We start from the raw sequence: 57671 nt of genomic DNA on the forward strand, positions 1-57671 counted from the left end.
GGCTCAGCCGCCCGGTGCACGTGAGGACGAGGTCTCCGAGCCCGGCGAGGCCTCCGAGCGTCGTTTCCCGCGCCCCGAAGTGCCGGGCGAGCCGGGCGATCTCCGCCAGTCCCCGGTTGATGAGCGCCGCGCGCGCGTTCGACCCCAGTTCCAGCCCGTCCGAGATCCCGGCCGCGAGCGCGATCACGTTCTTGAGGGCTCCGCCCAGTTCCGCGCCATCCACATCCGGCTGCGTATACACTCGAAGGTACCCGTTCCGGAACAGGCTCTGCACGGCGAGCGCATGCGCTTCGCTCCGGCTCGCGGCGACCACCGCCGTGGGGAGTCCGCGGAGAAGCTCCTCCGCGAAGCTGGGTCCTGCGAGCACAACCGTGCGCGGCCCCGCGGCCTCGCCCAGCGTCTCCACGATGACCTCCGACATCCTCCGGTGCGTCCCGATCTCGATCCCCTTCGAGGCCGAGACCAGCACCTGGTCGCCGAGGTGGGACGCGGCCTGTCGCAGCACTTCGCGCACCGCGTGCGAGGGGCACACGGAGAGGACGAAACCGGTGTCGGCCAACGCCGCCGCGAGTTCGGAGGTCACGGTGAGCGGGCGAGCCAGTTCGATTCCGGGCAGATAGCGTTCGTTCGTGCCGGACTCGCGCATCGCGGCGGCGTGTGTGGCGTCCCGCGCCCACAGTCGGACGTCGTGGCCGTTCCGCACGAGGACATCCGCCAGTGCCGTGCCCCAACTGCCCGCGCCCAGTACGGCGACCTTCTGCTCGCTCACGCCTCGTCCTCCCTCGATTCCTGCGCCGTTCTCTCTCGGCGCGGGAGCCGGCCGCGGCGCCAATCCACTTGGAACTCCTCACGTTTCACGATCCGCGCGAGGTTCGAACGATGCGTCCACCAGACGGTGATGGCGAGGAGGAGCGCATAGAACACGACGGAGCGCGGAGCCGCCGAACCGCGCGCCATGATGGGCACGAGCGCCGCGGAGAGGAGGGACGCCATGGAGGCCGTCCGCGTGAGGACCACCGTCACGATCCACACGAAGAAGGCGACGATCACGGCCACCGGAACCAGCGCGGCCATCGTTCCGGCGGCGGTCGCGACCCCCTTCCCTCCCCTGAATCTCGTATACACGGGCCACACATGTCCGGAAATGGCCGCGAGCCCGTACGCGAGCGCCCAGGCGCCGGTGCGCCCGTCCCACATCGGGAAGAGCCACACGGGCACGAACCCCTTCAGCAGATCCACGATGAGCACGCCCACCGCCGGGAAGAACCCGAGCACCCGGTAGGCGTTCGTGGATCCGAGGTTGCCGCTCCCCTCCCGCCGGAGGTCGTACCCGTAGGCTCGTCCCACGAGGTAGCTCGTGGGGAAGGCCCCGATGAGATAGGCGGCAAGCGTCAGGAGCGGCGCCGTCATTCGCGCCCCGAACGCTTCTTCAGCTTGATCCGAATGGGAGATCCCTCGAATCCCCAGGCCTCCCGGAAGCCGGCGACGAGGTATCTCACATAGTGCTCCTTGAGGTCGTGTGGCCGGTTGGACCAGAGTACGAACTGCGGCGGGGACGCCGCCACCTGGCTGCCGTACAGCAGCCGCACGTCCCCCCGCCCGCCCTGGGGGGGTTGCCGCCGCGCGACCAACCGTTGGAGGACTTCGTTCACCTCCGGGGTGGGCACGCGCCGCGCCCGCGCTTCCTGCACCTCGAACGCGAGGTCGATGACCTTCCGCACCCGCTTCCCCGTCAGCGCCGAGCAGGTGATGATCGGCACCCAGCGAAGATAGTGCGCGCGCTCGCGGAGTTCGCGCTCGAAGCCGGCCAGCGCGGAGGGTCCGCGGTCCTCGATCAGATCCCACTTGTTGGCCACGAACACGAGGCCCTTCCCCTCATCCCACGCCTCGTGTCCGATCCGGAAGTCCTGGTTCGCCGCGCCGGCCTGCGTGTCGACGAGGATGAGGCAGACATCGGCCCGGTCGATGGCCGAGGCGGCCCGCAACCGGCCGAGGAACTCGAGGTCATCCACGATCCTGGCCCGGCGCCGGAGGCCCGCGGTGTCGATGAGACGGACGCGCCGTTCTCCCAGGGCGAGATCCGTGTCGATCGCGTCGCGGGTCGTTCCCGCCTCCTCGTGGACGATGACGCGATCTTCTCCGAGGAGGCGGTTCACGAAGCTGGACTTGCCGACGTTGGGGCGCCCTATGACGGCGATGCGGATGTCGGCGTCGCCCCCTTCGGTCTCCGCCGACTCCGGGAGGGCCGCGACCACGCGGTCCAGCAGGTCCCCCGACCCCTTGCCGCTGAGGGCCGCGAGAGGGGTTGGGTCGCCGAGGCCGAGTTCGTAGAAGTCGACGTGCTCGATCGCGTCCGCCAGTTCGTCGAGTTTGTTCGCCGCGACGATCACGGGCAGGGCCGAGCGGCGCAGGAGTTCGGCGACGTGGCGGTCCACGGGCTGGACGCCGTCGCGGGCGTCCACGACGAAGACGACGACGTCCGCGTGGCCGATCGCGGTCTCGGCCTGCCGGCGCACTTCGAGGTCGATGTGCTCATCCGGCCGGACGACGAGGCCTCCCGTGTCGACGAGGAGGAAGCGCCGCCCCGCCCATTCCGCCTCGGCGAATTGCCGGTCCCGCGTCACGCCGGGTTGCTCGGCAACGATCGCGGCGCGCCGCCCCAGGATCCGGTTGAAGAGGGTCGACTTGCCGACGTTCGGGCGGCCCACGATGGCGACCGTGCGGAGAGCCATCGCTGTTAGAGCCGCGAAAGGACGTCGACGAGGTCGTGGGAAGGCTCGACGCGGCGGCCGGGAAAACCGGCCTGCAGCTCGGAGAGGCTCAAGTCGTCGAGGAAGACGTCCCCGTCGTTCAGCGCCTGCGCCGAGAAGAGGGCCACGTCGAAGTCGCCCGCGTCGAGGAGTGCGCTCCGGTGATCCGCGCCCGGCAGCAGGCCGGCCGTCGTGACCATCGGCCCGTACAGCGTGTTCTCGACTGCCACCGTCGACACTTCGGCGCCGGTGCGCCGCGCGATGCGGCCCGCGAGACGGGTCATCGTCGGGCCCATCGAGGCGCCCGTGACCGCAACGACCCTGCGCCCCTCCAGCGGGCGGAGCGCCCCCAACTGGCCCGTCACGCGATCCGTCAGCGTGGAAATCGCTCCGACGCCGTTGCTCTCGAGTTCATGATCGTCGAAATACGCGGCGCCGGGTGGCTCGAGTCCCGCCTGCAGGTACATCTCGTCGGCGGCGTAGCACCACCCCTGTCCCCGCTCCGCGAGCGCCCGCTTCCGGATCGCGTCGATGACGTCGAGCGCCGCGCGACATTCGCCCGGTTCGAGGGTGCGACCGCCCAGCGCCGCGTTCCACGACGTCAGGCCCACGGGTACGACGGAAAGCGACCGGATCGCGTTCCCGCGGCGATAGAGGTCGTCGATCGTTCGCGTCAAGTGTTCGCCGTCGTTCACCTCCGGACAGAGCACGACCTGCGCGTGCACGACGATGCGGCCCTCCGCCAGCCGGTCGAGATCCGGCTGGATATTCGCGCTCCGAGGGTTCTTCAGCATTCCGAGCCGGACCGCGGGGTCCGTCGAGTGGACGCTCACGTAGAGTGGAGACAGGCGCTGTTCGAATATGCGGTCCCAGTCATCCGGACGCAGGTTCGTCAGCGTGATGTAGTGGCCGTGAAGGAAGGACAGTCGATAGTCGTCATCCTTCACATACAGAGGCGCCCGAAGCTTGTCGAGTTTCGGGTTGCCCTTCACGAAGCAGAACGTGCACGCGTTCGTACAGCGGCGGATCTTGTCGGGTTCCGGGACGATCCCGAGCGGTTCATCCGCGGGTTTCTCGATCTCGAACAGGAGCCGCTCGCCCGTCCGCTGCTCGGTGAGCACCCGGAGCGCGGGCTCCGCCTGATGGAAGAGAAGGTCGAGGCTGTCCCGAATGGGCTTGCCGTTGATCTCGAGCACGGCGAGGCCCGCCGGCAGTTCGAGGTCTGCGGCGATCGACCCCGGCTCGACGCTGGCGATTCGAATCATGGTCTGGCGCGCGGGGCTACCGCGGGCGGGCCGCTCCGGCTTCCCGGGAGCGGCTCGCGCCCGGGCCCGCGGTCAGCCTTCGATCGTCCCGTACCGGAATCCGGCCAAGGGTACGTCCGACTGGATCTCGAACGAAAAGCTGCCGGAGTCGGCCTCGAAGGCGTGTGTCTGCTCGGTGACGACCTGCCCGGCGGCATCGAGGAATTCGAACGTGACCTGCAGCGTGCCGGCGGCCGTGCGGTTCGTGAAGGAGACCTGCACGATGTACCGGCCGTTCGCGGCCGCGGCCATCTGGGCGAACGTGACGGAGATGGGCAACTGCTGCTCCTCCCCCATGACCTCCATCGCCCGCTCGTTCATGTTGGCCCGGCCGAGCGCCTGGAAGTGCAACTGATGGGAGAGCGCATCGTAGGGATACCACTGGGTGAGCGAGTCTGCGAGCGCGACAACGGGTCCGGGACGCCCCGACTGGATGGAAGCGTTGACGTAGTTTTCCCTCGCTTCCTTGTTGTAGGGGTTCCCCTGGCGCGCGTTCCCGAACGCGGTGGCCGCATCCTCGAAGTTCTGCGCGTTGTAGAATCCCACTCCGACCTCGAGCCATTGCTGGTAGCTCAGATCCGTGCGCTGGAGCGTCGTGGCGTAGATCGCCCCGGATTCCTCGGTCTGCCCCCGGTCGGCCAGGACTCCGGCATATTGGATCTGGATGACGACATCATCCGGATACATGGCGAGATAGTCGCTGTAGGTCTGGACGGCCTCATCGCCCCGGTCTTCCATCATCAGCATGTCGCCGAGGCCGCGAACGGTGCTCTGCAACGCCTCGGGGTCCGCGTCCGGAATATCGGCGGCGAGCGCCGCCTGATACGTCTCGATGGCGCCTGCGTTGTCTCCCATCTGTGACTGCAGGAGCGCCGCGTTGCTGTACGTGCGGAGGTCGGGCTTGAAGTCGTTCGCAAGCATGAAGGCGTCGAGCGCGGCCTCGTTCTCGGACGCGCTGTACGCCGTCACGCCCTGGTTGTAGAGCCGGACCCAGCCGTTGTAGCGCTGCGCGTCACCGTGCATCAGGCACTCGGGAGACGCGGTTGCTTCGTAGCGGTCGAGAAACTCCACGGCATCCGGGAAACTGCCGAGGCCCATCTGGATTTGAGCGCCAAGCAGGGCGACCACCGGATTGTCGCTGTCCAGATCCGCCTCGAGCGCCTCCCACGCCTCCATGAAGATCGCGAGGCTGTCTGCGGCGGTTGCGGCTTCAGCGAGTTGCTGAATCGCTTCGGAAGCTGTGGCGGCCGCGCTGTTCGGCTCGAACTGGCATTCCTGCTCCTGCCCGAAGAGTCCCGCGGACGTGAAGATCGACGCCAGAGCCGCGGCGGTCGCCGTCCTCGCGCCAGTACGCACCATGTTCGACATCGCTCTGAACCCCTGTTTCTGTTTAGAGTCGTAGACCCCGTCAAGATAGCCGGAACGCTGCCCCGGCGCACGGAGACTCGGCGAAGAGTCCGCGCAGGAAAACCGGCCTAATACGTGAGAAGGTGTGCGGTGTTGAAGAGGACGACCGTCTCTCCATCGCGCAGCTCTCCGGATCGCCGAAGTTCGCGTGCCCCGGCGAGTGTGGCTCCGCCCTCGATCGCGGCCCCCACGCCGGCCGCGCCCAGTTCGAGGGCCCCTTCCCTCATCGCCTCGTCGGAAACGGCGACTCCGCCTCCGCCCGATTCGCGGATGGCTTCGAGCATCAGGAAATCTCCGAGCGCCCCCGGGACCCGGAGTCCCCAGGCTTCGGTCGAGGCGTTCCGCCACGGCTCGGCGTACGTCTCGCCCGCCGCGTGCGCGCGCACGATGGGCGCGCAACCCATGCCCTGCACGGCGTAGAGCCGCGTGTCCCCGTCGACCAAACCCAGTTCTCGCAGTTCCGCGAGCGTCTTCGCGCTGCCGATGAGTCCGGTGCCGCCGCCGGTGGGGTAGACGATGGCGTCGGGCGCCCGCCACCCGAGCGCTTCGACGATCTCCAGCATCATCGTCTTCTTCCCTTCGATCCGGTATGGCTCCTTGAGCGTGGAGATATTGAACGCCCCCGTTTCCGCCCCGTATTCGGCGGAGAGACGGCCGCATTCGTCGATGAGTCCGTCGACCCGGACGATGTCGGCGCCGTAGTGCTCGCAACGCCGGGCGACGCCTTCCGGCGTGTCCTCGGGGATGAACAGCCTGCAGGGCGCCCCTGCGCGCGCCGCGTACGCCGCGAGGGCGGCTCCGGCGTTGCCGGCACTCGGGATGACGAGATCCGTCGCCCCCTCGCGCACCGCCCGCGTGACGGCGGCGCACAGGCCTCGGTCCTTGAAGCTTCCCGTGGGGTTGAGGCCCTCGTCCTTCACGAGGAGCGTGAGGCCCTCGAAGTCTCCTCCGATCTCGATCTCGAGCAGGGGCGTGCCGCCCTCCCCCAGCGTCACAGGGGCCTCGTTCGGCTCGACCGGCATGATCTCCCGGAAACGCCACATCCCGCCCTGGCGTCCGGCCCACGCCCGCCGCAGCGCTTCGCCGTCCAGGGCGCCGAGGTCGTACCGGGCCAGCAGAGGCTTCCCGCAGTCCGGGCACACGGTGGCCAGCCCGCGCGCGACGGGCCGCCCGCAGAGACCGCATTCGAGACGCCAACTCATACGCTTCGCTCCTCTTCCATCGCTTCCATCGCTTCCATCGCCGCCGCGAGCCGCGCGAGGGTGCGCTCTCGTCCGAGCGCGTAGCCGACCTCGCCGAGGTCGGGACCGTGAAGCTGCCCGGTCAGGGCGACCCGAACGGGCGGAAAGAAGGCACGCCCCGCAAGCCCGGCGTCGCCCATCGCTCCACGAAGCGCCCGGGCGAGGGGTTCGGGTCGCCAGTCCGTGTCCGCCCACGCCGCGCGGGCGAAGTGGATCGCGGTCCGGGCCGCGGGGACGGAGAGCAACTCCCGCGCGGCGGATCCGTCCGTCTCCGGCGCGCGGTAGATCGGCTCGACTTCGGACGTGACGTCGGAGAGGAGCCGCGTGCGCTTTGCGAACACCTCCGCCGCGCGGCGGAGATCGGCGTCGTTCAGCCCCAGTTCCTCCGCATCGAGCCGCGTCGCCCAGGCGCGGGCCAGCCGCTCGGCCGGTTCCGCCCGCAGGTGCCGGCCGGAAAGCCAGGCCATCTTCTCCTCATCGACCTCCGTATCGGCCGCTCCCAGCCGTTCGAGATCGATGCTCTCCACGAGCGCCTCCCGACTCAGGAACTCCTCGCCGTCCTCCGCCGACCACGAGAGGAGCGACAGGTAGTTGAGCACGGCGTCCGGATGGAACCCGCGCTCCCGGTAGTCGAGGATCCCGGCCGCCCCGCGTCGCTTGGAGAGCTTCCCTCCCCCCGGGGCGAGAACGGTCGGGATGTGCACGAACTCCGGCGGCCGGACGCCGAATGCCCGGTACAGGAGAACCTGCTTGGGTGTGTTCGAAAGATGGCCCACGCCCCGGATCACATGGCTGATCTCCATCTCGATGTCGTCCACCGCGACCGCGAAGTTGTATGTGGGCCGGCCATCGCTCCGCACGAGGACGAGGTCCCCCAGGTCGTCGCCGTCGATCGAGAGGGTCCCCTTCAGGAGATCGGTGAATTCGACGGGCCCGGATTCCACACGAAGCCGGATGGCGGCTTCGCGTCCCTCCGCCTCACCGGGGTGCGCCCGCTCGGCGGGAAGGTCCCGGCAGCGCGCATCGCGGCCGGTGGGCTCCCCCGCGGCGATCGCAGCCTGCCGCCTCGCCTCGAGTTCGTCCGGCCGGCAGTAGCAGCGAAAGGCTCTCCCCGACTCCAGCAACACCGCCGCACGGGCCCGATGCCGCTCGGCGCGCGCCAACTGGCGGTACGGCGGGAACGGCCCGCCCTCCCGCGGCCCTTCGTCCGGGGCGATGCCGAGCCAGTCCAGCGCCTCGTAGATCATCCCCTCTCCCCCCGGGACCGCGCGCTCCGTGTCCGTATCCTCGAGGCGAAGCACGAAGGCGCCGCCGTGTCGCCGGGCGAAGAGCCAATTCAGGATCGCCGTGCGCGCGTTGCCCAGGTGGAGGGCCCCGGTCGGGCTCGGGGCGAAGCGGGTTCGGACCCGCGCGGCGGAAGCGGCCGGAGAGGTCATGGAGCCTCTTCCTCCGCGCGGAAGCCGGCGCAACGCAGGACGGGCAGCGTCGGATAGCGCCGAAAGCGTGCGTCCCGGCGTGAGAGCCGGCACAGGAGGAAGGCGGACCCGCGGTCGCTCCTCACCCAGCGGCGGTGACGGCAGCGCGCGCACAGCCCCGCGGGGGGAGTTCCGCCACGGTTCATGAGGCGGCTCCCCGGGCCGGATCCTCTTCGTGGAGCGCGGCGAGGATCGACGTGGCGGTCGTGTGGCCGATCCCCGGCGTGCGGGCAAGCTGCGCGGGCGTGGCCCGCCGGATGAGGTCGAGGCTGCCGAACCGCTCCAGCAGGCGCTGCTCGCGCTCCGGTCCCACCCCCGGGATCTCGCTCAGCCTCGACCTGAGGGCGCGGCGGCGGCGCAGCGTCCGGTTGTACCTGAGCGCGAACCGATGGGCCTCATCGCGCGCCCGCTGCAGCCAGTGCAAGCCCGGGTCCGTGCGCGGAAGCCGCAGCGGGATCGCGGTCCCGGGTCGGAATACCTCCTCTTCGCGCTTCGCGAGGGCCACCGTGGGCAGGTCCGAAACCCCGGCGCCATCCATGGCCTGGCGCGCGGCCGAGAGCTGTCCCCTGCCCCCGTCCACGACCACGAGATCCGGCAGCGCGCCTCCCTCCCGGACGCGACGGTCGAAGTAGCGCGAGACGATCTCCTGCATCATGGCGTAGTCATCCGTCCGACCCTCCTCCGAATCCCGGATTCGGAACCTGCGGTATTCATCCTTGTGCGGCCGTCCGTCCCGGAGCCACACGCAACTCCCGACCGACTCCCGGCCCGCGAGCGTCGACACGTCGAAGCAGACGAGGTCCCGCGCGGGCGCGTCCAGCGCGAGCGCTTCGGCGAGGCGCACTCCGGCGGGCGAGGGGCCCGACGCTTCGACATCGGACTCCGCCTCGTCCCCCCGCTCCAGTCGGTCCCGCTCCAGCACGTGCGCCGCGTTTCGGCTCGCGGCCCGCGTCAGTTCCAGCTTCGGGCCGCGCGCCGGCACCCGGATGCGAAAGCGGTGTTTGGCGACGCCCGAAAGGTATTCCTCCACGAGATCCCGTTCGTCGAACGGCTCCGGAACGAGCAGTTCCGAGGGCACATCGTCCGGCTGGCGCAGATAGTACCCCTTCACGAGGGCCCCGAGCACGGCTTCGTCCGGTTCCTCCCCGACGTTCGCGAGATAGTGGATCCGGCGACCGACCAGCCTCCCCTCCCGCACCCTCAGCACGATGCCGCACACCGCCCCGCCCGCCGGCTGGCGCGCGAACCCGATCACATCGTGGCTCCCGCCCCGGGGATCGATCGCGGCCTGCCGGCTCTCCAGTTGGTCGAGGCCGCGCAGTACATCCCTCAACTCCCCGGCCCGTTCGTAGTCCAGGGCCTCGGCGGCGCCCGCCATGCGGCGCTCCACCGAGCGCCTGACGGCCCCCGTCCGCCCTCCCAGGATCTCGAGGATCTCGTCGATCATCGACCGGTAGTCCGCCTCGGACTGGAGGCCCGCGCACGGCGCCCTGCAGCGCCCGATGTGATAGTCGAGACAGGGCCGCGGGGGAAGCTCCGCCGGCATGCGGTAATGGCACGACCGCACGGTGTACATCTTCTTGATCGTGCGCAGGGCCCGACGCATCGCCCCGACGTCGGTGAAGGGGCCCAGGTACCGCGCACCGTCATCCTTGAGCCGGCGCGTCACGAAGATGCGCGGGAAGGGCTCAGTGATCGTGACCTTGATGTACGGATAGCTCTTGTCGTCGCGGAGCTGGATGTTGAAGCGCGGACCGAACTCGCGGATGAGATTCCACTCGAGGAGCAGAGCTTCGGCTTCCGAACGCACGGGGAACGTCTCGATGCTGTCGATCTCCCGCACGAGGCGGACGAGCTTCACGGCCCGGCGCGCCTCGGCGCCGAAATAGGAGGCGACGCGCGACCGGAGCGACTTCGCCTTTCCCACGTAGAGGACTTCCCCCGCGGCGTCGCGGAACAGGTACACGCCCGGCTCGTGGCCCAGCCCCCGCGCCTGCTCGCGAAGCGCGGCGGGATCCGTCCCCCGCGGTCCTCGCTCCCCGCTCATCCTCTCCCCTCCGCCGATGGGGGTTCCCCGACGGTTCGGAGCCCGCTCGGGAGGCCCGCGCAGGCGGCATAGCAGAGCCCGCCGGCGATGAGCGCAACCGCGAGGAGGGCGGCGTCGCCGAGGAATCCGTCCGGCAGACGGCCGCCGAGCAGCAGGCGGATCACGTAGAAGGCGACACTCGCGAGGCCGGCGCCGACCGCCATGCGGGCGAGGGAGCGCCGGACGGGGAGGAACCATCCTCCCGCTCCCCGCCGCCTCAGCCCGCGCATGAGGAGGACGAGGTTGACCCAGGCCCCGACCGAGCTGCCGAAGACGAGGCCGGCCGCCGCGCGCAGCCCGAGCCCGAGGTCCTCCATCCACAGCGCGGTCGCGGCGCCGATCAGGATGCCGGTCCCCACCCCGGCCATGGCGTATTTCACCGGTGTCCGCGTGTCCTGGAGGGCGTGGAACGCGCTCGCGAACAGCTTCGTGAGGCCCGTCGCGACGAGTCCCAGCGCGTAGGCGCCCAGACCCCACTGCACGACCGGTACGTGTTCGGCCTCGAAGGCCCCCCGCTCGTAAATGAGCGAGGTCACGAGGTCCCCGAGCAGGAGGAGCACGGCGACCGATGGGAGAATGAAGTAGGCGACGCGCCGGACGCCGGTGGAAAGATGGGACCGCAGGGCTTCGACCCCCTTTTCGCGGGACATCTCCGGCAGCGCGGCTACGGCCACGGAGGCCCCGAAGAGGGCCATCGGCACCATTGCGATGCGCTGGGCGAAGTAGATTCCCGTGAGCGCGCCCTCGGCGAGGAGACTTGCGACGAACACATCGGTCAGGCTCGAAAGCTGGAAGATCCCCTGCCCCGCCGCGACCGGCATGGCGTTGCGCGCTACGCGGCGCGTGGGCTCGAAGCGGAAATCGATCCGGGGCCGGAGTGTCCCGAGAAGGCCGTACACGGCGGGAAGCTGGACCGCAACCTGCAGCACGCTTCCAACGAGGGTGGACCAGGTGAGCACGACGATGAGCGGCGCCCACCCCATCCGCGCCCCCGCCAGGAGGCCGGCGATCTGGGACAGGTTCCAGACCACGGGCGCGGCGAAGGGGAGGAAGAAACGGCGGTGGCTCGTCAGGATGCCGAGGCACCACGCACCAACGATCATCACCCCGGACATGGGGAAGAGGATGCGGACCAGGCGCGTCGTAAGCTCGCTCAACTCCGCGTCGTAGCCCGGCGCGAGGATCCCGAGGAGCCAGGGAGCGGCGGCGACGACCGCGGCCACGACGAGGGCCGAGAGGAGGAGGAGGCCGCCCAGCACGCCCTGCGCGAGCCTCCGCGCACCGGCGGTGTCGCCCCGTTCCATCAACGAGGAAAAGACCGGCACGAAGGAGGCCGAGAGCGCGCCTTCGCTCAGGAGGTTGCGAAAGGCGTTCGGGATCTTCAGCGCGGCCGCGTAGGCGTCCGTGACCGGCCCGACCCCGAAGGTGGCGGCGATGATGACGTCTCTCAGAAACCCGGTGATGCGGCTGGCGAGAATGCCGGCGGCGACGCGCGTCGCCGAACGGCCCTGCCCCGGCGCCTTCCCCTCGGTCAGGTCAACGCTCCCCATTGTTTCCGGCCGGCCGCCGCGCCTCCCCGCCGGGGAGGGCCGGGAGCGCTTCGTCTCCTTCCACGAGCGCGCGCACGAAGGCGGTCTCCTCACGGATGCCCTCGACCGTCTGCGTCAGGTACTGGACTTCCTGCTCCAGCGCGTCGATGCGCGCGGACTGGTTCGTTCCGGAGTCTCCGTTCCCGATCCGGCGCGCGAGGGCTTCGGAGAGGGGAGAGTCGATCACGATGGCGAGCACGGGAATGAGGACGATGAGCCCGAGGACGACCATGAAGGCGAAGGTCATCTCGGATCTCCCGTGCCGCTCATTGTCGCGCCCTCCGTGGAAGAACGTCCGCTCGCGGTGTACCCGCCGATGTGCCCGCCGGTGTGCCCACCGTATGCCCATCGCGTGCTCCGGGACGATGTACCCGCGAACGCCGCAAGCTATCCATCTCCCGCGCGGCCCGCCAAGAAGGATGCGACCTGGCGGTCGGTCTCGCGTGCGAGCCGCTCCACGAGTCCGGGCCCGTAGCGGCAGAGGAAGGAGAGCGGGTTCAGCACGCGTTCCTGAGGGCGCCGCCGCGGAGAGAGGTTCGCCCCCGCGCGGCGCACCTGGCCCAGCCGGACGTCGAGTCGTTGCCGGGTCGCCCGGTCCACCTGGCGCGACAGTCCGGAGACGGCATCGAGGACGCCTTTCCGCATCTTCCCCGCCGCCCCGCGCAGCCCCGGCACCTCTTGGGCCACGGCCTCCTCGATCGCGGCCATCCCGGTCTCGGCGCCCTCCCGGAAACGCCCGAGCGCACGCTCCACCGCTTCCGGCCGCGCCTCCCGCGTGAGGCGTTCGACGACCGGCTCCGCTCCCCCGGCGAGATCCTGCGGCGAAAGCCCCGTCCGCTCGAGAACCCGTCGCGTGCGCGCCTCGACCAACGTCCACGCCGCGCGCGGATGGATGGACGGAAGGGGCACGTCGAGGTGGCCGAACAGCGGCCCGAGTTGGCTCCAATACGCGATCTCGCCGGGTCCCAGCACCGTCGCGACCACGGGGAAGAGGTAGGACTCGAGCGCGGGGCGGGACGCGACGTTCGGCGAAAAGCTCTCGGGCGCGGCCTCCAGCCGTTCGTGCCAGCTTTCCGGCCGCGCCGTCCCGTCGCGCCGCACCCGATGTCTGCCGCCGCCCTCGTCGAAAAACAGCGGCAACGCATCCTCGACGCGTGAGATCGGCGCCTCGAAACCCGACGCCAGCAGCGCGCGACCGCCCGCCGCCTCCGCCTCCAGGGCTCCGTCCCAGTCGGCGAGAAGCCGGCGATAGAGGGGGACCGCGGCGCGCCGGACGTCCGGCTTCGCGGAATCGATCCAGACGTACCCCCGATCGCCGAGGACGCCCGCGAGGAAGCGGGCGAAAGCCGCGGAGACCGAACGTCCCTCGGCATAGGCATCTCGCACCAACTCCAGGTAGTGCGCGGTAAACTCCGATTCGGCAACGATTTCCGGCAGCGTGTCGAGGACGTCCATTGCGGGACCGTCCAGCACGTGCGACCCCACGGATCGACGCTCGCCGCCAGCGGGGACCGGAAGGGTGAGCGTCCGCGCGGCGTCGGACCGGTCGAGGATCGCCGCGCTTCCCACCTCGTCCCAGTCGTGGTCGTCCGAGGCGATCCAGAACAGCGGAACGACGGGCGCGCCGAGCGTCCGCTCGAGTCGGGCGGCGAGCGAGATGGCGGTGAGCGCCTTGTAGAGAACGTAGAGGGGCCCGAGGAGGAGGACGGGCTGGTGCCCCGCCGTGACGAAGGCTCCCTGCCCCCGGAGGACGGACTCGAGGCGTGTGCGGGCCCCGGCTCCCGAGACGCCGAAGGACTCGGGTCCGAGCCGGGAGGGGCGCGGGGGCGGACGAATGGCGGCAAGACCGCTGGCGAGCGGGAGAAAGCCGGGGTCGTCGGCCCCCAGGACGGCGTGCGAGATGGAGCCGGGCACGCCCAGGGGACGCGAGAGGATTTCCGGGTTCTCCGGCGGACTCACAGGCGGATTCACAGTGTCCGTCCCATCAGCAGCAGGCGGGCCGAGTCGCCTCGGAACGGCGTCCCGTCGTAACCGCCGAAGGTGTTCGTCGCCTCGAGTCCCTGTTCACGGAGGAGCGTGCGCAGCGCATCCGGGGAATAGAGGCGCACACGTTCGTGGTAGACCTCCGGTTCGCGGCCGGCGGTTCCTCCGATCTCGATCCGCTTGAAGACCTGGTCTCCTTCCACCCACCGCGTCTGCCTCACGGGGGTTCCGTTGATCTCGCCCACGGACTCCGGGTCGAGGCGGTCGATGACCCATGCCGCGTGCAGATAGTCCATCAGGAAGGGGGCGCCGGGGCGCAGCACCCGCCGGATTTCCCGGAGAACTTCGATGTCCTCTTCCGGCGTGAGAAAGTAGCCGAAGGAGGTGAAGAAATTCACCAGACCGTCGAACGTCCCGGCGGCGAAGGGGAGCCCGCGCATGTCCGCGCGGACGAGGGATCCGTCCACGCCCGGGCGCGCTCGGGCCGCATCGAGGAGCGGTGCGGAAAGGTCGATCCCGACCGCCTGCAGATCCGCCGCCCGGAGACGCTGCAGGTGCCGCCCGGCGCCGCAGGCGAGGTCGAGGACGCGGGCGCCCGCCGCGAGCCCCGTGCGCTCGCGGTAGAGCGCGACCGCGCGGGCGGCCTCCTCCTCATCCCGATGCGGGTACAGCTCGAGATAGGCTCGGCCGAACCAGTCCCTGAACCACTCGGCGGGGGCGTTCATCGATCCGCTCACGGTTCGCTCAGGGCCCCTTGTGGTACGGCTCGCCACGGAGGATCGTGGCTGCCCGGTAGAGTTGCTCCGTGAGAACGAGTCGCGCGACTTCGTGCGGGAGCGTCATGGCCGAGAGCGCGAGCCGGGCCCGAGCCCGGTCGAGCAGCCGCGGGGCGAGGCCGTGCGCCCCTCCGATCGCGAACGCGGCTCCGGGCCGTCCGTAGGTGCGCATGTCGTCGAGGTAGTCCGCGAGGGCCCGCGTGGTCCAGCGCTCACCTTCGCGCGTGAGCGCGATGAATTCCAGCTCGTCGGGGAGCCGCCGCTCGAGGGCCGCCGCCTCCCGCTCCCGCGCTTCCGGGGCGCGCGCATCGGGAAGTCGCGCCGGGGCGACCACGACGGCCTCGAAGCGGATGTACCTCCGCAGGCGGTCTTCATATTCCTCCGTCGCCCTTCGAAGAGCGGTGGCCCGGTTCCGTCCGACCGAGGCCACGAGAATTCGGGTCACTTTTCGGCCGGCGGACCAGGGTCTCTCCGGTCCGATGCCGTATCGCGAATCAGGCGTCTCACGTCTTCCCAGCCGGTCTTCCATGTGAGAGTCTCGGGGAGCACCCAGATCGGCAGGTCCGGGTCGAAGAGCGGGCCGAGCCGGGAGAGATCCTTGCGCGTGGTGAGCACGCCGCCCCGCCCCGCCGCCCGGGTCACGGCCGTCCGCTCTCGCGGCGATGGAACCCCGTGATCGCTTAACGCGAGTTGCTCCCGAACCGACGCACACGCGGCGCCGGCCTGCGCGAAGAAGAGATTGGGCTTCATGATCCCGGTCAAGGCAACGCGCGGTGCCGGCGATCCCGGCCAGCCGCGCGCCCCGGCGCTGGCGGCCTCGGGGGGGCCGTGGCCGAACACGGCCGTCGCCACGGGGACGCCGGGGGCCAGACGCTCGATGCGGGCCCGGAGTTGGCCGTCGAAGCGGGACAGTTCGGCCGTCCAGGGTTCCCGCCCCGTGGTGAGGATCGCGTGCGCACGAACGACGGCCCGTTCCCAGGACTCGCGAAACGGACCGGCGGGGAGTCGCGCCCGGTTCGTCCGACGAAGCGCATCCCGGTCGAGGACGAGGAGGTTCAGATCGCGGAAAAGGCGGCGGTGCTGAAAGCCATCGTCGACGATGGCGACCGTCGCTCCCTCTGCGGCTGCCCGCCGCGCGGACCGCAGCCGGTCCGGGTGGCCGCGGATCGATGTTCCCGGTGCTTCATGCGCGAGCAGCTCAAGCTCGTCGGTGTATCCCCGCGCGAGAAGGGCCGGGCGATGCCCGGCCTCCTGAAGCGTACGGGCAATGCAGGCGGCGAGCGGTGTTTTGCCGCTCCCTCCGATCGTGACGCCGCCGACCGATATCACGGGGATGCCGGCGGAGTGCGCGGCCAGGAGGCCGAGATCGTAAAGGCGGTGCCGACCCTCGTGGACACCGCCATAGATGCGGGCCAGCCCCCTCAGGGGCAGCGCCGCGCGCGGACGGCGCCACTGGTCGCGGAGACGGCGTTCGAGCGAGCGCCGCACCGGAGTCCCGCGCCCCGGCCGCAGCGTGCGATCCCCCTCGCACCCCTCTCCCTCGCGTCCCTCGCGCACGATGAGCGGCGGACGGGCGCGGCGCGCCTCCCGCGCCGCCTGCTCGCAGCGCGCCACCTCCCGCTGGAGTGCGGCCTGTATGTCCCCGGTGTCGGGAGCGCCATCCTGAAGGACCGGAGCGAGCGACACGAACACGGTGGCCCCGGGGGCGGGAATGAGGAAGCGATCCCAACTCGGGAGCCGTGGGCCGGTCGAGGCCGCGACTCCGACCACGGTCACGGAACTGTCCATCAGCATCGCGATGCGCGCCGTGCCTTCCTTCAACGACCGCCGCGGACCGCGGGGTCCGTCACCCGTGAGAATCACACCGCGTCCCGCCTCGAAGGAGCGCGCCAACTGGCGGAAGCCGGCCGAACCGCCGCGTGTGCTCGAGCCCCGGGCCACCTCGTAACCGAGGCGCCGGAGGATGCACGAGATGATCTCGCCATCGCGGTCACGGCTCGCGAGCGTGGCGAGTTTCTGGCCCGCGAGGAGGCATGTGAGTGGAAGAAGGTGTTCGTGCCAGCACGCGTGGACCTCATGCTTCAACCGAGGCCGGTACGGCCGGCGGGGGTCGTCGGGGTGCCGGAAGCGCCACGTCCGGCTGATGGGAAGCGCGGCGCGCACAAGCCGAACCGCGAGATCCAACGGGATGCGCCGAGCGCTCAGCACGGTGCGCCCGGGCCACCCGGGGACTCCAGGAGATCGATCGCGTGCCTCGCGACCCGGGCCGCGCACCCGGGTTTCCCGAGCCGTTCGCGAACGACGCCGAAACCGCGAAGCATCTCGCGCCGCTCGGGCGCCTCTTCGCCGAGGAGCGCCTCGAGCGCCTCCGCCGCGCGCTCCGCCGTCAGCCGATCCTGCAGGAACTCCGGAACTATCGGGGCCTCCGCAACGAGGTTGACGAGTACGATGGACGGCACCCGCACCAGCCGGCGGCCGATAGTCCACTCCAGCCTGCCCATGCGGTAGCCCACCACCATCGGCACGCCCGCGAGCGCGAGTTCGAGCGTGATCGTGCCGGACTTCGTGAGGGCAGCCCGGGACCGTTCCGTTACCTCGCGCGCGCCCGCGGTCGGGAATCCCGCCGCGGCGTAGAGCGATTCCGGCAGGTGAGAGGGGCGCGCGACGACGAAATCGAGATCCGGATGCCGGCGCGAGAGTCGCCGCGCGGCGTCGGCGAAGACCGGAAGCATGCACCGGACCTCCTGCGCCCGCGATCCCGGGAAGAGTCCGATCACCCTCCTCGCACCGGATGTTCGGCGCTGCGCGGCCGCGCGAGCCCCCGCACCGTCTCCCGGAGGGCGCGGACCGTCAAGGAGCGGGTGCCCGACGAACTCCGTCCGCACGCCGTACCGCTCGAGCAGCGGTGCTTCGAACGGGAGCACCGTGAGGACGCGGTCGCAGTCGCGCCGGAGCTTTCTCGCCCGGCGCTCCCGCCAGGCCCACACCTGCGGCGCGATGTAGTAGAGGACCCGGCGTCCCCCCCGCCGCGCGCTTCGAGCGAGCCGAAGGTTCAGCCCCGGGTAATCGATCGGAAGGAACAATCGCACCTCCTCCGTCACGAAGAGGCGCCGGATCCTGCGCTCCAGTCGAAGGAAGCCCGGCAGACGCCGCAGCACCTCCGTCCCCCCCATCACCGACAACTCATCCAGCCCGGCGATCCTCGACACACCGGCCGCGTCCATCTCGGCGCCTCCGATCCCGAACAGCCTTGCCTCGGGCAGCTTCCGGCGGATCTCCCGTGCGACCGCCGCGCCGTGGTGGTCCCCCGAGGATTCGCCGGCGGAGATGAAGACCGCCGGCCGCCGGCGTGGATGTGGGGTCAGGACACCCGGCCGAGGTAGGCCATCAGCATGAGGACGAGCGCCAGGAGAATGAGGAGGACCAGCGTCCGGGGTCCCCGCTTGACCGCGCCTCCGAGCTTCTTCCGCTCCTCACGAATCTTGAGCAACGACATGCACGAACTCCTCGATTTCGCGGGTGATCCGGATCGCGACTTCCAGCGCTTCCCTGCCCGCGCGACCCGATACCAGGCGGCTCGGACGTCCTGCGATCGCGTCGGCGAAGGCCGCGAGTTCCCGGGCGAGCGCCTCGCCGCCGCGAGCCTCCAGCGGCATATGCTCCACCATCGCCTCCACTCCCGTGATTTCGGTCACGGTCTGCGGATCGCGCCGCCTGTAGTGATGTCCCGTTCCGGCCGCCAGGTCCAAGCTGAAGTACCCGGAGCGCTGGAACAACCGCAGCTTCCGGATCGCCTTCAGCGCCACCCGGCTCGCGGTGATGTTCGCCACCGTACCGTCCTCGAAGGAAAGGCGCGCGTTGGCGAGGTCGATCCGGGGGGAAATGACGGGCACGCCGACCGCGCGCACGTCCGCCAACGGCGCCTCCGTCAAGGTGAGGACGAGGTCGATGTCGTGGATCATGAGATCCAGGATCACCGTGGTGTCCGCCCCCCGGGGCTGAAACGGCGCCATGCGCAGCGACTCGATGAACCGCGGTCGATCCAGCCACGGATCCGCGGCGAGGAGGATGCCGTTGAAGCGCTCCACGTGACCGACTCCGAGAACGACACCCTTCTCCTCCGCGAGCGCGAGGATCTCATCCGCCTCGGCGAGGCTCGCGGCGAGCGGTTTCTCGACCAGCGCGTGGCACCCCGCCCGGATCGCTGCGGTCGCAACCTCATGGTGCGCCGGAGTGGGCACCGCGATGACGACGGCTTCGACGCGGTCGAGGAGCGTCTCCGCCTCCGGGAAGGCCGGCACGGACCACGTGTCCGCGACCGTCTTCGCCCGCTCTGCCGACCGGTCGTGGACCCCCTCCAACGCGAAGGCGTCGCTCGTCGCGAGGAGCCGGGCGTGCTCGGCGCCCAGCTTCCCGACCCCGACGACGCCGGCCGGGATCCGGCTCACACGGCGGACCGGGACTTCGTCTCGCGCGGCTCCGGCGGGAGGTCATCGTCCGGTCCGACGCGGGTCGCGGTCACGCCCCGCTCGGAATCGCGGATGAACTGCACGAGTTCCCGCACTTCGGGCGTCATCTCTCCCCGCCGGACGCGATCGAGACTCGTCCGGAGCGGGTCGCCGGACCGGAAAATCGTCCGGTATGCGGCCTGCAGCGCGCGGATCGCCTCGGGCTCGAATCCCCGGCGCTCGAGGCCGATACGGTTGACGCCGTACGTGCGGGTCCGACTTCCCCCGGCGAGCGTGTACGGCGCAACGTCGCGCGAGACGCGGGCGCCTCCTCCAACCATCGCGTGGCGGCCGATGCGCGTGAACTGGTGGATGCCCGTGAGCCCTCCGACGATCCCCCAATCTCCGATCTCGACGTGCCCTCCCATGGTGACGCCGTTCGCGAGGACGACATGATCCCCGATGAGGCAGTCATGGGCGATGTGCACGTAGGCCATCACGAGCGTGTCCGCCCCGACCGAAGTCAGGCCGCTCGCGGCCGTCCCCCGGTTCAGCGTCGTGAACTCGCGCACCACGGTGCGGGCGCCGATCTCCAGGAAGGTGCGTTCCCCCGCGTATTTCAGGTCCTGCGGGTCCGAACCCAGGACGGCCCCCTTCGCGATGCGCACATCCTCGGCCACGCGCGTGTCCCGCTCGATGAGCACGTGAGGGCCGATCCGGACGCGTTCGCCGACCTCCACGTCGGGACCGATCACGGTGTACGCGCCCACGGTAGCGCTGGAAGCGATGCTCGCCGACGCATCGACGACCGCCGTCGCATGGCGCCCCGGGGCGTAGCCCGCCGACGTCACCGGTCCATGACCTGCCCCAGAATCGTGGCCTCCGCCGCGACCCTGCCGTCGACCCGGGCCACCCCCTTCAGTTTGCCGCGCTTGCCCCGCCCCTGAACGAGGTCGAGCTCGAGGATCAACTGGTCGCCGGGGATGACGGGCCGCCGGAATTTCACACCGTCCACCGACAGGAAGTAGATGACCTTGTCCTCGGGGTTTTCCAGGCCGCCCATCAGCAGGAGTCCCCCGCACTGGGCCAGCGCCTCGATGATGAGCACGCCGGGCATCACGGGACGGCCGGGAAAATGCCCGGCGAAGAACGGTTCGTTCGCGCTCACGTTCTTCAGGCCGACGATCCGCTGCCCCGGCTCCATCTCCAGCACGCGATCCACCAGGAGCATCGGATACCGGTGCGGGAGGATGTTCAGTATTTCGGTGACGTCCATCACCCTTCCTCGTTCGTCTCGTTCTCGCGCAATCCGGCTCCCCGTGTCGTGCGGCACGACACCAGCCGGCGGGCGAGTTCCAGATTGCCGTGATGTCCCGGCCGTTCCGCGACCACATGACATTGCAGCCTCGCGCCCACGAGGGCGAGGTCGCCGACGATGTCGAGAATCTTGTGGCGCACGAACTCATCCGGGAAACGGAGGTTCTGCCCGGCTTCAAGCCCATCCGCGGAAAGGACGAGCGTGTTTTTCGGCGTCGCGCCGAGGGCGAGTCCCTGCTCCCGCAGCGCCTCCCCCCATGCGGACAGGCCGAAGGTGCGGGCCGGCGCGATCTCCCGCAGGAACTCCGCGGGCTCCAGCCGCGCGCTCGCGGACTGCCGCCCGATGAGAGGGTGATCGAAGTCGATGGTCGCCGAGATCCGGGCGGTCTCCGCCGGGAGGACATCGTACCGGGTTCCCCCGACCTCCAGGTGGAGCGGGCGGTCGATCCGGAGGCTCGGCGCCTCCGCTGCCTGCGTGACAGGTCCGGCGTCCAGCAGCCGGTCGCACCACATGGCGGCGCTCCCGTCGAGAGCGGGAAGTTCGGGCCCGGAGACGTCGATCCGGAGGTTGTCGAGCGTCAGCCCGTGCGCCGCGGCGAGCACGTGTTCGGCGGTGCGAACCACGGCTTCGCCGCTTCGGAGGGCGGTCTCGCGGTGGGCGGAGTGTATGGACTCCACCGTGGCGGGGATCTCGGGCGCTCCGGGAAGATCGGCGCGGCGGAAGCGCAGACCGCCGTGCTCGGGCGCGGGACGGAGCCTGACGACGGCAAGCTCGCCCGTGTGTATGCCGTACCCGCGGACCTCCACGGCCCGCGCGATCGTGCGCTGTTTCGCCGTCAAGCGCTTCCGTCGTCCGACCGGCGCCCCGGGCCTGGCCGCTCGCCCTCGCGGGCGCCCGACCGCCGCTCGAGCCTCGCGACGCGATGAAACAGGCCCGACAGCCGGCTCAGGTGAGCGGCCTCCTTCAGCCATGACCGTTGAGGCCGGGCCGGCGTCCCTCCCAGCTCCGCTCCCGGGGGCACGTCCCGAACCACGCCCGTCTGCCCCGCGATGCGCGCGCCGGCGCCGATCGTCAGGTGGCCGGCCACGCCGGCCTGGCCGCCAAACTGCGTTCCGTCGCCGATGTCGCAGCTCCCCGCGATGCCCACGTGCGCGGCGATAAGGCAGTCGCTCCCGACCCGAACGTTGTGTCCCACGTGCACGAGGTTGTCGAGCTTGGTCCGGTCTCCGATCCGCGTGTCATCGAGCGCGCCGCGGTCGATCGTGCAGTTCGCTCCGATCTCGACGTCCGCTCCGATCACGCAGCCGCCGACCTGCGGCACCTTGTACGCACCGTCCGGCCCCGGCACGTACCCGAAACCATCCGTCCCGATGCGCGCGCCGGCGTGCACGCGCACCCGGTCGCCCAGCTCGACGTCGTGGAGGATGGAGACGGCGTGGCCGAGCCGGCAGTCGACGCCGAGCCGGGCTCCGCGGCCGATGAGTGTCCCCGGTCCCACCCACGTTCCACGCCCGATCCGGGCTCCGTCTTCCACCACCACGCCCGGACCCAGCGACACCGCATCGTCGATCCGCGCCCCCTCGCCGATCCGGGCGGACGGATGGATCCCCGGCGGGGGCTCCGGCTCCGGATGGAACAGCCGCACGATCCTGGCGAAGGAGAGACGAGGGTTGTCGACCTTGAGGACGGTGAACCGGACGCCGCGCGGTTCGAAGCCCCGCGGGGTCAATACCGCCCCCGCCCGGGTCCCGTGGACGGCCTCCCGCAGCGCTGCGCGGGCGAAGAATGCGAGGTCTCCCGGTCCGGCAACGTCGAGCGAGGCGACGCCGCTCAATCGACGGTCGGGATCACCCAGCACATCCGCGCCCACGCGGCGGGCGAGATCGGAGACCGTGTACGCCGGCATTCGCGGAACGGGGCCGGACTCGCCCCGACACTAGCCGCCGGGCTGGGCCGAGAGGGCGGCGAGGTCCACCCCGAGACGCTCGAGGACCGCCGTCGTGATGTCGAGCGACGTGTCCGCCGCCACCACGCCCGCGGCGATGTCGAGCACGATCGAGTAGCTGCGTTCCGCGCGGATCTCCTCGATGATCTCGTTCACCCGCACCACGATCGGTTCGAGCAGTTCCGCACGACGCCGATCCAGTTCGACGTTCAGTTCCTGCTGTCTCGTCGCCGCCTGCTGCTGCTTGTCGCGGATCTCCCCCTCTTTCTGCTGGCGCCCCGCCGGGTCGAGCAGCGACTGCTGCTGCTGATATGCCGCGATGAGGGAGTCGATCTCCATCGCGAAAGCCTCGAGTTCACCCTCGAACTCGACGGAAAGACGCTGAAACGCGGCGCCGGCCGAATCCGCGCCGGGCGCGACGGGGAGGATGGCCTGCGTGTTCACGTAGACGATCGGCGTCCCCTCGGGGGGCAGCGGGACGGCCTCCAGCGCCGGCGGCGCCGGCGGCTCCCCCGGCTGTTCCTGGCCGGCCAGAGGACCCGCGATGAGTGCGCCGAGCGCCAGCGCGCCCATCACCGCCGACCCCGCGCCCCTGTGAATCCAGTTCATGTCGGTATCCCTCTCGGTTCAGAACACTCGTCCGAACTTGAAGTGCAGTTGCCAACCCGGATCCGGCCGGCCCAGGACATCGCGCCGGTCAAACCCGTATGCGTAGTCGAGACCCAGGGGACCGAAGGGCGTGACGAGACTCGCGCCGATCCCGGCCCCCACCAGAAGGTCCGTCGGATTGAGCTGGCTGCTGTCCAGCCAGACGTTCCCGGCGTCCATGAAAGCACTCATGAAGATGCTGCTCGTGAGCTTGATCCCGAAAGTCACGCCGGTCCGGAAGAACGATTCTCCCACGCGATCGAGGTCGCTGAAGGGGGCGTCGTTCGGGATGTGCCCCGATGGGGTCACCGAGGCCTCGTCATACCCTCGTAACTGGATCCCCGCCTGCGTGCCCCCCGCGTAGTAGCGTTCGGTGAAAAACGGGTTCCGGCCCATGATGAGCCCCGCCTCGAAGCTGAGGCCGAAGGTGAGTTCGATGGGCGGGCTCGTGCTCCCGGGGCCTCCGCCCAGCCGGCCCACCGGCACGAACCACTCGCTCGTCAGGTCGAGTTTCCGGTAGTTCCCGTCCCCTCCCAGAAAGCCGCCCGTCTGCCGGAGCGCGAGCTGGTTCCGGGCGCCGCTCGTCGCGAACAGGGGATTGTTCCGGCTGTCCTGGACCAGTCGCCAGGAAAGCGCGGACCGCAAGCCGGAGAAGAGCGAGAACCGCCGCCCGATCACGTTCGTGGTGTCCAGCCCCCGCACGTCGTCGTCGAAGAGGGAGTATCCCACGAAGACGCGCGTGTTTCGTATCCCGAAGATGGGGATGCCGACTTCGGTCAGCCCGCCCGTCTGGCGGCGGTCCCCGAGGCTGAAGCCGGTGAACTGGTCGCGCGAACTCCGGAGCGTGACATTTGCGGAATAGTGGCTTCCGAGGAGTTCCGGATCGGAGTAGCTGATGTCGAGGTCCCGCTGCCGGCGGCCGAAGATCCAGCGGAAGCTTCCCGTCTTCGCGAGTCCGAACAGGTTCGGCTGCGAATAGCCGATGAACCCCGCAAGTCCGGTGAAACCGGAGGCCGTGATCCCGAAGTTCAGCGTGCCCGTCTGCTTCTCCTGCACGCGCAGCGAGATGTCGATGTCCCCGTCCGGGCGCGGGCGGATGTTGATCGCCTCGTCCGGAGGCAGCGGCTCGAAGAAGTTCAGCCCCTGGATGTTCTGGAACGACTGGATCAGACGTTCCTGCGAGTACACGTCCCCGGGGAAGATGAGCAGGCGGTTCCGGATCACGCGGTCGTGCGTGGCCGTGTTCCCCTCGATCGCGATCTCCCGGACATAGCTCCGCGCGCCTTCCTCGATGATGAGATGGGCGGTAACGCGGGGCGGCTCGCCTTCGGGGGCGTCCACGCGCCGCACGTCCGGTGTGACGCGCGAGGCGAGATACCCGTTGTTCCGGTACAGGTCTCCGAGGTCCGCCGGCGAAGCGTAGAAGGCGGTGAAGTTGAAGGGAGGATACGCCTCGTCACCCTCGGCCTCGTGCTGTCCGCGGCGCACGATCGGTTCGATCGTCGCGAGCGGGAAAGCGCGGTTCCCGGTGATCCTCAGATCTTCGAGCAGATACCGGGCCCCTTCCTCGACGCGGATTTCGATCCGGCCCTTCCCGGTGACGCGGTCCGATATGACCGAGTCGCCGAGAACTTCGAAGTCCAGGTAGCCGTTCGAGCGGTAGAACTCAGGGAGCCGCTCCGTCAGATCGCGCCGGAATTCGTCCTGCTTGAGTTCGCCCGAATCGAACCAGAAGAACCCCTCCTCATCGGTGGCCATCGCCGCCCGGAGTTCCGCATCCGTGAACGCTTCGTTCCCCTCGAACGTGATCGCCGTCACCCCGAGCCGCGGCCCTTCGTCCACGTCGAAAACGACGAGCAGGTCGGGGGGGAACGCCGGGTCCGGGCGGATGAGCGTATCCACGCTCGCCGTCGGAAACCCTTCGTTCGACAACAGTTCGAGGATCGTGACGCGCGCACGGCCGATCCGGCTGGGGTCGAGCGGACTGTTGCTCGCGAGGCCGATGGTGTCGCGGATGACATCTTCGTCCACCCGTTCCAGTCCCCTGAACGCGTACTGCGTGATGTAGGGCCGTTCCTCCACGCGGATGTAGAACACGCCGCGCTCGGGATCGTCCGACTCCGCCACTCCGATCTCGATGTCGGAGAAATCCCCGGTGCTGAAGAGGCGTCGGATGGCGTCCTGGATCTGGGGCTGGCGCACGACGTTGCCCGCGCGGAGGCCGCTCCGCGTGATGATGAGGTTCTCGGAGTGGCGCTGGTTCCCCACGACCACGACCGAATCGACGCGCACGGAGGACTGGTCGAGCTGGATCTGTGCCGCCGCTGGCTCCACCGCGGCGAGCCCGAGGATCACGCCCGTCAGCACCAGTCCGCCCGCCGCGCCGGCGAGCGGCCGCCGGCGGTTCATTTCGCCGAAGAAGTCGTGGGCGTGGCGAACACCAGGCTGTCCTCATCTTCGGCGATGTCCACGAGGATCTGATCGCCGGGCTCGAAGTCGGCCATCAGGATCCGCTCGGAGAGCGCATCCTCGACATGCCGTTGAATCGTGCGCTTGAGCGGACGCGCCCCGAACTTCTCGTCATAGCCGCGGTCCACGAGGAAACGGATCGCGGCATCGGTCAGTTCGAGTTCGAGGCGCTCCTCCGCGAGGCGTTTCTGCACCTCACGGAGCTGGATATGCACGATCTCTCCCAGTTGCTCCTTCGAGAGCGGATGGAAGACGATCGTCGCTTCGACCCGGTTCAGGAACTCGGGCGTGAACACGCGGTCGATCTCGTCCGAGACTCGTTCCCGGATCCGCTCGTAGTCGATCCCGCTCGCTTCCTCCGTGAAGCCCACGCGCGTCGAACTGCCGATGTCCCGGCTCCCGACGTTCGATGTCATGATGACGACGGTGTTCTTGAAGTCGATGACCCGGCCGTAGTTGTCCGTCAGCCGACCCTCGTCGAGCACCTGGAGGAGGATGTTGAAGACATCGGGGTGCGCCTTCTCGATCTCGTCGAGCAGGACGACGCTGTACGGCCGGCGCCGGATGGCCTTCGTGAGCGCGCCGGATTCCTCGTAACCGACGTAGCCCGGAGGCGCGCCGATGAGACGGCTCACGGAGAACTTCTCCATGTACTCCGACATGTCCACGCGCACGAGCGCGCTCTCCTCCGCGAACAGAAAGCGCGCCAGAGCCCGCGCCAGTTCGGTCTTCCCCACCCCCGTCGGACCGCAGAAAATGAAGCTCCCGATGGGGCGGTCGGGATCCTTCAGACCCGCCCGCCCGCGGCGGATGGCGCGACTCACCGCCTCGATGGCCTCGTCCTGCCCGACGACGCTCTCGTGCAGTTCGTCCTCCATGCGGAGCAGGCGATCCGTTTCCGCTTCCCTGAGCCGGGTCACGGGAATCCCCGTCCAGCGGCCCACGATGAAGGCGATGTCGTCCTCTTCGACCGTGGGGCGGAACTCGGCCCGCGCACGCTCCCACTCGTCGCGCCGGCGCTTGATCTCCTCCTGAACCTCCTTCTCGCGGTCCCTGAGGTAGGCGGCGCGCTCGAAGTCCTGGTCGCTGATCGCCGCGTCCTTCCACTCCGCGAGTTCCTCGAGCTTCGCGTGGAATTCCTGCACCTCGGCGGGCGGCACCTGGGCGGCGAGCCTCGATCGGGCGCCGGCCTCATCGATCACGTCGATGGCCTTGTCCGGGAGAAACCGGTCCGTGATGTAGCGCTCCGCCAGCCGGGCGGCGGCGGAGAGCGACGCATCCGGGATATCCACGTTGTGGTGGTCCTCGTAGTACTTCCGCAGACCCTGAAGGATCTCGACGGTCTCGTCGATGGTCGGAGCTTCGACGATCACGGTCTGGAAGCGGCGTTCCAGCGCCCCGTCCTTCTCGATGTACTTCCGGTACTCGTTCAGCGTGGAGGCGCCCACGCACTGCAGCTCCCCGCGGGAGAGGGCCGGCTTGAGCATGTTCGATGCGTCGATCGCGCCTTCCGCCGCGCCGGCGCCGACCAGCGTGTGCAGTTCATCGATGAAGAGGATGACGCTCTTCGCCTGCGAGGTCTCGTTCACGATCGCCTTGAGGCGCTCCTCGAACTGACCCCGGTATTTGGTGCCGGCGATGACCGCGGCCATGTCGAGCCCAAGGACGCGGTGCCGCTTCAGGCTGTCCGGCACATCGCCCCGCTGGATCGCCTGGGCGAGCCCTTCGACGATCGCCGTCTTGCCCACTCCCGGCTCGCCGATGAGCACGGGGTTGTTCTTCTTGCGGCGCGAGAGGACCTCCATCATGCGCTCGATCTCGCCCAACCTGCCGATCGTCGGGTCGAGTTTTCCCTGGCTTGCGAGCTGCGTGAGATCCCGGCAGAAATGGTCCAGCGCCGGGGTCTTCGACTTCTTTTCCCCCTTCTTGCCGGACGAACTTGCGGGGTCGGATACGGAGGCCGCGGCGGGCGCGCCGCCGGCCGGCATGTCCGTCCCGAGCAGCTTCAGCGTCTCGGCCCGCGCGTTGTCGAGTCCGATTCCGGCCTCTCCGAGCGCCTTGGCCGCGAGCCCCTTCTCCTGGCGGAGAAGGCCGAGCAGAAGGTGTTCCGTCCCCACGTAGGTGTGGTTGAGTTCCTCCGTTTCGGCCATCGCGTGCTCGAGCACGTTCTTCGCCTGCGTCGTGTACGGGAGTTCGCCGATCGACGAACTGCTCTTCCCGGTCCGGATATTCCCCTCCACGAGCCGCTTCAGCTCTTCGAGGTCGGCGGACAGGTTGGCCAGAACCGCGGCGGCAACGCCCTCGCCTTCGCGAATCAGGCCGAGGAGGATGTGCTCCGTGCCCACGTAATCGTGCTTGAGGCGGATGGCCTCCTCGCGCGCCATGGCGAGCACCTTCCGAACACGATCCGTGAAGTTGTAGTTCATCCGGGCCTCATGTGGCGTCGACGAAACGGCCGGTGGCGTGATTCAGTGCGATCCCGCGCGATTCAAGGCTCTTCGAACGTAGCTCGCGCGGAACGCGTCCGCATCCGCCTCATCGAGCCGGCGTCCCGCCTCGCGCGCGAGATGTGCGGTCTGGGCATGGATCATCATGCGGCTGATCACGTCTACCCGGGGTGTTTTCAGAAGTTTCAGCGAGATGCCGAGTCGGACTCCGGAGAGGAGGTTCATCATCTCTTCGAAGGGCAGGCTCCTTGCGTGACGCAGAATCCCGTAGGCCCGCCAGACCTTGTCCTCGAGCACGTTCGGCGCTTCGCGCAGCAGTACGGCGCGCGCCTGCTTCTCGTATCCGATGACGCGGCCGACCAGGCGTTCGAGCTGGTCGATCAGATCCTCCTCGGTCTTGCCCAGAGTCGTCTGGTTCGAAATCTGGAACAGGTTCCCCACGATCCTCGAACCCTCTCCGTATAGACCCCGGTAGGTCACGCCGAGTTGCCCCATGCCCTCCAGCACCTTGCGGATCTGGCGGGTGAGGACGAGACCGGGCAAATGGATGAAGACGGAGGCCCGCAGCCCGGTCCCCACATTCGTCGGACAGGAGGTGAGGAAGCCGAACTCCTGATGGAAGGCGTACGGAAGACGGGCGCCGATCTCCTCGTCCAGCTGGTCGAGGTCGCGCCACGCGGCTGCGAGCTGGAAGCCCCCGCGCAGCGTCTGCAGCCGGAGGTGATCCTCCTCGTTCACCATCATGCCGAGCGTCCGCGTCCGGGACAGGGCGAGGCCCGAGCCGCGACGCGGTCCGGTTTCGGGTCCGCCGATGAGTTCCTTGCTGACGAGGCGTCGTTCGAGCAGGAGCAGGCGATCCACCGGGTCGAGGCGCGAGATCTCCCAGAAATCGACCTCTTCGAGCACGCCCGCGGCCTCCGTCGCCACCCGCGCCTTCTCGAGCAGGGCCTCGCGCTCTTCGCCGGTCGCGTGCGCGGAGAAGGAATACCCCTGGAGGTTGCGGGCGAGTCGCACCCGACTCGAGACGACGATATCGCCATCGGGGCTCTCTTCGTCCAACCAGTCGAGACCGTGGGTTCCGATGGCCGGCGCGGCCGCCGGCTCGTCCGTCACGACACCTCCGTCAGGGCGTGGATCGCGTCTCTGAGGTCCGCCGCCGATTCGAAGTCTTCGATCTCCACGGCCCGCTCGAGGCGTCGCCGGAGGGTGGAGAGGCGAACCTGCTCGGGGTCCGCGTCGAGGGCCGTGCTCACGTACACCTTCCCCATGTGCTGCGAGGAGCCGTGCACGCGGCGCAGGAGCGCCCGGAGCTGCCGGTGGAACTGCGCGTAGCACTGCGGGCAACCCAGCCTCCCCGACTTCCGGAAGTCGCCCGCCCCGGTGCCGCAGTACTCGCACGCCTCGCCGGCCTCGTCGAACAGCGTGTCCCCGGCGGTCCCGCCAAGGTGCGCCAGCAGATCCGCCATGGGCGCGGATCCGCCGCCGGCCGATACACCCTTCAGTGTCGCGCAGGTCGAACAGAGATTGAGCGTGCGCATCTCGTTGTTCTCGATCTCGGTGAGGGTGATCTTCGCCTTGCGCTCCCCGCAGTTCTCGCAATCCATCGCGTTTCTCCGTTACGTCGCCCGGCGCCCCATCACGCGGCGACGAGTTCCCCGCTCTCGATGCGCAGCACCCGGCCCGCGCGGCCCGCCAGTTCGCGGCTGTGCGTTACGACGACCAGCGCCGCGCCGTGTCCGTCCACCAGTTCGAACAGCAGATCGTGCAGGCGCAGTGTCGCCTCGGCGTCGAGGTTCCCGGACGGCTCGTCCGCCAGCACGAGCGGGGGCGCGTTCGCCAGCGCCCGCGCCACCGCCACCCGCTGCTGCTCTCCGCCGGAGAGCCGGCGCGGCCGGTGGCTCGCCCGTTCCGCCAGCCCCACCTGAGCCAGGAGTTCCGCGGCCCGGTCCCGGGCTTCCTCCCTCGATGCGCCGGCGATCAACCGTGGCAGCATCACGTTCTCGAGCGCCGTGAAGTCGCGCAGCAGGTGATGGAACTGGAAGACGAAGCCGACGAACCGGTTTCTGAGTTCGGCCAGCCGCTCCCCTCCGAGTTCCGACACCCGTTCGCCCCCCAGCCAGACGTCTCCCGCCGTCGGCCGGTCGAGGGCGCCGAGCAAATGTAGCAGCGTGGACTTCCCGGACCCACTCGGGCCCACGATGGCCAGGGCATCCCCCGGGTCCACGGTGAGGTCGATCCCGTTCAGCACCGGCAGGAGACCGCCATCCGGGCTCGGGAAGGTGCGGACGAGCCCCGCCGCTCGCACCGCCGCTCCCACCGCGAGCGACGCCTTACCGTCTCCGCCCGACGTCATTCGTGCCGGATCGCGTCGACCGGCGCGAGCGCCGCGGCTTTCCGCGCCGGGTAGATCGTGGCCAAGTAGGAGATGAGCAGCGATCCGAGGATGATCAGCGTGACATCGAGCGGCGCGAGCGAGATCGGCAGGCGGTCGATGAAGTACACGTCGCTCGGGAGCGTGATGAACTCGTAGCGGGTCAGCGCCCAGGCGAGACTGGCGCCGAGGGCGGCCCCCAGGGTCGTACCGACGACGCCGATGAAGAGTCCCATGTTCGTGAACACCCTTCCGACGCTTCCGGCGGTCACCCCCATCGAGCGGAGAATCCCGATCTCGCGCGTCCGGTCCGCGACCATCATCACCAGCGTCGAGACGATGTTAAAGGAGGCGACGAGGATGATGAGGATGAGGACGACGGCCATGCCGAGCTTCTCGAGCCGAAGCGCGGAGAAGAGGCTCCTGTTGAGCTCCTGCCAACCCTCCACCCGGTACGGCCAGCCCAGCGCTTCCTCCACCCGCGCGGACACTTCCGTCGCCTCCCACGGGTCGCTCACGTCGAACTCGATCCCGGTCACGGCTTCGCCGAGTCCGAACAGGGCCTGCGCGTCGGCGAGCGGGGCCATCGCAAGTTCGTCGTCGTACTGGTAGAGGCCGGTCTGGAAGATCCCCGTGACCTCGAAGCGTTTCAGCGAAGCCGAGAGCCCCGCGGCCGAGAGCGTCGCGTCCCGGGTGGACGCCGCGACGATGACCTTGCCCTGGTAGAGCCCCATCTTCTGCGCGAGGCCGCGTCCGACCACGATGCCCGGATTCCCGGACTCGGTCGGGCCGAAGGGCGGCTCCCCGATGATGAGGTGCTCGACGAGCCCGGCGATCCGCATCCCCTCCGGGTCGTCGGTGATCCCCCGCAGCACGACGGACTCGTTGTAGCGGTCGCCGGGCTGCGTGAGGATGACCTTGTTGAAGGCGAACGGGGAGGCCGCGATCACATCCTCGTCCTGCCGGACTCGCGCGAGCACCGTCTCCCAGTCCTCCATCTGGAACCCGCTATCGAGTTCCATCACGTGCGCGTGCGGCCCCCCGCTGAGGATCCGGTCCCTCAGGCTCTCCTGGAGGCCGTTGAGGACGCCGATTACGACGATGAGCGCCATCACGCCGACGGCCACGCCTCCCACCGCGAGACTCGAGATGAAGGCGACGAGCCTCGAGTCCTTCTCGTCCACGGTGCCTGCGCCCGCCAGCGGCCGCCACGGCCTGCGGGCGAAGCGGCCGAAGGCGCGGAATACCCCCGGCACCGACATGCGACGCCCCGTCCCCCGCAGATAGCGCCGCGCCACGAATCGTTCGAAGCGACTCCGCCCTCCGCTCAAGAGCGTCCCTCCTCGGCCCGCAGGATGGGGAAGAGGACGACGTCGCGAATCGAAGTCCGTCCCGTCAGCAGCATCACGAGACGGTCGACCCCGAGCCCGAACCCGCCCGTCGGAGGCAGCCCGTACTCCAGCGCCCGGACGTAGTCCTCGTCAATCGCCATGGCCTCCTGGTCGCCCGCCTCTCTCAGACGCTGTTGCGCCGCGAACCGGTTCCACTGATCCGCCGGGTCGTTGAGTTCGCTGAACGCGTTCACGAGTTCGAAACCGCACACGACGACCTCGAACCGCTCCGCGAAGTCCGGCTCTCCCCGCATGGGCTTCGCGAGCGGGCTCATCTCGATCGGATGGCCGTACACGAAGACCGGGTCCGTGATCCGGCCTTCGACCAGCTCGGAGAACAGCGTGTCGAGAAGCTGGACGCGGGACAGTTCGCCCGCGTCGGCGCGCCCGGTCTTCTTCGCCAGGGCGCGAAGATCGGCCTTCCCGGCCCGCCGCGGATCGAGGCCGGTGGCCTCCGAGAAGGCCTCATCCCAACGGACGCGGGCCCAGGGTGCGGCGAGGTCGATGACCGTCCCATCGTATTCGAAGCGCGTCGTCCCCATCACCTCCCGCGCGACATCGCCGACCATCGTCTCGGTGAGCTTCATCACATCGTCGTAGTCGGCGAACGCGAAGTACAACTCGAGCATCGTGAACTCGGGGTTGTGCGTGCGGTCGACCCCCTCGTTCCGGAAGTCGTGCCCGATCTCGTACACGCGGTCGAGGTTCCCCACGATGAGCCGCTTCAGATAGAGTTCATCGGCGATCCGCAGGAACATTTTCCGGTCGAGCCGGTGGTGGTGCGTGGAGAACGGCCGGGCGAGCGCGCCGCCGTAGAGCGGCTGCAGGATCGGGGTCTCCACCTCGAGGAAGCCGCGTGCGTCGAGCCAGCGGCGGAGTTCCGTGACGATTCTGCCCCGGATCCGGAATACCTCGCGGACATCCGGATTCACCGCCAGGTCCGCATACCGCTGCCGGTAGCGGGAGGCCTGGTCGCTGAATCCGCTGTGCACGATCCGACGCCCATCCCCGGCGACCTCCTCCTTCCCGAACGGGAGCGGGCGAAGAGTCTTGGTCAGGAGGCACAGCGATTCCGCGCGAACGGTGACTTCGCCGCGCCGGGTCCGGAAGACGGCCCCCTCGACGCCGACCCAGTCCCCGAGGTCGAGCAGATCCATGAGCGCGGAGCCCTCGTCGCCCAGGAGGTTGCGCCGCAGGTGGATCTGCAGCCGCCCGTCGCGGTCGCCGATATGGGCGAAGGCGCTGCCTCCCAGGTCGCGGTAGGAGAGGATGCGGCCCGCAACGCGGACACCCTCGAGTTCGGCGGCGCCCCCGCCGTCCGCCGCCCCTTCCGTCGCGGCCTCCGCGGCTGACTCCGCCTCCTCGAACGCCGCGAAGGCCTCGCGCAGTTCATGGGAACGGTCGAAGGCATGGCCATAGGGCTCGACGCCCAGTTCGCGCAGGCGGGCAAGCTTCTCGAAGCGGTCCCTTACGGGCTTCGGCCGCTCCTTCGAAGCGTACCAGCAGGCGGTACAGACGCCGTCCCGGAGCCCGGGAGTTTCGGAGCCGCAGGAAGGGCAGCTCATCCGCTCGTCTTGCCGGATTCCTGGAGAAACGCCTGGATGAAACCGTCGATCTCGCCGTCCAGGACCGCGTCGACGTTGCCGACCTCGAGATTCGTCCGGTGGTCCTTGACCATCTTGTAGGGCTGCAGGACGTAGGACCGGATCTGTCGGCCCCACTCGATCCGCGTCTTTGTCCCCTCGAGTTCGGCCCGCCGCGCCTCCCGTTCCTCGACCGCCCGCTGGTAGAGGGCGGCCTGCAGCATCTTCATCGCCTTGGACTTGTTCTTGTGCTGGCTGCGCTCCTGCTGGCACGAGACGACGATACCCGTCGGGAGATGCGTGATCCGCACCGCGGAGTCCGTCTTGTTCACGTGTTGGCCGCCCGCCCCGGATGCGCGGAAGGTGTCGATCCTGAGATCCTCCTCGTTGACCGCGATCTCGATGTCCTCATCCACGACCGGGTAGACGAAGACCGAGGCGAAGGAGGTGTGGCGGCGTCCCTGCGAGTCGAAGGGGGAGATGCGCACGAGGCGGTGGACACCCCGTTCGGCCGAGAGATACCCGTAGGCGAACTGTCCTTCCACATCGAGCGTGGCCGACTTGATCCCCGCTTCGTCGGCCGGAAGAAGATCCATGACCTCGACATCGTAGTCGTGCTGTTCCGCCCAGCGCAGGTACATGCGCATGAGCATCTCGGCCCAGTCCTGCGACTCGGTCCCACCGGCGCCCGGGTTGATCGTGACGAGCGCGCTGCGGTGGGCGTCCGCCCCCCGCAGCATGTTCCGCGACTCCAGGCGGGCAGCCTCCTTCTGCGCCATCCCGAGTCCCGCCTCGAGCTCCGCCTGCAGCTCCGCGTCGTCCTCCTCCTCGAGCAGGAGCGCCATCTCGGACAGATCGTCCACGCGAGCGGAGCAGTCCGCCCATGGGCGGGTCCAGCTCTTGAGGAGGTTCGTCTCGCCGATGACTTCCTTCGCCCCGTCGCGGTCGTTCCAGAAGTCCGGAGCCGCCATCTTCTTCTCGAGTTCGGCGATGCGGGTCAGCTTCGCGGGAATCTCAAAGATACCCCCGTAGCTCGTCGAGCCGGCCGCGCAGCGCTTCCGCGCGTTCTTTCTGTCTCACCAACTCCGTCATTTCCGACTCCAGGCCCTCCGCGCGAGCGGCAGATCCGTCTGGGGTGTGGTGGCTGGCCGTAAATAGACCACGTTTCCCCGCGGAAGGCGAACTTTCCGGGGCCGCGTCACACGAGGTCGAAATCGACCCGCCGCGCCTCGCGATCCACTCGGACGACCTGAACCTCCACGGGGTCGCCGAGCCGGTAGCTCTTCCGCGTGCGACGGCCCCGGAGCGCGTGCCTCGCCGGGTCGTGTACGTAGTAGTCTCCCGCGAGGCGGCTCACGTGGACGAGTCCCTCGATGTCATACGCGTCGAGCCGGACGAAGAAGCCGAAGCGGGCCGTGGCGCTGATCGCGCCGGCGAAGTGATCTCCCACATGCCGCTCCATGAACTCGACCTTCTTGAGTTCCACCGAATCCCGCTCCGCCCGGGCCGCGTTCTCTTCGCGCGCCGAAGCCTGGCGGGCCGTCTCCGAGAGCCATTTCCGGCTCATCCTGCGAACGCTCGCGGGCTCCGCCAGCCAGCGAGCCAGCTGCCGGTGGACGACGAGGTCCGGGTACCGGCGGATGGGCGAGGTGAAGTGGAGGTACGCCGGCGAAGCGAGCCCGAAATGGCCCTCGTTGCTCGTCTCATAACGGGCCTTGGCGAGACTCCGCAGCACCTGAACGGAGATGACCGGCTCCTCCACCCTGCCCTTCACCGCGTCGAGCAGGCGCTGGAAGTCGCGCGGGCGCGGGTTCCGCTGCGGAAAGGAGAGCCCGAACTCGCCCGCCAGGAGGCGCAGTATTTCGAGCTTCTCCGGGTTCGGTTCCTCGTGGATGCGGAAGAGTACGGGCACCCCCTTCTCGATCGCCCAGTTCGCCACCGTTTCGTTCGCCGCGATCATCAGGTCCTCGATGAGCCGGTGAGAATCGAACCGCTCGCGCCGGCGCACGTCGACGGGAGCCCCCTCCTCGTCGAGTACGACTCTGGACTCCGGCAGATCGAAGTCCAGGCTGCCGCGAGCCCTGCGCCGCCGACGGAAACTCCGGCTCACCTCGAGCAACGCCCGAAGGTCGTCGCGAAGGCCGGGGTCGCGCTCGGTCGCCGGCGTGCGTTCGCCCTCCATCGCCTCCTGCGCCTCTTCATAGGAGAGCCGGTGTGCGCTGCGGATGATGGCGCGGGCGAAGCGCGTCCCCCGGAGCCCTCCGCCGCGATCGACGGTGAGGAATGCGGCCAGCGTCAGGCGGTCTTCGCCGGGGACGAGCGAGCAGAGGTCGCTTGACAGCGCGTGCGGGAGCATGGGGAGTACGCGGTCGACGAGGTACACGCTCGTGCCGCGCTCCCGAGCTTCCGCATCGAGCCCATCCCCCTCGCGCACGTAGTGCGATACGTCGGCGATGTGGATTCCGACTCGAACGCCACCCCCGGCGAGCCGTTCGATGGAGATCGCGTCATCGTGATCGCGGGCGTCCACCGGGTCGATCGTGATCACGCGGTCAGCCCGACAATCCTCTCGACCTTCCAGATCCGCCGGCTGGATCCCCCGCGCGGCCAGAGCTCTCGCCGCCTCCTCGACGGCTTTCGGGAACGCATCGCCGATCCCGTAGCCCACCTGGATCGCGAGCACCGCCACGCCGGGATCTCCGGAAGGCCCGAGCACGCGTTCGACGCGGCCCGCCGGGCCCGGACCCTCTTCCCCCCAGTCCGTAACCTCGACGACCACGATGTCGCCGGGTTCGGCCTCTCCGCGATGGCGCGCCGGGATGAACAGGTCGATCCCGAGCTTCGGCTGGGTCACCTCGAGCCAGCCCTGCCCGCGTGCGCCGCGGAAGACGCCGACGACGTGCGAGCGGGCCCGTTCGAGGACCTCGCTGATGGTCCCCCGGGGTCCGCGCCGGCCGCGGTCGTCGATCCGCACCGTAACGCGGTCCCCGTCCACGGCCGTGCCGAGATCGCGGGCGCGGACGTAGACGTCTTCGTCTCCCTCGTCGGGGATGACGAAGGCCGCGCCGCTCTCGATCCGTTGCAGCCGGCCGCTGACGCGCCGGGGACCTCGGGATCGCCGGCGGCCCCGGGACCGTCCGCGGGGGGTCAGAGAGGCTTCGCCTCGTCGATGAGCATGATCGGGATCCCCTCGTCGACCTCGTATTTCAGGCGGCAGGCGTAACAGAGCAGGGCTTCCTCTCCCTCCTCCACGCGGTACTCCAGTTCGCCCTTGCACTTCGGGCAGGCGAGGATCTCAAGCAGTTTGTCGTCGAGGGGCATCAGCTCTCCTGCGCGGGAACCCGGAAACCGAGCACCCTAAGATGGTGCGTTTTCTTGCGCCAGTTGGGGAGGACCTTGACGCGGAGCCGGAGGTAAACCCGCTGCCCGAGGAAGCGTTCGATCTTCCGGCGGGAGCGGATCCCGAGCTTCCGGATGGTCCTTCCGCCCGCTCCCACGACGATCCCCTTCTGGGATTCCTTCTCCACATGGATCAGGGCCTCGATGTATGTGGGTCTGTCCCCCTCCCGTTCGCGGAACTCCTCGACCCGGATCGCCACCGCGTAGGGGACCTCATCCTCCAGTTCCTCTAGACACGTCTCCCGGATCATCTCGGCGACGAAGTACCGGACCGGCGCGTCGGAGAGATCATCCAGGGGGTACAGGGGCGGCGATTCCGGAAGGCGCGCCGACAGGGCTTCGAGCAACTCCGGCACCCCCTCGTCCTCCGTGGCGCACGTCCCGTGTATCTCGTCCCAGCCGCCGCTCGCGAATCGGGCCCGGAGACCCTCGCGGGTCGACGCCTCCACGCGGTCGATCTTGTTGAGACAGAGAATCTTCGGAACACGGACCGCGGGCGCGAACCCGCCGGCCCAGTCCAGGCTGGGTTCGAACCCCGCGTCCGCCACGGCCAGCACGAGATCCGCGTCATCCAGCGCCGCAAGCGCCTCTTCCCTCATCGATCGATGCAGGGTGTAGCGAGGCTCGAGGAGGCCGGGCGTGTCGATGAACACGGCCTGCGAGGCTTCGTCCGAGTAAATCCCGAGGAGTCGCCGCTGCGTCGTCTGGGCCCTCGGCGTGACGGCCGCGAGCCGCTCCCCGAGGAACGCGTTGAGCAGCGTGGACTTGCCGACGTTCGGAAGTCCGACGATGGCGACGAAACCGGCCCTGAACGTCATGGGCGAACCACGGGTTGGAGCAGGCCGGCGATGGCGCCGGAAGGTTGAACAAGAAGATGAGTGACTTGTGGGAGGTCCAGGTGTGCCTTTCTCGTCGAAAGGACATCTCCCTAGAAAGGAGGTGATCCAGCCGCAGGTTCCCCTACGGCTACCTTGTTACGACTTAGCGCCAGTCACTGAGTTTACCTTCGACGGCTCCCTCCCGAAGGTTAGGCCACCGGCTTCGGGTACCCCCAGCTTCCATCGCTTGACGGGCGGTGTGTACAAGGCCCGGGAACGTATTCACCGTAGTATGGCTGACCTACGATTACTAGCGATTCCGGCTTCATGGAGTCGAGTTGCAGACTCCAATCCGAACTTGGACCGACTTTTTGGGATTCGCTCCACCTCGCGGTATTGCTGCCCTTTGTGTCGGCCATTGTAGCACGTGTGTCGCCCTGGACATAAGGGCCATGATGACTTGACGTCATCCCCACCTTCCTCCGGTTTATCACCGGCAGTCCCCGTAGAGTCCCCGGCATGATCCGCTGGCAACTACGGGCAAGGGTTGCGCTCGTTGCGGGACTTAACCCAACATCTCACGACACGAGCTGACGACAGCCATGCAGCACCTGTGACGGCTCCCCGAAGGGTCCCCCCCTGTTTCCAGGGAAGTACCACCGACATGTCAAGCCCAGGTAAGGTTCTTCGCGTTGCTTCGAATTAAACCACATGCTCCACCGCTTGTGCGGGCCCCCGTCAATTCCTTTGAGTTTCAGCCTTGCGGCCGTAATCCCCAGGCGGGGCACTTAATGCGTTAGCTGCGGCACCGAAAGGACCAAGCCTCCCGACACCTAGTGCCCAGCGTTTACGGCGTGGACTACCAGGGTATCTAATCCTGTTTGCTCCCCACGCTTTCGCGCTTCAGCGTCAGATAAGGCCCAGCGAGCCGCCTTCGCCGCAGATGTTCTTCCCGATATCTACGCATTCCACCGCTACACCGGGAATTCCGCTCGCCTCTACCTTTCTCTAGCCATGCAGTATCGGGTGCAGTGCACGGGGTTGAGCCCCGGCATTTCACACCCGACTTACGAGGCCGCCTACGCGCCCTTTACGCCCAGTAATTCCGAACAACGCTCGCTCCCCCCGTATTACCGCGGCTGCTGGCACGGAGTTAGCCGGAGCTTCCTCTGGTGGTACCGTCAGTCCTGCCGGGTATTATTCGACAAGGTGTTCGTCCCACCTGACAGGGGTTTACAACCCTAGGGCCTTCCTCCCCCACGCGGCGTCGCTGCGTCAAGCTTTCGCCCATTGCGCAATATTCCCCACTGCTGCCTCCCGTAGGAGTCTGGGCCGTGTCTCAGTCCCAATGTGGCTGATCACGCTCTCACGTCAGCTACCCGTCATAGCCTTGGTAGGCCGTTACCCCACCAACAAGCTGATAGGCCGCGAGCTCATCCGAAGGCGCCAGCATAGAAGAGGCCGGCTTTCACGTCGGGCACCCACTCCCGACGCTGTACGCGGTATTGGTCCAGGTTTCCCTGGGGTATCCCCCACCTTCGGGCAGATCGCTCACGTATTACTCACCCGTTCGCCGCTCTACTAGGTTCCCGAAGGAACCGTTCTCGCACGACTTGCATGTGTAAGGCACGCCGCCAGCGTTCGTCCTGAGCCAGGATCAAACTCTCCATATGAGAATTTGGTTTGAGCGCGTTCGGCCGAAGCCGGTCCGCACTCGAGACCTGGTTGAACGCAGAGCACCCCGTCCGGTCGCGAGACCGTCGGGGCTTCACGTTCGGAAATCACTTTGGTTTCCCATCGAGCCACGAGAAGTGATGCCCATGGCTCTCAATCGGGCCCACAAGTCACTCACACCTTCTTGTCAAAAAGCGATCGCGGAAGGGCGCATGCCCTCCCGCGAGGACCCCAAGGCTACCGACCCGGGGGCGGCTTGTCAATGTTCCGCGAGGGGTCCGGAGATCGTCCCCGGGGAACGACCGAAATGCGGAGGGGTGAGCGACGGGATTCGAACCCGCGACCTCCAGGGCCACAACCTGGCGCTCTGACCACCTGAGCTACGCCCACCGCGTCGTTCGCGCCCCGTCGCGGGGCCGCGAGCGCGACAATCTAGAGGAAAGGCGCGTCCCTTGCGAGTCGCCCGCGCCCGCGCCGGGCGGACGAGGGATTCGGCAGGGTGCGGCGGTGCGGTCTCCGTGGTAACGTGCCTCTCCGTAACGAGGAAACCTCCGGAGTGATCGGCGCGTACGAACGAGCGATGACCGAACAGCCCAACGAACCCGGCCGCGGCGGCCCCGAGGGCCCGGTGCCTCCGTACGCCGTTGTGCCGCTCGTCGCGGCTCCCCCCCAGCCGCCGGCGGAACAGGCGCCGGACGACGGCGACCGGTACACGAACGGGGTCGGCTTCGCCCTCTGGTGCTGCGCCCTCGTCGGCGCGTGCGGGATCCACCGCTTCTATCTGGGGATGTACTTCACGGGCATCATCTGGCTGCTGACGTTCGGTCTCGTTGGCTTCGGCCAGTTCTTCGACCTCTTCCGAATGAAGCGGCTCGTGCGGACGGCGAACATCCGCGATGGGTATCTGCCGCACCCTCGCCTCGCCAAGGGCGCCGAACCCTCCGCCCCGTCACGGCAGCTCGCTTCGGCGGACACCAAGCAGCAGATCCTGCTGAAGGCGGCGCAGGCGAACGGCGGACTTCTGACGGTGACTCAGGGCGTCCTCGCTTCGGGCCTGAGCTTCGATGAGGTGGAGGAAGCCCTGCGGGAAATGGTCGTGAAGGGACACGTGGACGTGGACAACGCCGCCGACAGCGGGGTGATCGTGTACCGTTTTCCGGGCCTGGCCGGCCCCTTCAAGTGACGAGCCGGCCGCTCCCGCATTCCTCCGAACTCCCGCCCGCCTCCCTCGAGGGATGGTATGTCCTCCATCAGTCGATCGAACTCGACTGGGCCGGCCTCAAGGGTGCGGATCCGGCGGAAACCCGGGCGGCGCTGAGGAGCTTCGCCGCGCTGGCGGAGAGGTGGTCCGGGGGATCGGAGCCGGGCTGGTCCGGGGTCTACCGCGTGACGGGGGGCGGGATCGATTTTCTCATCCTCCATTTCCGGGACACGTTCGACCGGCTCGTTGAAGCGGTGCGTGAACTGAAGCTCTCCGCCTGGGGCGATCACGCGCTTGTCCGCGAGGAGTACCTGTCCGTGGTGGAACTGGGTCTCTATTCCCTGACCCGGGAGCTTTCCGGGAGGATCGATCCGGGGGACCGCGAAGCGTGGGACGCGGCCCTGACGGACGCCCTCGCGGAGGAGCGCGGGAAGGGATACGTGCGGCGCCGGCTCGAGCCGAGACAGCCAGAGCACATGCCGTACGTCTGCTACTACCCGATGGACAAGCGACGCAACCCGGGACAGAACTGGTACCGGCTTTCGCTGGAGGAGCGGGCGGAGTTGATGGCGGCGCACGGCAGGTTGGGACGGCGCTTCGCGGGCAGGATTTCCCAGGTCATCAGCGGATCGATGGGCCTGGACGACTGGGAGTGGGCCGTGACGCTGTGGGCGGGGGATCCGCTCGAATTCAAGGCCATCATCAGCGAGATGCGCTACGACGCGGCGAGCGCCGACTACGCGGAGTTCGGTCCCTTTCTGGTCGGAAAGCGGATGCCCGAAACGGAGTACGAGACCCTGCTCTCCTCCGAGGCCACCCCGTGAGCGGGCTGCCGCCTCCCGTCACGCTCTCGGAAAAGCTCACGGTTTCCGATGTCGTCGCGGTGGCGCGCGAAGCGTCGACCGTCTCGGCACTGGACGGGGACGCGCGCGAGCGGGTGGAGGCGAGCCGGAACACGGTGGTGGAGGCGCTGGCTCGGCCCGGGGCCCGGATCTACGGGATCACCACAGGCTACGGGGCGCTTTCCGGAACCCGCATCGCGGCGGCGGATGCGGCCCGGCTGTCGTGGAACCTGATCCTCAAGTGCGCGGCGGGGACGGGTCCGCCGCTGCCCGAGGACTGGGTGCGGGCGATGCTGCTCGTCCGGGCGAACTCGCTGGCACTGGGCGCGTCGGGGGTGCGCCCGGTGATCATCGACACGCTGGTCCGGATGCTGAACCGGGGCGTCACGCCGGTGGTTCCCGGCAAGGGCTCGCTCGGGGCGAGCGGGGACCTCGCCCCCCTCGCACACATGGCCGCCGTCGCGACCCGCGCCCCCGGGCCGGACCAGGGCGCCGACGGGGGCGAGGATTCAACGGCGTTCAGCGGCGAAGCCTGGTTCGAAGGCCGACGCATGGACGGGGCGAGCGCGATGGCCGCCGCCGGGATCTCCCGCCCGGGCCTGCAGGCCAAGGAAGGGCTGGCGTTGACGAACGGGACCACGATGATGGTCGCGGGCGCGGCGCTGCAACTCCACGACGCCCGCCGCCTGCTCCTGCACGCGGAGTTGGCGGCGGCGCTGAGCTTCGAGGCGTTGCTGGCCCGTTCCGCCGCGCTGAACCCGGCGCTGCACGAGGCGAACAACCAGCCGGGGCAGATCGGAACCGCGGCGCGGCTCAGGGCGCTCCTCTCCGGGAGCGGACTCATCGATGCGGACGCCGACCGGGTACAGGACGCCTACAGCCTGCGCTGCACGCCCCAGGTCATCGGGCCGGTGCACGACATGGTCGGGTTCCTGTGGGGGCGGGTGGAAGCATCGCTCAACGCGGTGTCGGACAATCCGCTGGTGTTCCCCGCCGACGGACAGGATCCGGGCGCCGTCGTGTCGGGCGGCAATTTCCACGGCGCGGGGCCGGCGCTGTGGCTCGACACACTGGGGATCGCGCTTGCGGACGTGGCGAGCCTGTCGGATCGCCGCGTGTTCCGCATGCTGACGCCGGAACTTTCCGCGGGGCTTCCCGCCATGCTCGTGGAGTCTCCGGGGCTGCACGGCGGCCTGATGTCGCTCCAGTACACGGGGGCCGCACTCGTGTCCGACAACAAGACGCTCGCGCATCCGGACTCCGTCGACTCGATTCCGACGAGCGCGAACCAGGAGGACCACGTGAGCATGGGAGCGAATGCGGCCCGCCACACGCGCGAGATCCTCGACAACACGCGCACGGTGCTCGCGATCGAGTTGCTCAGCGCCGCCCAGGGCGTCTACCTCCGCCGCCCCGAGGGCCCGGATCGACTGGGCCCCGGTACGCGGGCCGTATACGACACCGTGCGCGAATGCGTCCCCCCGGTGATCGCGGACCGCTCCCTGGCAGCGGATGTCGCGCGCCTGGAGGCGGTCATCGACGACGGGACGCTGGAACGGGCGGCCCGCCGCGCCCTGGGCGATCTCTGGTCTCCCGCGCCACGCTGAACCCCGGGTGGCTCCTCTGCGAGCCCAACGTGAGCGAGGGGCGCGACCCGCGCAGGATGGCCCGCTTCGCGGCCGCCGTCGATGAAACTCGCGGCGTCGAACTCCTCCACAGATCGGCCGACCCGGACCACCATCGCATGGTGCTCGCCTACCGGGGGGCTCCCGAAGCCGTGGTCCGCGCGACGTCCGCGCTCGCGGCGGCCGTGTACGCCGAAGTCGATCTGCGGCGGCACCGGGGCGAGCACCCGCGGATCGGCGCACTGGATGTCGTCCCCTTCGTGCGCGGCCCGCGGTGTCCCGAGGCCGAGGCGCTCCGGGCGTCCCGCTCCTTCGGCGAGTGGGCGGCGGCGCGCTCGGTCCCGGTCTTCCTTTACGAACGGGCCGCGACGAACCCGGACCGGACTTCCCTTCCCGGCATCCGGTCCGGGCAGTTCGAGGGTCTGGCCGGGAAGTTGTCACACCCCGGATGGAGGCCGGATCTCGGTCCTCCGGCCCCCCATCCGTCGCTCGGCGCCGTCGTCGTCGGGGTGCGAGAGGCCCTCGTGCGCTTCAACGTGAACCTCGACACGACACAGCCGGGACCCGCTCGCCGCATCGCCGCGGCGATCCGGGAATCGGGCGGCGGGCTGCCGTGCGTCCGCGCACTCGGAATCCCGCTGCGGCGGAGGGGATTGACGCAGGTGTCCATGAACCTGACCCGCTACGCCGTGACCGGGGTTCGCACGGCGTACGAGCGCGTCGCCGAAGGCGCGCGGGCGGAGGGTGTGGCGCTGGCGGGTTGCGAGTTCATCGGTCCGGTGCCTGCGGAGGCGATCCGCGGCCTCGACCTCTCGCGACTGGACGCGGATCTCGCCCCGGACCAGATATTGGAGTTGCCGCGGACCCGGGACAGCGGAGAGGGAGGAAAGGGATGAAACCGACCGGACCGATCCAGGCGCCGAGGGGAACGACGCTTTCCTGCAAGGGATGGCACCAGGAGGCGGCCCTCCGGATGCTGATGAACAACCTCGACCCGGACGTGGCGGAGCGCCCCGGAGACCTCGTCGTGTACGGGGGCGCGGGCAAGGCGGCGCGTGACTGGGCCGCGTACGCGAAGATCGTGGAAACGCTGCGCCGGCTGGATAACGACGAAACCCTGCTCGTCCAGAGCGGGAAGCCGGTCGGCGTGTTCCGCACCCACGACGAAGCGCCGCGCGTGCTCATCGCGAACGCCCACCTCGTCCCCCGCTGGGGGGATATCGACGAGTTCCGGCGTCTCGATGCCCTGGGACTCACGATGTACGGGCAGATGACCGCGGGTTCGTGGATCTACATCGGCACGCAGGGGATCCTCCAGGGGACCTACGAGACGTTCGCGGAAATCGCGCGGCAGCACTTCGGGGGCTCTCTGGCGGGGCGGCTCGTGGTGACCGCCGGGTTGGGGGGGATGGGGGGCGCCCAGCCGCTCGCCGCGACGATGAACGGGGGGGCCTTCCTCGGGGTCGAGGTCCGGGAGGACCGCATTCGCCGGCGCCTCGACACGGGCTACTGCGACCGCATGACGACGGATCTCGACGAGGCGCTGGAGTTGCTCTCCGCCGCCATGGACCGGGGGGAGGCGCTCTCGGTGGCCCTGCTCGGGAACATCGCCGAAGTCCTGCCCGCGCTCGCGGAGCGCGGCGTCGTGCCCGACGTGCTCACGGATCAGACCTCGGCGCACGACCTCCGTCTCGGCTACATCCCCGCGGGCCTGTCCGTGGAAGAGGCCGAGGCGCTGAGCCTCTCCGACCCGGACGCATACGTCGAGCGGGTACTCGATTCGATGGTGACGCACGTGTCGGCCATGCTCGCGCTCCGGGCGCGAGGCGCGATCGCGTTCGACTACGGGAACAACCTCCGCGGCCAGGTGGCCGACCTGCGCGGGATGGCGGAGGCCTTCGACATTCCCGGCTTCGTGCCGGCCTTCATTCGACCCCTTTTCTGCCGGGGCGCGGGCCCCTTCCGCTGGGCCGCCCTCTCCGGCGATCCGGAGGACATCGCGGCGACGGACGCGGCGGTCCTCGAGACGTTCCCGGAGAAGGAGGCGCTGGGCCGCTGGATCCGCCAGGCGCGCGAGCGGGTGCGCTTCCAGGGTCTCCCCTCCCGCATCTGCTGGCTCGAGTACGGCGAACGCGCGGAAATGGGCGAGCGCTTCAACTGGCTCGTGAAGACCGGACGGGTGCGGGCGCCCATCGTGATCGGGCGCGACCACCTCGACACCGGCTCCGTGGCTTCGCCGAACCGGGAGACCGAGGGAATGCGGGACGGTTCCGACGCGATCGCGGACTGGCCGCTGCTGAATGCGATGCTCAACACCGCCTGCGGGGCGAGCTGGGTCTCGATTCACAACGGGGGCGGCGTCGGCATCGGGTACTCCACGCACGCGGGCATGGTGTGCGTGGCCGACGGGACGGCATCCGGCAGCCGACGGCTGGAGCGCGTGCTCACGGCGGATCCGGGGACCGGAGTCATGCGACACGCGGACGCGGGGTATCCGGAAGCGATCCGCACCGCCCGCGAGCGCGGCGTCGACCTTCCCATGCTCGAATAGCCGCCGGCTCGCCGCGATGCCGCGCCTCACGAACATCGGCTGTCTCGCCACCTGCGCGAACCCTGTCGGCCAGGACGACATCGGGCTCATCCGGGATGCGGCGCTCGTGTGGCGGGACGGGGTCGTGCGCTGGACCGGGCCGGCCGCGGCGCTTCCCCCGGAGTATCGGCATGAGGCCGAGTGGGATGCCGCAGGGCGCTTCGTCATCCCGGGGCTCGTGGATGCCCATACGCACCTCGCCTTCGGCGGCTGGCGAGCGGGCGAGTTCGCGGACCGCATCCAAGGTCGGGACTACCTGGAGATCGCCGCCGCCGGAGGCGGGATCAAATCGACGGTGCGGGCGACCCGCGCACTCGACGAGGATGCGCTCCTCGACCGCTCGCGCGCGTTCCTGTCCGGGATGGTCTCGCTCGGGATCACGACGGTCGAGGCGAAGAGCGGGTACGGGCTGGACCTCGAGACGGAACTCCGACTCCTGCGGGTGTACCGGCGACTCGATGAGATGGGACCTGCGCGGATCGTCGCGACGTGCCTCGCCGCGCACGTCGTCCCGCCGGAATGGGCCGGGGACCGGGCGGGCTACGTCCGACTCACCACCGAGGAGATCCTGCCGGCAGTGGCCGAGGAGGGGCTGGCGGATTTCTGCGATGTGTTCGTCGAGGATTCGGCCTTCTCCGCCGCCGAGGCGCGGCGGATCTGTGAACGGGGATCCGAACTCGGGTTACGCCCGAAACTCCATGTGGATCAGCTCACCGGTGGTGGCGGTGCCGAACTCGCGGCGTCTCTCGGGGCCGCCTCGGCGGACCACCTGGAGTACGTGTCGGAGGCCGGGATCGACGCGCTCGCGGCGGCCGGCGTCGTCGGGGTCACCCTTCCTCTCGCCAGCCTCTACCTGAACCAGGCTCCGCCTCCGGCCCGGGCCCTCATCGACGGGGGCGTCGCGGTGGCCGTGGCCAGCGATTTCAACCCCGGCACGGCCCCATCCTATCACCTTCCCTTCGCTATGACGCTCGCGTGCACGCGACAGCGGATGGCGCCCGCCGAAGTGCTCAAGGGGGCGACGCGCTACGCGGCCCGGGCCCTCGGCCGCGAAGGCGAAGCGGGGTCGCTGGAGCCGGGAGCCGCGGCGGATTTCGCGGTCATCGATGCCCCGGACGTGGAACACTGGCTTTACCACCTGCGCCCCAACGCGTGCGTCGCGACCGTAATCGCGGGTGAGATCCGACACGGCGGTCTCCGGGGAGCCTAGGCGGCTTTGCGGCGCCCGAAGTCAGGCGCCGGGATCCACGACGGCATCGAGCGGGGCGGCGCCCCCATCCAACCCGATGACCGCACGGTTCCAGCCGCCCTCCTGCCGGCGGACGAGGCGCAGCATCTCCGTCGCGGCGTCGAGCAGGTCTGCGGCAATCAGCTTTCCGGCGTAGCTCTCCCGGATCGTGCGCACGGGCGTGTGTCCGACGACGTGAATGGCGGCATCGAAACGCTCCAGGACGGCGTCGAGGTGGCCCCCGAGCGTGTCGGCGAGCACGAGGTCCCGATACCAGAGCACGCTCTCCGATCCGAAGAAGAAGTCGTACCGGCGGTAGATCTGGGCCGAATCGAGCCGGGTTTCGCGCGCGAATTCCTCGAGGAACGCCGCGTCCCGCCATCTCGTGAACAGCGGCTCCGCGATGAAAGTCTCCAGGGTGTCCTGATACTCCTCGAGCGAGATGTCGACGTATGCCGGACTCACGCCCCCGTGCGCGAACAGCAGATCCTCCAGTCGAACCAGCCCCGGCTTGGCGGCGATCCAGCGTCCGAGGACGGACGTGTCAGGATCGAACAGCTCCTCGTAGGACATGCCGTGCCAGTCGCCGATCGATTGTTCCTTCGGGGCCACGTAGCGCAGGTCGCCGGACAGGACCATCGCTTCATGGTTGCCGAGGAGCGTGATGACCCGGCCGCCGGCCGCGTGCGCCTCCCGTTCCAGGCCGTAGATGAACCAGAGGAGACGGGTCACGTCTTCCCCCCGGTCGAACAGGTCTCCGAGAAAGGCGACCGCGGCGCGGCCACCCGTCCAGCGCAGTTCCGCGTCGATCAGACCGGCCACCCCGAGCAGCGAGACGACGCGGTCGAACTCGCCGTGCACATCCCCGAACACGAACACGGAGTCGTGCCCGCCGAGGTCGACTTCCGGCGAGGGAGGCTCCATCCAGATCCGGGTCCGGTGCAGGGCCGTGGCCCCCCCGGCATCGTCCGGCTGTTCCGCCCCGTATTCGAGCGTGATTTCGGGCGCCCGGACCCGCAGCCGAGCCGCGTGTGCGTACCCGCGGTCCGTCCTTTGCTCATCGACCACGCGTCCATCCACGATCGCCCGGACCCGCCCGGACCGCACCTCCTCAGTAATCCAGCGCATGTCGAGGCCGCGTCCGGTGACCCCGACGTAGAGCCCGTATTCCCCCGCCAGGCGCAAACCGGCCTGTCCCGTTGGCGGGCGAGCCCCGGCCCGTCGCGGCCCGTCGCCGGAAGCGGGCGCGGAGGCGCCGGTCCACCCCACCCCCGCGACGGCGACGGCACAGTACAGGAGACCGGACACCCGACGGGGGAGCTTCAGGGGAGCAACTCGTAACGGCCTTCGTCCACCCACTCGATGAGGCGGACGATGCGCCGGTGCATGGCCCGGATCTCCGACTCCGTGAGTCCGAGCTGAATCCGTTCGCCATCGCTCCGAACCCCGCGGCCGGGATCGAGATTCTCCGTCGGCTCCACCTCCACGAAGTTCCCGTCCCGCAGCTCGAACTGGACGAGGACCCCGAGTTGCGCCTGCAACCCCTCGAGCGAGACGTCGCGCAGCCGGTCGATGGCGGAGGCCGGGTAGCGGTCGAGGCGCAGATCGCGCCACCGCGTGCCGCGGTCGCTCTCCTCGCTCGCGAACGCCACGCCGTTGTCGACGCTGAACACGCGGGGCCACTCGGGATCCATCGACTGCACGAAGTTCCCACGGTTCGAATCGCTGTGGCCGATGACGTAGGTGAGGAGGTTGAAGTTCCCGAGCAGACGCTCGTAGACCTCGTCCTCCTCGAGCCGGTCGTCGTCGGGCAGATCGTCGGGAAGATCGACGTTGAACATCCAGTACTGGAGCGCGACGAGCGTCATCGGCCACTCGTCGAACGTCCGTTCCGGAGGGTTGGCGGCATCCCCCGTCCGGGCGACCGTGGCCCGGACGGCGTCGATGGGGAAGGCGCGGATCGCGGTCGGAGGGACGACCCGTTCCCGCTCGTCGAGGAAGAGCAGCTGGACGTCGTGGGCCGCCAGTTCGTAGCGGGGCCGGTTGTTGAACTCGTCCGCCCCCTCGCCGGCCGGAGCGTACTTGACCTGGAGCACATGGTCGCCGGATTGCAGCGTCACGCGGTAGGTGCGCTCGCCGGGAAGGCCGCGGGACGGCTGTACGTCGAGGACCTGGATTTCCCCTTCGCGGAGGATCCTGTCGATCTCGGCGATGGGGAGGAGAAAGTTCGCGTCCTGGGCCGTCGCCGGCGCCGCCGCGGCGGCCGCCCCCGCGACGAAGAGCACTGCGCGGAACAGATCGGCGCATCGCATCATTCCGCAGCCTCCTTCCGGGCGGGACCCGTGGGCTGCCGAAGCGGCAGGTGTACGTCGAACGTCGTCCCCCGTCCCGGTTCGCTCTCGACCGAGATGTCCCCTCCGTGCTGGTGTACGATCTGGAGTGTGATCGCGAGACCCAGCCCCATCCCGATCCGCTCGCCCTTGGTCGTGAATCCGGGTTCGAAGATCTCCCCGATGACGTCGCTCGGGATGCCCCGGCCCGTGTCGGCGATGCGGACGCGCGCGCGGTCCCCTTCCACGCGCGTCCCGATCGTGAGTACGCCGCCATCCATGGCCTGGGCCGCGTTGTGCACGAGGTTCATGAACACCTGGTTGATCCGGTTCGGATGGCACACCACGAGCGGCAGATCGCCGAAGTCGCGCACGACCTCGACCTTTCTCAATTCGTGCCCCAGAAGCGCCAGCGTGCCCTCGATCCCTTCGTGAAGCTCCACGGGACGAGGCTCGGAGGTCGTGGGCCGGCCGAAATTCTTCAGGTTCTGTACGAGGTTCACCATGCGTTCCACGGCGATACCGTTGGTTCGCAGCACCGACTCGGTGGCGCGCACGACGCGACGGACTTCATCGAGTTCGTCCGGCGTGACGACTTCATCCTCGAGGATGTCCCCGAGCTTCAGGAGCGCCCGCTCGATGACGTGGTGGTTGCTGTTCAGCGCTCCCAGCGGAGTGTTGAGTTCGTGCGCGATCCCGGCGACCAGCGTACCCAGCGTCGCGAGGCGGGCCTGCGTGATCTCCCGGGCGGTCGGCCCCAGTCCCGGCTCGCTCAAAGGAAGGCCTGGATCCATCGCTGCCGGAGTCCGGCGAGTTCGTCGTGCGCCGCCTCGAGTTCGGCCATGCGTTCGGTCAGCTCGCTGAAGAGCAGGCTTCGCTCGACTCCGTTGCGGATGGCGAAGGCGAGCGCGTCGTTGTCCCACGGCTTCTCAAGGTACTGGTAGAGCCCGGCCTCGTTGATGGCCAGGATGGCGTTCTCCTTGTCGGCGTAGCCGGTGAGCAGGATCCGGGTCGCCTCCGGCCGGATCCCGCGAGCGCGCGTAAGGAACTGCACTCCGTCCAGGTCGGGCATCATGAGGTCGGCCACGATCGCGTGGACGGGTTCCTTCTCGAGGTGGGCGAGGGCGGCGCGCGCGGACGTGAAGGGGCGCACCAGGTGGTCCGTCTCCAGCTCCAGGAACCCCTGGATGGCGTCGACGACCATGTCCTCGTCATCGACGACCATCACGGTGCCGGCGTCCGGTCTGATCTCATCCATGCCGGATCATGTCATCGCCAGGCCGCGAACGCGACTCGCGAGCCCGTGCAGGAGGTCGAGGCCGAGTTCGGGGTGGTCGATGAGAAGGTCGCGAAAGTCCTCCCTGGTGATGCGCAGCACGCGGGTGGACTCGACGGCGTGCGCTTCGACGAGACTGGGGTGTTCGTCGATCAACGCCCACGTCCCGAACGCCTCTCCATCCGTAATGGAAATCGATCCCTCCCCCGCCGCCCCCTCGAGCGAGACTTCGCCGTGGATCACGAGGTAGAGGGCGTCCGTGGGCTCCCCCCTGCGGATGAACACGGCATCCGGCCGCACCTCGACCTCCCTCGCGATGGAGGCGATGAGCGCGAGTTGCCGACTCTTCACGCCCGAGAGGAGGTCCACGCTCTGCAGGCGAAACACTTTTTCGATCAGTTCCATCTCTTCCTCGTCTCGTTCGTCTCCCGGATCCCGCGCGGGGGTCGCGGCCCGCCGCGCGAGGCGTCGCGCCACCAGCGCCAGCGCCGGTTCCGCCGGCGCGAAACCGCCGAGGGCCCCTCCCATCGCGTCGCGGTCGATTTCGAAGGAGGTCCGGAGCGCACACCTCGCGATCCAGGCGTCCTCATCGTCCCACAGCTCCCGCAGGACCTCTCCCGGCTCGCGCGAAGGCTCCGCCGGGGCCTCCTCGGCGAGCACCGGCCTGAGGTCGGAGAAGGTGCGGTGTCCGACCGTGGTCTCGATCCACTCCAGGGCGTTCGCGCGGCGGCGCGGCCGCCCGCTCTCGAGGGCCAGGTAGCTGCGCCTCATCGGCTGCTCGGGATATACGAGCCCCAGCCACCGAAAGACACTCGCCCGCCGATCCCGCCTCGCCTCGTCAAGCGCTCGGAGGAGCAGCGTCCGGGGCATCGATTCCGGCACACCCTCGAGTGCGGCGGCGCCGCGAGCGTAGCGCAGGGACGCCTGCACCTCGCGCTCCACGGCCTCGAGTACCCTCTCCGCCGGAAAAGTGAGGTGCTCGTGCCGCGTGCGCAGCCGGTGGAGCGATACGAGGGCCTGGTCGTCGAGCGCCTGTTCGGTTTCCGGCAACAGATAGGACGTGACGAGGGCGTCGATCGTCGCGGGGGTCGCGATCTCGCCGAGTACGCTCGCGACGCCCCGGCGTACCCAGGGGTCGGCGGCCGGGTCGGAAAGTGCGGCAAGCAGAGGGGTGACGATCTCTTCGCCCCGCCCCGCGAGGCCGTCGCGTGCCGCGCTCCGGGTCCGGGGGATGGCGAGAGACGCGATGGCCGCCCGCACGAGGGCCGGCCGGGGGAGCCGCGATGCGCTCCGCACGGCCGCCGCCGCGACATCATCGCGGGGATGGGCGACGAGTTCGAGCAGAATGCCCTCCACCGCGGGGTGGCCGGGAACGAGGCCCGCCGCTATCGCCAACTCTCGGGCGCCGGACCCTTCGAGCGCTCCCTTTTCATGTTCCCGCAGCAGGTGTTCGAAACGGGGGGTCGCGATGCGTTCGGCCCGGCTGGCGCCGAAGTCGCTGAAGAGGCAGTCGAACGCGGCGGAGCGGGCGTTCGTCGACTCCGAGTCGAGGAGGGGGATGAGCACATCGCGGGCGCGCGGCGCCGCCTTCAGGGCGAGGAGCCGGGCGGCGGCGCGCCGCACGGCCGAATCCGGATCCTCGAGCCGGGCCCGCACCGCCTCCTCGTTCGAGAGGCCGGGGGCCCGGGCAAGCGATCGCAGCGCCCGCGCCCGGAGGCCGGGGTTCTCGTGCTCGAGGAGGCCGTACAGTTCCGGCGAGAGCGCCTCGATGTCCTCCGGCGTGGCGCCGCGCAGCAAGTCGAAGGCGAACGCGACCTTCAGCGGCCGCTCATCCCGGAGGGCGTCGCGCGCGAGCGCCAGCGCACCCACGTCGGCCATCGACACGAAGGTCCCGCGCAGGCTCGCGAAGCGGCCCTCGAAGGATTGAGCCAGGCTCGTCACGTACGACTTTCGCACTCTGAGGAAGGCGAGCAGCAGGACGCCCGCCAGACCGACGCCGACGACCCCGAGGATGATGAGCCGGCCCGTGATCGTCAGGCCGGCGAGAGCGAGGGAGGGGATCGCGATGAGCACCCCGGAAAGCGCCTTCCCCAACCCCTTCTCCACCGCCACGTCGATGTACGACTTCGCCTTGAGCTTGATGTCATCCGGGACGGGGACATAGAGGATCTCGCGGCCCGTGCGCTCGGCGGAATAGCGGAACGTCTTCTCCGTCGTCCGGGCCCCGACGGCGACGGCGAGCGCGGCGGCCGAGAGCCACACGGCGGCCGCGAGCGCCCCGGTTGCGAGGATCACGGCCACGGGGAAGATGATGACGGCGACCCCGGCGCCCCAGCGGCGCAGGACCGGACGCAGCGCGAGGAGGACGACGATCGGGAGCCATTGCGTGAGGACATCCACGAAGGCCAGGAAGCCCGCGATCGCGCCCAGGTCGGCGAAGACCTCGCGCGTGAGCGTGTTGTACTGGTAGTCGATGAACTGCTTGACGACGATCGTCAGGAGCACCGTGGCCGCGATGAGCCGCACCTGCGGGTTCGCCGCCATGCGCCGCAGGTCGCTGCGCTGGAGTTCGGGATCGTCCGCGTGCGCGTACTCCGGCGGCGGCGCCGGGGGCTCCCGCGACCAGACGAGGACGAGGCCGCCGGACAGCACGAGGAGCGCGGCGCCCGCCACGAGAAGCAGGTTCTCCGACGGTCCCCCTCCGGAGGTGAATACGGTCGTGAGGAGCGCTCCGAGCGTGGCCCCGGCCGAACCCGAGGCGATGACGATCGGATAGGCGCGCTTCGCATCGCGCGCGTTGTAGAAGACCTGCGTCGCGATGTAGAAGTGCGTGACGAGCGAGGCCGCCAACACGTCGTACCACCCGTAAAAGACGAGCCCGAACCACGCCGCCCCCGGTTGGTAGATGAGGCGGAAGGCGACCATGCTCAGGGCGAAGAACGCCGCCGTAAGCGGGATGAGGCGGCGCCAGGAGATGCGGTCCGACAGGTAGTTGTAGAACGGAGCGACGACCACCACGGCCGCGCTGATGAAGTAGACCTGGTAGAAATCGCCCGCGGCGAGTCCCGAGAGAGCGAAGGCGCTGCGCAGGGGACGCAGGATCCCGATGACGAAGAGGACGAGCGCCGCCAACCCCATCATGGCGAGCAGCTTCCCCGCCCCGGCCCTCCGCGCGAAGACCCCGCCGAGCCTCACGTCTTCTCCTTCGACGGGGTGGCTTCGACCTCCCGGACGGCCCATCTTTCGGGACTTCGGGGCGTGGCGCAGTCCGGTAGCGCACCTGCTTTGGGAGCAGGGGGTCGCCGGTTCAAATCCGGCCGCCCCGATTGAACGTACGCGTTCTCAAGGTCACCATTCGCGGATGATGGACTGCACGATCTGCGCGTGGGGAACGTCGCGGAGAAAAGGCGGCTCCGCCAGACTCGGCCTGCCCGCTCACGGCGCGCTGCCCCGGCTCCGCAGGACTTCCCTTTCGATCCATCCCCTGGCCCGCCGGACCGCCTTCGCTCGATGGCTCGTCGCCGTCTTCACCGCGGCCGGCAGCTCCGCGTACGTGCGGTCGTGGCCCTCCGGCACGAAGAGCGGGTCGTAGCCGAAGCCTCCCGCGCCGCCCGGCCGGCGCGCGATTCGGCCGCGCACGATGCCCTCCACCACTTCGTGGCGCAGATCGTCCGTGAGCGCGACCGCGCAGCGGTAGTGGGCCCCGCGGCGGTCCTCCCCGACGCTTTCCAGTTGCTCGAGCAGCCAGCGATTGTTCGCTTCGTCCCGCCCCCGGCGCGCGACCAGCTCCGGCGGAGCGAAGCGCCGGCTCCTAACGCCCGGGCCGCCCCCGAGGGCGTCCACGCAGAGGCCGGAATCATCCGCGAGCACGGGTAGGCCGGACCGGCGGTGAAAGTACTTCGCCTTCGACAGGGCGTTGCGCGCGAAGGTATCGAAGGGTTCGAGGTCTTCCTCTTCCTCGTGCTCCGGAAGACCGAGATCCTCCGGGCCCAGCAGCCGGACCGGAAGGTCGGCGAGAAGGCCGCGGATTTCGCGGAGTTTGTGGGCGCTGCGCGTGGCGACGAGCACCGGAGGCGGGCTCAATCCGCCCAAAGACTCTCCGCCGCGAGACTTTCCGCGAACTCCGGGTAGACCTTCCACAGGTATCCGCCCATGACGAGCGCCGCGAGGATGTTGCCGACGAGAATCGACCACCAGGCGAGTTCCTCGAGAATCCAGCCGCCCAGCATCGCGACCATGGCGACGAAGAAGACCTCGAAGACGATGAACAGCACGATGATGCCGAGGGCAAGCGGCGGGAACCTGGACACCTGTCTCGCGAGGCCGGAGACCGCGACGCCGAACAACACGAAGAACGCGAAGTGGGCGAGCGTGTAACCGAGGATCGGCGCGAAGGAGATCTCGACCGCGGCCGGCGTGGGGGCGCCGCGGAAGAGCACCGTGGCCAGCGCCGCCGGCGTATAGAGGGGTTGCCGGAGCATGGTGTCGATGATGAGGAACCAGAGTGCGACGACGAGGGCGCCGAGGAGCCCCGCGTAGATGCCGTGCCGCGTCACCCGGTGCGTCTGGAGGAAATTCATCATCCCCACGATGCCGGGTTCGGAACTCACCCAGTGCATGTGGGTGAACATCACGACCCCGGCGAGCGCGTTCCCGAAGAAGACGGCGGGCCATCCCGGCGCGGACATCACGAGTCCGGACGGCGCCCGGATGAGGCCGATGTAGAACGCGAGCGAGCACACGAAGAGCCCGTACAGCGCGCCGATGAACACGTTTCGGGGGAGGCCCGCCCACTGGACGAGCGCCGCGGCCAGCATCCCGAGTCCGGCCCAGACGGTAAAGTGGATGAAAGTGAAGCCCACGATAATCCCGGTCGTGGCCTCGACCTCGGCGCGGCTGATGATCGCCCCCCAGAGGAAGGCGGGAGTCTGGAGCGGGGTCCCCTGCCCGAGGTCGTAGAAGTAGAAGAGCACGGCGAGGACGAAACCGCCCAGCAGCCCTCCGACGAGCCCGGCCCGGATCCTGCGCCTCAGCGTCAGCATGGCGTCAGCACGCGGAGTCCGCGTCGGCCGCGCGGGCCGCCTCCCATTCGCGCTGCTCTTCCAGGGCTCTCTCGACCTCCTGCTGGCGCTGCCGGCGGCGCGCCCGGAAGATCCCGCCTCCGATCACGACCAGAAGCAGGTAGGGCATCGCCGCCATGAAGACGAACATCAGGACGTATCCCGCCTGTTCGTCCGGCGTATGCTGCATCTGCGGGGCCGCCGCGAGGGCGGCGAAAGTGTTCAGCACGGCTGCTACAGCTTGTCGAGGACGAGGACCGCCATGAGCAATGGAAGATACAGGATCGAGGCCCGGAACAAACCTCGGGCGCTCGCCGGCGTCGCGGAGCGGGCAAACCGGAACGCGGTCCACAGGAAGAAAGCCCCGAGGGCGAGGGCGACCGCGAAGTAGACGACGCCCGTGAGGCCGAGGACGCTCGGCAGCAGGCTCACCGGAATGAGGGTCAGCGCGTAGAGCAGCGCCTGGTGACGCGTCTGCCGACCCTCGAAGTCACCGACGGAGAGCATGCGCAGCCCCGCCGCCCGGTAGTCGTCGCGGAGCAGCCACGCCAAGGCGAGAAAGTGCGGCAACTGCCAGAGGAAGAGGATCGCGAACAGAGCCCAGCCGCCGGGCGCGAGCTGCCCGGTCGCGGCGGTCCAGCCGCCGAGGATCGGCAGCGCGCCGGGCACCGCCCCCACGACGGTGGAAAGCGAATGCACCCGCTTGAGCGGCGTGTAGACGAAGTCGTAGGAGATGAAGGTGGCGAGCGCGAGGCCCGCGGTGATCGGATTGACCGCGATCCACAGCCACGCGATCCCCGCCGCGGCCAGGATCCCGGAGACGACGGCCGCCGGGAGCGTCGCGATCCGGCCGGCAGGCAGGGGACGCGCGCGCGTTCGGCCCATGAGCGCGTCCACATCCCGCTCCAGCACCTGGTTCATCGCACTCGTCCCGGAGGCGACGAGCGCCACGCCGGCCATGGCGTGCGCGAACAGAATGAAATCGAAGCTGGCCGCGCCGAGGAGGAAGCCGGCCGCCGCGGTCGCGACGACGAGCGCCGTGATGCGCGGCTTCGTGAGCTCGAGGTACGACGGAAGCGTCCCGCGAATCGAGTGGACCCGTCTCGAGATCCCGCCGAGCGGCATCCCGCGGGCCTTCAGCAGACTTCCGGCTTCCACGGCGGCGTCGGCGCTACACGTACTCCATCATGATCGCGATGATCATGATGGCCACCGCCGGCAGCGGCGCCAGCGCCACGAGCCGCAGGCGGTTGGGTTCGAACTTCAGGTGCATGTAGTAGAGCGCGACCAGCAGCGCCTTCCAGACGGCCATGACGAGCAGCGACACCACGATCATCCACTTCGGTATCGCCAGGAACGCGACGAACACCTCCGCGACCGTGAGGATGAACAGGTACAGCCAGATGAGCATGTACTTCGGATGCTCGTGCGCATGGTCGTCCGCGGCGCTCGCCGCGTGTCCTCCGGCTTCACTCATTCGTTCGCTCCGTAGCTCTCGGCGCCCACCGCCCCGGCGCGGCTAGATCAGGTATACGATCGTGAACAGGATGATCCACACGAGGTCGACGAAGTGCCAGTAGAGGCCGAGCACTTCGATCCCGTGCGTGTTGTCCGCCCCCCAGTGCCCCTTGTAGGCGCGGATCGTGGCCCACGCGAGGCAGATCACGCCGAGCAGGACGTGGAAACCGTGGAAGCCCGTCATCGTGAAGAAGGTGGCTCCGTACAGTCCCGCGGCGGGCGTGAACCCGTGGCTGCCTTCCCAGGAGGCGTGCAGCACGAGTTCCGTGTACTCGTACACCTGCACGCCGAGGAAGGTGGCCCCGAGGAGGGTCGTCGACAGGAGCCAGGTCCTGATTCCCTTCTGATCCCCCGCCTGCGCGGCCGCGAACGCCTTCACCATCGTCACGGAACTGCAGATGAGGAGGAAGGTATTGAACGCGGTCACCGGAACGTTCAATACGTCGCCGGGTTCCGCCCACGTGTCGGCGGCCCCGAACCGGAGCACGACGTACGAGCCGATGAGGCCCGCGAAGAACATCACCTCCGAGCACAGAAACACCCACATGCCCACCTTCTGGGTGTAGACATCGAGTCCTCTCTCGGGGACCCGGCCTGCGGTCGCGGCGTGTGCCATCTCGTCAGTTCCCTTCTATGCGATTAGTGGCTGCCGGCGGCCGGGCTCACGACATCCGGCCGTTCGTTCTGCGCCAGCCAGTCCTTGTCCTCCACATCCGGGTGGCTGTACTCGTGCGGACCGTGGTAGACGACCGGGATCTCCTCCCAGTTGCCGTGCTGGGGCGGCGAGGGCGTCTGCCACTCCAGCGTCGTCGCGTTCCACGGGTTCGCCTCGGCCTTCCTGCCCTTCTTCAGGCTCCAGAAGAAGTTGAACGCGAACAG

At 69.1% G+C, this 57671-nt stretch carries 51 protein-coding genes, 2 tRNA genes and 1 rRNA gene (2 of these 54 running past the window's edge); 7 read left to right on the forward strand and 47 right to left on the reverse strand.

Annotation, left to right across the window (positions count from 1 at the left end; genetic code table 11):
• The 35 genes from ACOGXI_RS03530 to ACOGXI_RS03700 form a co-directional block, all read right to left on the reverse strand.
• Positions 1-769, reverse strand: the 5' portion of a protein-coding gene (locus ACOGXI_RS03530) for an NAD(P)H-dependent glycerol-3-phosphate dehydrogenase (protein ID WP_419937510.1). The gene continues 242 nt to the left of window position 1, outside the view; the window shows 769 of its 1011 coding nt (coding positions 1-769); its start codon is at positions 767-769; its stop codon lies off the left edge, out of view.
• Positions 766-1410, reverse strand: a complete 645-nt coding sequence (gene plsY / locus ACOGXI_RS03535) for a glycerol-3-phosphate 1-O-acyltransferase PlsY (protein ID WP_419937511.1) — start codon at positions 1408-1410, stop codon at positions 766-768. Before plsY ends, ACOGXI_RS03530 begins: the two co-directional genes overlap by 4 nt.
• Entirely contained in the window at positions 1407-2732 is a 1326-nt protein-coding gene (gene der, locus ACOGXI_RS03540) for a ribosome biogenesis GTPase Der (protein ID WP_419937512.1), read from the reverse strand. The genes plsY and der overlap by 4 nt, the downstream gene beginning before the upstream one ends.
• A 5-nt stretch (positions 2733-2737) precedes the next feature.
• Positions 2738-4015: a DUF512 domain-containing protein gene (locus tag ACOGXI_RS03545; RefSeq protein WP_419937513.1), complete on the reverse strand. Its 1278-nt coding sequence runs from the start codon at positions 4013-4015 to the stop codon at positions 2738-2740.
• A 72-nt stretch (positions 4016-4087) separates the two neighbouring features.
• The gene (locus ACOGXI_RS03550; RefSeq protein WP_419937514.1) at positions 4088-5413 is read right to left on the reverse strand and encodes a hypothetical protein; all 1326 of its coding nucleotides are present in this window, start codon (positions 5411-5413) and stop codon (positions 4088-4090) included.
• A 116-nt stretch (positions 5414-5529) separates the two neighbouring features.
• A complete protein-coding gene (locus ACOGXI_RS03555; RefSeq protein WP_419937515.1) occupies positions 5530-6663 on the reverse strand; it encodes a threonine synthase in 1134 nt (377 codons plus the stop codon).
• A complete protein-coding gene (gene gltX / locus ACOGXI_RS03560) occupies positions 6660-8138 on the reverse strand; it encodes a glutamate--tRNA ligase (RefSeq protein WP_419937516.1) in 1479 nt (492 codons plus the stop codon). Before gltX ends, ACOGXI_RS03555 begins: the two co-directional genes overlap by 4 nt.
• Positions 8139-8319: 181 nt before the next feature.
• Entirely contained in the window at positions 8320-10224 is a 1905-nt protein-coding gene (uvrC, locus tag ACOGXI_RS03565) for an excinuclease ABC subunit UvrC (protein ID WP_419937517.1), read from the reverse strand.
• Positions 10221-11813: a murein biosynthesis integral membrane protein MurJ gene (murJ, locus tag ACOGXI_RS03570; protein WP_419937518.1), complete on the reverse strand. Its 1593-nt coding sequence runs from the start codon at positions 11811-11813 to the stop codon at positions 10221-10223. Before murJ ends, uvrC begins: the two co-directional genes overlap by 4 nt.
• Positions 11800-12099, reverse strand: coding sequence for a hypothetical protein (locus ACOGXI_RS03575; RefSeq protein ID WP_419937519.1), 300 nt, complete (start codon positions 12097-12099; stop codon positions 11800-11802). The genes murJ and ACOGXI_RS03575 overlap by 14 nt, the downstream gene beginning before the upstream one ends.
• 140 nt (positions 12100-12239) lie before the next feature.
• A complete protein-coding gene (gene bshC / locus ACOGXI_RS03580; RefSeq protein WP_419937520.1) occupies positions 12240-13823 on the reverse strand; it encodes a bacillithiol biosynthesis cysteine-adding enzyme BshC in 1584 nt (527 codons plus the stop codon).
• A complete protein-coding gene (locus tag ACOGXI_RS03585) occupies positions 13820-14572 on the reverse strand; it encodes a class I SAM-dependent methyltransferase (RefSeq protein WP_419937521.1) in 753 nt (250 codons plus the stop codon). The genes bshC and ACOGXI_RS03585 overlap by 4 nt, the downstream gene beginning before the upstream one ends.
• A 7-nt stretch (positions 14573-14579) precedes the next feature.
• On the reverse strand, positions 14580-15056 hold the full coding sequence (locus tag ACOGXI_RS03590) for a 23S rRNA (pseudouridine(1915)-N(3))-methyltransferase RlmH (RefSeq protein ID WP_419937522.1): 477 nt from the start codon (positions 15054-15056) through the stop codon (positions 14580-14582).
• Positions 15053-16795 (reverse strand): tetraacyldisaccharide 4'-kinase, encoded by a 1743-nt coding sequence (locus tag ACOGXI_RS03595; protein ID WP_419937523.1) that lies wholly within the window; start codon positions 16793-16795, stop codon positions 15053-15055. Before ACOGXI_RS03595 ends, ACOGXI_RS03590 begins: the two co-directional genes overlap by 4 nt.
• 17 nt (positions 16796-16812) lie before the next feature.
• Positions 16813-17976 carry a lipid-A-disaccharide synthase gene (lpxB, locus tag ACOGXI_RS03600; RefSeq protein ID WP_419940148.1) on the reverse strand — a complete coding sequence of 388 codons (1164 nt, stop codon included), beginning with the start codon at positions 17974-17976 and terminating at the stop codon, positions 16813-16815.
• The gene (locus tag ACOGXI_RS03605) at positions 17973-18107 is read right to left on the reverse strand and encodes a hypothetical protein (RefSeq protein ID WP_310778316.1); all 135 of its coding nucleotides are present in this window, start codon (positions 18105-18107) and stop codon (positions 17973-17975) included. The genes lpxB and ACOGXI_RS03605 overlap by 4 nt, the downstream gene beginning before the upstream one ends.
• Entirely contained in the window at positions 18085-19059 is a 975-nt protein-coding gene (locus ACOGXI_RS03610) for a Gfo/Idh/MocA family protein (RefSeq protein ID WP_419937524.1), read from the reverse strand. Before ACOGXI_RS03610 ends, ACOGXI_RS03605 begins: the two co-directional genes overlap by 23 nt.
• Positions 19056-19910, reverse strand: coding sequence for an acyl-ACP--UDP-N-acetylglucosamine O-acyltransferase (gene lpxA, locus ACOGXI_RS03615; RefSeq protein ID WP_419937525.1), 855 nt, complete (start codon positions 19908-19910; stop codon positions 19056-19058). Before lpxA ends, ACOGXI_RS03610 begins: the two co-directional genes overlap by 4 nt.
• The gene (fabZ, locus tag ACOGXI_RS03620; protein WP_419940149.1) at positions 19907-20335 is read right to left on the reverse strand and encodes a 3-hydroxyacyl-ACP dehydratase FabZ; all 429 of its coding nucleotides are present in this window, start codon (positions 20333-20335) and stop codon (positions 19907-19909) included. Before fabZ ends, lpxA begins: the two co-directional genes overlap by 4 nt.
• A complete protein-coding gene (gene lpxC, locus ACOGXI_RS03625; RefSeq protein WP_419937526.1) occupies positions 20335-21216 on the reverse strand; it encodes a UDP-3-O-acyl-N-acetylglucosamine deacetylase in 882 nt (293 codons plus the stop codon). Before lpxC ends, fabZ begins: the two co-directional genes overlap by 1 nt.
• On the reverse strand, positions 21213-22283 hold the full coding sequence (lpxD, locus tag ACOGXI_RS03630) for a UDP-3-O-(3-hydroxymyristoyl)glucosamine N-acyltransferase (protein ID WP_419937527.1): 1071 nt from the start codon (positions 22281-22283) through the stop codon (positions 21213-21215). Before lpxD ends, lpxC begins: the two co-directional genes overlap by 4 nt.
• A gap of 30 nt (positions 22284-22313) precedes the next feature.
• Positions 22314-22931 (reverse strand): OmpH family outer membrane protein, encoded by a 618-nt coding sequence (locus ACOGXI_RS03635; RefSeq protein WP_419937528.1) that lies wholly within the window; start codon positions 22929-22931, stop codon positions 22314-22316.
• 18 nt (positions 22932-22949) lie between these two features.
• Positions 22950-25379: an outer membrane protein assembly factor BamA gene (gene bamA, locus ACOGXI_RS03640; RefSeq protein ID WP_419937529.1), complete on the reverse strand. Its 2430-nt coding sequence runs from the start codon at positions 25377-25379 to the stop codon at positions 22950-22952.
• Complete coding sequence (locus ACOGXI_RS03645) at positions 25376-27865, reverse strand: ATP-dependent Clp protease ATP-binding subunit (protein WP_419937530.1); 2490 nt, start codon at positions 27863-27865, stop codon at positions 25376-25378. Before ACOGXI_RS03645 ends, bamA begins: the two co-directional genes overlap by 4 nt.
• A gap of 42 nt (positions 27866-27907) precedes the next feature.
• Positions 27908-28999 (reverse strand): ATP--guanido phosphotransferase, encoded by a 1092-nt coding sequence (locus ACOGXI_RS03650; protein WP_419937531.1) that lies wholly within the window; start codon positions 28997-28999, stop codon positions 27908-27910.
• Positions 28996-29490 (reverse strand): UvrB/UvrC motif-containing protein, encoded by a 495-nt coding sequence (locus tag ACOGXI_RS03655; protein WP_419937532.1) that lies wholly within the window; start codon positions 29488-29490, stop codon positions 28996-28998. The genes ACOGXI_RS03650 and ACOGXI_RS03655 overlap by 4 nt, the downstream gene beginning before the upstream one ends.
• 32 nt (positions 29491-29522) lie before the next feature.
• Positions 29523-30239 (reverse strand): ABC transporter ATP-binding protein, encoded by a 717-nt coding sequence (locus ACOGXI_RS03660; RefSeq protein WP_419937533.1) that lies wholly within the window; start codon positions 30237-30239, stop codon positions 29523-29525.
• Complete coding sequence (locus tag ACOGXI_RS03665) at positions 30236-31588, reverse strand: FtsX-like permease family protein (protein WP_419937534.1); 1353 nt, start codon at positions 31586-31588, stop codon at positions 30236-30238. The genes ACOGXI_RS03660 and ACOGXI_RS03665 overlap by 4 nt, the downstream gene beginning before the upstream one ends.
• The gene (gene lysS, locus ACOGXI_RS03670) at positions 31585-33213 is read right to left on the reverse strand and encodes a lysine--tRNA ligase (RefSeq protein ID WP_419937535.1); all 1629 of its coding nucleotides are present in this window, start codon (positions 33211-33213) and stop codon (positions 31585-31587) included. Before lysS ends, ACOGXI_RS03665 begins: the two co-directional genes overlap by 4 nt.
• Positions 33210-34323, reverse strand: a protein-coding gene (gene prfB, locus ACOGXI_RS03675; protein WP_419937536.1) for a peptide chain release factor 2 whose coding sequence is annotated in 2 segments (ribosomal slippage) — positions 33210-34256 and positions 34258-34323 — 1113 coding nt in all. Because the reading frame shifts where the segments join, the coding sequence is not laid out codon by codon here. Before prfB ends, lysS begins: the two co-directional genes overlap by 4 nt.
• 106 nt (positions 34324-34429) lie before the next feature.
• On the reverse strand, positions 34430-36457 hold the full coding sequence (gene rnr / locus ACOGXI_RS03680) for a ribonuclease R (protein WP_419940150.1): 2028 nt from the start codon (positions 36455-36457) through the stop codon (positions 34430-34432).
• Entirely contained in the window at positions 36379-36552 is a 174-nt protein-coding gene (locus ACOGXI_RS03685) for a Trm112 family protein (protein WP_419937537.1), read from the reverse strand. Before ACOGXI_RS03685 ends, rnr begins: the two co-directional genes overlap by 79 nt.
• Positions 36552-37448 (reverse strand): GTPase Era, encoded by an 897-nt coding sequence (gene era / locus ACOGXI_RS03690; protein ID WP_419937538.1) that lies wholly within the window; start codon positions 37446-37448, stop codon positions 36552-36554. The genes ACOGXI_RS03685 and era overlap by 1 nt, the downstream gene beginning before the upstream one ends.
• A 114-nt stretch (positions 37449-37562) precedes the next feature.
• Positions 37563-39121: ribosomal RNA gene (locus tag ACOGXI_RS03695) — 16S ribosomal RNA — on the reverse strand.
• Positions 39122-39438: 317 nt separating this feature from the next.
• Positions 39439-39512, reverse strand: a tRNA-His gene (locus tag ACOGXI_RS03700).
• A gap of 190 nt (positions 39513-39702) precedes the next feature.
• Between ACOGXI_RS03700 and ACOGXI_RS03705 the strand changes: the two genes are divergently transcribed.
• Genes ACOGXI_RS03705 through hutI form a run of 6 tightly spaced genes read left to right on the forward strand, consistent with a single transcriptional unit; the run spans position 39703 to position 46590 of the window.
• Positions 39703-40305 carry an NINE protein gene (locus ACOGXI_RS03705; protein ID WP_419937539.1) on the forward strand — a complete coding sequence of 201 codons (603 nt, stop codon included), beginning with the start codon at positions 39703-39705 and terminating at the stop codon, positions 40303-40305.
• Positions 40302-41147, forward strand: a complete 846-nt coding sequence (locus ACOGXI_RS03710; protein ID WP_419937540.1) for a chlorite dismutase family protein — start codon at positions 40302-40304, stop codon at positions 41145-41147. Before ACOGXI_RS03705 ends, ACOGXI_RS03710 begins: the two co-directional genes overlap by 4 nt.
• On the forward strand, positions 41144-42772 hold the full coding sequence (hutH, locus tag ACOGXI_RS03715) for a histidine ammonia-lyase (RefSeq protein ID WP_419937541.1): 1629 nt from the start codon (positions 41144-41146) through the stop codon (positions 42770-42772). The genes ACOGXI_RS03710 and hutH overlap by 4 nt, the downstream gene beginning before the upstream one ends.
• A complete protein-coding gene (ftcD, locus tag ACOGXI_RS03720) occupies positions 42769-43686 on the forward strand; it encodes a glutamate formimidoyltransferase (protein ID WP_419940151.1) in 918 nt (305 codons plus the stop codon). Before hutH ends, ftcD begins: the two co-directional genes overlap by 4 nt.
• Positions 43683-45341, forward strand: a complete 1659-nt coding sequence (gene hutU, locus ACOGXI_RS03725; protein WP_419937542.1) for a urocanate hydratase — start codon at positions 43683-43685, stop codon at positions 45339-45341. Before ftcD ends, hutU begins: the two co-directional genes overlap by 4 nt.
• 16 nt (positions 45342-45357) lie before the next feature.
• Positions 45358-46590, forward strand: a complete 1233-nt coding sequence (hutI, locus tag ACOGXI_RS03730; protein ID WP_419937543.1) for an imidazolonepropionase — start codon at positions 45358-45360, stop codon at positions 46588-46590.
• 21 nt (positions 46591-46611) lie between these two features.
• On the opposite strand, the gene ACOGXI_RS03735 is transcribed toward hutI, so the two are convergent.
• From ACOGXI_RS03735 to ACOGXI_RS03755, 5 genes are all read right to left on the reverse strand, one after another.
• Positions 46612-47793: a metallophosphoesterase gene (locus ACOGXI_RS03735; protein WP_419937544.1), complete on the reverse strand. Its 1182-nt coding sequence runs from the start codon at positions 47791-47793 to the stop codon at positions 46612-46614.
• A 137-nt stretch (positions 47794-47930) separates the two neighbouring features.
• The gene (locus ACOGXI_RS03740) at positions 47931-48923 is read right to left on the reverse strand and encodes a hypothetical protein (protein ID WP_419937545.1); all 993 of its coding nucleotides are present in this window, start codon (positions 48921-48923) and stop codon (positions 47931-47933) included.
• The gene (locus ACOGXI_RS03745) at positions 48920-49714 is read right to left on the reverse strand and encodes a sensor histidine kinase (protein ID WP_419937546.1); all 795 of its coding nucleotides are present in this window, start codon (positions 49712-49714) and stop codon (positions 48920-48922) included. Before ACOGXI_RS03745 ends, ACOGXI_RS03740 begins: the two co-directional genes overlap by 4 nt.
• Complete coding sequence (locus ACOGXI_RS03750; RefSeq protein WP_419937547.1) at positions 49711-50196, reverse strand: response regulator; 486 nt, start codon at positions 50194-50196, stop codon at positions 49711-49713. Before ACOGXI_RS03750 ends, ACOGXI_RS03745 begins: the two co-directional genes overlap by 4 nt.
• Positions 50197-50202: 6 nt before the next feature.
• Positions 50203-53409, reverse strand: a complete 3207-nt coding sequence (locus ACOGXI_RS03755; RefSeq protein WP_419937548.1) for a HEAT repeat domain-containing protein — start codon at positions 53407-53409, stop codon at positions 50203-50205.
• A gap of 57 nt (positions 53410-53466) precedes the next feature.
• Here ACOGXI_RS03755 and ACOGXI_RS03760 point away from each other — a divergent pair.
• Positions 53467-53540: transfer RNA gene (locus ACOGXI_RS03760), tRNA-Pro, on the forward strand.
• Between the two features lie 109 nt (positions 53541-53649).
• Here ACOGXI_RS03760 and ACOGXI_RS03765 read toward each other — a convergent pair.
• The 7 genes in view from ACOGXI_RS03765 to ACOGXI_RS03795 are tightly spaced (at most 42 nt apart) and all read right to left on the reverse strand, a layout consistent with a single transcriptional unit that may run on beyond the window.
• Complete coding sequence (locus ACOGXI_RS03765) at positions 53650-54297, reverse strand: non-canonical purine NTP pyrophosphatase (protein WP_419937549.1); 648 nt, start codon at positions 54295-54297, stop codon at positions 53650-53652.
• A complete protein-coding gene (locus ACOGXI_RS03770) occupies positions 54294-55256 on the reverse strand; it encodes a hypothetical protein (RefSeq protein WP_419937550.1) in 963 nt (320 codons plus the stop codon). The genes ACOGXI_RS03765 and ACOGXI_RS03770 overlap by 4 nt, the downstream gene beginning before the upstream one ends.
• A 4-nt stretch (positions 55257-55260) precedes the next feature.
• On the reverse strand, positions 55261-55503 hold the full coding sequence (locus ACOGXI_RS03775; protein WP_419937551.1) for a hypothetical protein: 243 nt from the start codon (positions 55501-55503) through the stop codon (positions 55261-55263).
• Positions 55504-55508: 5 nt separating this feature from the next.
• On the reverse strand, positions 55509-56432 hold the full coding sequence (gene cyoE / locus ACOGXI_RS03780; RefSeq protein ID WP_419937552.1) for a heme o synthase: 924 nt from the start codon (positions 56430-56432) through the stop codon (positions 55509-55511).
• Positions 56433-56445: 13 nt separating this feature from the next.
• On the reverse strand, positions 56446-56751 hold the full coding sequence (locus tag ACOGXI_RS03785; RefSeq protein WP_419937553.1) for a cytochrome C oxidase subunit IV family protein: 306 nt from the start codon (positions 56749-56751) through the stop codon (positions 56446-56448).
• A 42-nt stretch (positions 56752-56793) separates the two neighbouring features.
• Complete coding sequence (locus tag ACOGXI_RS03790) at positions 56794-57408, reverse strand: cytochrome c oxidase subunit 3 (RefSeq protein ID WP_419937554.1); 615 nt, start codon at positions 57406-57408, stop codon at positions 56794-56796.
• A 23-nt stretch (positions 57409-57431) separates the two neighbouring features.
• Positions 57432-57671, reverse strand: partial view of a cytochrome c oxidase subunit I gene (locus ACOGXI_RS03795; RefSeq protein WP_419937555.1) — the final stretch only. It continues 1527 nt past the right edge of the window; only the last 240 of its 1767 coding nucleotides appear in the window; the start codon falls outside the window, past its right edge — the gene reads right to left on this strand; its stop codon occupies positions 57432-57434.

Origin of the sequence: Candidatus Palauibacter sp. (assembly GCF_965208055.1) — a bacterium.
Lineage (GTDB): Bacteria > Gemmatimonadota > Gemmatimonadetes > Palauibacterales > Palauibacteraceae > Palauibacter.

What these genes read in the sequence shown, in the direction of transcription:
- ACOGXI_RS03660 (WP_419937533.1), bottom strand. Translation starts at nt 30,239, where the DNA reads ATGACGTCGGGCGGAGACGGTAAGGCGTCGCTCGCGGTGGGAGCGGCG.
- plsY (WP_419937511.1), bottom strand. Translation starts at nt 1,410, where the DNA reads ATGACGGCGCCGCTCCTGACGCTTGCCGCCTATCTCATCGGGGCCTTC.
- fabZ (WP_419940149.1), bottom strand. Translation starts at nt 20,335, where the DNA reads ATGGACGTCACCGAAATACTGAACATCCTCCCGCACCGGTATCCGATG.
- ACOGXI_RS03555 (WP_419937515.1), bottom strand. Translation starts at nt 6,663, where the DNA reads ATGAGTTGGCGTCTCGAATGCGGTCTCTGCGGGCGGCCCGTCGCGCGC.
- ACOGXI_RS03575 (WP_419937519.1), bottom strand. Translation starts at nt 12,099, where the DNA reads ATGACCTTCGCCTTCATGGTCGTCCTCGGGCTCATCGTCCTCATTCCC.
- ACOGXI_RS03635 (WP_419937528.1), bottom strand. Translation starts at nt 22,931, where the DNA reads ATGAACTGGATTCACAGGGGCGCGGGGTCGGCGGTGATGGGCGCGCTG.
- era (WP_419937538.1), bottom strand. Translation starts at nt 37,448, where the DNA reads ATGACGTTCAGGGCCGGTTTCGTCGCCATCGTCGGACTTCCGAACGTC.
- der (WP_419937512.1), bottom strand. Translation starts at nt 2,732, where the DNA reads ATGGCTCTCCGCACGGTCGCCATCGTGGGCCGCCCGAACGTCGGCAAG.
- ACOGXI_RS03785 (WP_419937553.1), bottom strand. Translation starts at nt 56,751, where the DNA reads ATGAGTGAAGCCGGAGGACACGCGGCGAGCGCCGCGGACGACCATGCG.
- ACOGXI_RS03545 (WP_419937513.1), bottom strand. Translation starts at nt 4,015, where the DNA reads ATGATTCGAATCGCCAGCGTCGAGCCGGGGTCGATCGCCGCAGACCTC.
- ACOGXI_RS03655 (WP_419937532.1), bottom strand. Translation starts at nt 29,490, where the DNA reads ATGGATTGCGAGAACTGCGGGGAGCGCAAGGCGAAGATCACCCTCACC.
- uvrC (WP_419937517.1), bottom strand. Translation starts at nt 10,224, where the DNA reads ATGAGCGGGGAGCGAGGACCGCGGGGGACGGATCCCGCCGCGCTTCGC.
- ACOGXI_RS03770 (WP_419937550.1), bottom strand. Translation starts at nt 55,256, where the DNA reads ATGCTGACGCTGAGGCGCAGGATCCGGGCCGGGCTCGTCGGAGGGCTG.
- hutI (WP_419937543.1), top strand. Translation starts at nt 45,358, where the DNA reads ATGCCGCGCCTCACGAACATCGGCTGTCTCGCCACCTGCGCGAACCCT.
- ACOGXI_RS03645 (WP_419937530.1), bottom strand. Translation starts at nt 27,865, where the DNA reads ATGAACTACAACTTCACGGATCGTGTTCGGAAGGTGCTCGCCATGGCG.
- bamA (WP_419937529.1), bottom strand. Translation starts at nt 25,379, where the DNA reads ATGAACCGCCGGCGGCCGCTCGCCGGCGCGGCGGGCGGACTGGTGCTG.
- ACOGXI_RS03705 (WP_419937539.1), top strand. Translation starts at nt 39,703, where the DNA reads ATGACCGAACAGCCCAACGAACCCGGCCGCGGCGGCCCCGAGGGCCCG.
- ACOGXI_RS03740 (WP_419937545.1), bottom strand. Translation starts at nt 48,923, where the DNA reads ATGATGCGATGCGCCGATCTGTTCCGCGCAGTGCTCTTCGTCGCGGGG.
- gltX (WP_419937516.1), bottom strand. Translation starts at nt 8,138, where the DNA reads ATGACCTCTCCGGCCGCTTCCGCCGCGCGGGTCCGAACCCGCTTCGCC.
- ACOGXI_RS03685 (WP_419937537.1), bottom strand. Translation starts at nt 36,552, where the DNA reads ATGCCCCTCGACGACAAACTGCTTGAGATCCTCGCCTGCCCGAAGTGC.
- ACOGXI_RS03550 (WP_419937514.1), bottom strand. Translation starts at nt 5,413, where the DNA reads ATGGTGCGTACTGGCGCGAGGACGGCGACCGCCGCGGCTCTGGCGTCG.
- ACOGXI_RS03790 (WP_419937554.1), bottom strand. Translation starts at nt 57,408, where the DNA reads ATGGCACACGCCGCGACCGCAGGCCGGGTCCCCGAGAGAGGACTCGAT.
- hutU (WP_419937542.1), top strand. Translation starts at nt 43,683, where the DNA reads ATGAAACCGACCGGACCGATCCAGGCGCCGAGGGGAACGACGCTTTCC.
- ACOGXI_RS03605 (WP_310778316.1), bottom strand. Translation starts at nt 18,107, where the DNA reads ATGTCGTTGCTCAAGATTCGTGAGGAGCGGAAGAAGCTCGGAGGCGCG.
- ACOGXI_RS03750 (WP_419937547.1), bottom strand. Translation starts at nt 50,196, where the DNA reads ATGGATGAGATCAGACCGGACGCCGGCACCGTGATGGTCGTCGATGAC.
- lysS (WP_419937535.1), bottom strand. Translation starts at nt 33,213, where the DNA reads ATGAGCTGCCCTTCCTGCGGCTCCGAAACTCCCGGGCTCCGGGACGGC.
- murJ (WP_419937518.1), bottom strand. Translation starts at nt 11,813, where the DNA reads ATGGGGAGCGTTGACCTGACCGAGGGGAAGGCGCCGGGGCAGGGCCGT.
- lpxD (WP_419937527.1), bottom strand. Translation starts at nt 22,283, where the DNA reads ATGCCGGCGTACACGGTCTCCGATCTCGCCCGCCGCGTGGGCGCGGAT.